At 69.8% G+C, this 55,040-nt stretch carries 47 protein-coding genes and 2 pseudogenes (1 of these 49 running past the window's edge); 18 read left to right on the top strand and 31 right to left on the bottom strand.

Features of this window, described 5'->3' with window-relative positions:
• The 3 genes and pseudogenes from RMT89_RS18265 to sigE all read right to left on the bottom strand — a co-directional run.
• Positions 1-691: pseudogene (locus RMT89_RS18265) on the bottom strand (protease); the annotation flags it as partial.
• 141 nt (positions 692-832) lie between these two features.
• Positions 833-1,819 (bottom strand): zf-HC2 domain-containing protein, encoded by a 987-nt coding sequence (locus RMT89_RS18260; RefSeq protein WP_315884811.1) that lies wholly within the window; start codon positions 1,817-1,819, stop codon positions 833-835.
• Positions 1,816-2,514 carry an RNA polymerase sigma factor SigE gene (gene sigE, locus RMT89_RS18255; protein ID WP_315884810.1) on the bottom strand — a complete coding sequence of 233 codons (699 nt, stop codon included), beginning with the start codon at positions 2,512-2,514 and terminating at the stop codon, positions 1,816-1,818. Before sigE ends, RMT89_RS18260 begins: the two co-directional genes overlap by 4 nt.
• A 234-nt stretch (positions 2,515-2,748) precedes the next feature.
• Between sigE and RMT89_RS18250 the strand changes: the two genes are divergently transcribed.
• Positions 2,749-3,447: an O-methyltransferase gene (locus tag RMT89_RS18250; protein WP_315884816.1), complete on the top strand. Its 699-nt coding sequence runs from the start codon at positions 2,749-2,751 to the stop codon at positions 3,445-3,447.
• An 87-nt stretch (positions 3,448-3,534) separates the two neighbouring features.
• Here RMT89_RS18250 and RMT89_RS18245 read toward each other — a convergent pair whose 3' ends face one another.
• Positions 3,535-3,702, bottom strand: a complete 168-nt coding sequence (locus tag RMT89_RS18245) for a DUF3117 domain-containing protein (protein WP_003966491.1) — start codon at positions 3,700-3,702, stop codon at positions 3,535-3,537.
• A gap of 354 nt (positions 3,703-4,056) precedes the next feature.
• On the opposite strand from RMT89_RS18245, the gene RMT89_RS18240 reads away from it, so the two are divergent.
• Positions 4,057-4,848 carry an enoyl-CoA hydratase-related protein gene (locus tag RMT89_RS18240; protein WP_315884809.1) on the top strand — a complete coding sequence of 264 codons (792 nt, stop codon included), beginning with the start codon at positions 4,057-4,059 and terminating at the stop codon, positions 4,846-4,848.
• Positions 4,849-4,919: 71 nt separating this feature from the next.
• On the opposite strand, the gene RMT89_RS18235 is transcribed toward RMT89_RS18240, so the two are convergent.
• Entirely contained in the window at positions 4,920-5,495 is a 576-nt protein-coding gene (locus tag RMT89_RS18235; RefSeq protein WP_315884808.1) for a DNA-3-methyladenine glycosylase I, read from the bottom strand.
• Complete coding sequence (locus RMT89_RS18230) at positions 5,492-5,836, bottom strand: DivIVA domain-containing protein (protein ID WP_315884815.1); 345 nt, start codon at positions 5,834-5,836, stop codon at positions 5,492-5,494. The genes RMT89_RS18235 and RMT89_RS18230 overlap by 4 nt, the downstream gene beginning before the upstream one ends.
• 133 nt (positions 5,837-5,969) lie before the next feature.
• Here RMT89_RS18230 and folP point away from each other — a divergent pair, with 133 nt between their 5' ends.
• On the top strand, positions 5,970-6,830 hold the full coding sequence (folP, locus tag RMT89_RS18225; RefSeq protein ID WP_315884807.1) for a dihydropteroate synthase: 861 nt from the start codon (positions 5,970-5,972) through the stop codon (positions 6,828-6,830).
• A 302-nt stretch (positions 6,831-7,132) separates the two neighbouring features.
• Here the strand turns inward: folP and RMT89_RS18220 are convergent, their stop codons facing one another.
• Both RMT89_RS18220 and dapE read right to left on the bottom strand, forming a co-directional pair.
• Positions 7,133-7,891, bottom strand: a complete 759-nt coding sequence (locus RMT89_RS18220; RefSeq protein WP_315884806.1) for a TIGR00730 family Rossman fold protein — start codon at positions 7,889-7,891, stop codon at positions 7,133-7,135.
• 102 nt (positions 7,892-7,993) lie between these two features.
• Positions 7,994-9,073 carry a succinyl-diaminopimelate desuccinylase gene (dapE, locus tag RMT89_RS18215; protein WP_315884805.1) on the bottom strand — a complete coding sequence of 360 codons (1,080 nt, stop codon included), beginning with the start codon at positions 9,071-9,073 and terminating at the stop codon, positions 7,994-7,996.
• A gap of 83 nt (positions 9,074-9,156) precedes the next feature.
• On the opposite strand from dapE, the gene RMT89_RS18210 reads away from it, so the two are divergent.
• The gene (locus RMT89_RS18210) at positions 9,157-10,092 is read left to right on the top strand and encodes a heavy metal transporter (protein ID WP_315884804.1); all 936 of its coding nucleotides are present in this window, start codon (positions 9,157-9,159) and stop codon (positions 10,090-10,092) included.
• Positions 10,093-10,404: 312 nt separating this feature from the next.
• On the top strand, positions 10,405-10,860 hold the full coding sequence (locus RMT89_RS18205) for an ATP-binding protein (protein ID WP_315884803.1): 456 nt from the start codon (positions 10,405-10,407) through the stop codon (positions 10,858-10,860).
• A 74-nt stretch (positions 10,861-10,934) separates the two neighbouring features.
• On the opposite strand, the gene RMT89_RS18200 is transcribed toward RMT89_RS18205, so the two are convergent.
• Positions 10,935-12,029: a bifunctional succinyldiaminopimelate transaminase/glutamate-prephenate aminotransferase gene (locus tag RMT89_RS18200; RefSeq protein WP_315884814.1), complete on the bottom strand. Its 1,095-nt coding sequence runs from the start codon at positions 12,027-12,029 to the stop codon at positions 10,935-10,937.
• Between the two features lie 109 nt (positions 12,030-12,138).
• Positions 12,139-12,459: a ferredoxin gene (gene fdxA, locus RMT89_RS18195; RefSeq protein ID WP_003985062.1), complete on the bottom strand. Its 321-nt coding sequence runs from the start codon at positions 12,457-12,459 to the stop codon at positions 12,139-12,141.
• A 140-nt stretch (positions 12,460-12,599) separates the two neighbouring features.
• On the opposite strand from fdxA, the gene RMT89_RS18190 reads away from it, so the two are divergent.
• Both RMT89_RS18190 and RMT89_RS18185 read left to right on the top strand, forming a co-directional pair.
• Complete coding sequence (locus RMT89_RS18190) at positions 12,600-13,607, top strand: GNAT family N-acetyltransferase (RefSeq protein ID WP_315884802.1); 1,008 nt, start codon at positions 12,600-12,602, stop codon at positions 13,605-13,607.
• 30 nt (positions 13,608-13,637) lie between these two features.
• On the top strand, positions 13,638-14,489 hold the full coding sequence (locus tag RMT89_RS18185; RefSeq protein ID WP_315884801.1) for a transglutaminase-like domain-containing protein: 852 nt from the start codon (positions 13,638-13,640) through the stop codon (positions 14,487-14,489).
• Between the two features lie 55 nt (positions 14,490-14,544).
• Here the strand turns inward: RMT89_RS18185 and RMT89_RS18180 are convergent, their stop codons facing one another.
• The 4 genes from RMT89_RS18180 to RMT89_RS18165 form a co-directional block, all read right to left on the bottom strand.
• On the bottom strand, positions 14,545-16,788 hold the full coding sequence (locus tag RMT89_RS18180) for a hypothetical protein (RefSeq protein WP_315884800.1): 2,244 nt from the start codon (positions 16,786-16,788) through the stop codon (positions 14,545-14,547).
• A 160-nt stretch (positions 16,789-16,948) separates the two neighbouring features.
• Positions 16,949-17,362, bottom strand: coding sequence for a DUF6113 family protein (locus RMT89_RS18175; RefSeq protein WP_315884799.1), 414 nt, complete (start codon positions 17,360-17,362; stop codon positions 16,949-16,951).
• Positions 17,362-18,216, bottom strand: coding sequence for an N-acetyl-1-D-myo-inositol-2-amino-2-deoxy-alpha-D-glucopyranoside deacetylase (gene mshB / locus RMT89_RS18170; protein ID WP_315884798.1), 855 nt, complete (start codon positions 18,214-18,216; stop codon positions 17,362-17,364). Before mshB ends, RMT89_RS18175 begins: the two co-directional genes overlap by 1 nt.
• Positions 18,217-18,237: 21 nt before the next feature.
• The gene (locus RMT89_RS18165) at positions 18,238-18,432 is read right to left on the bottom strand and encodes a hypothetical protein (protein WP_186280602.1); all 195 of its coding nucleotides are present in this window, start codon (positions 18,430-18,432) and stop codon (positions 18,238-18,240) included.
• 177 nt (positions 18,433-18,609) lie between these two features.
• On the opposite strand from RMT89_RS18165, the gene RMT89_RS18160 reads away from it, so the two are divergent.
• Positions 18,610-20,724, top strand: a complete 2,115-nt coding sequence (locus RMT89_RS18160; protein ID WP_315884797.1) for a prolyl oligopeptidase family serine peptidase — start codon at positions 18,610-18,612, stop codon at positions 20,722-20,724.
• Between the two features lie 122 nt (positions 20,725-20,846).
• On the opposite strand, the gene RMT89_RS18155 is transcribed toward RMT89_RS18160, so the two are convergent.
• From RMT89_RS18155 to RMT89_RS18130, 6 genes are all read right to left on the bottom strand, one after another.
• Positions 20,847-21,884, bottom strand: a complete 1,038-nt coding sequence (locus RMT89_RS18155; protein WP_315884796.1) for a dipeptide ABC transporter ATP-binding protein — start codon at positions 21,882-21,884, stop codon at positions 20,847-20,849.
• Complete coding sequence (locus tag RMT89_RS18150) at positions 21,877-22,851, bottom strand: ABC transporter ATP-binding protein (RefSeq protein WP_315884795.1); 975 nt, start codon at positions 22,849-22,851, stop codon at positions 21,877-21,879. The genes RMT89_RS18155 and RMT89_RS18150 overlap by 8 nt, the downstream gene beginning before the upstream one ends.
• Positions 22,852-22,915: 64 nt before the next feature.
• Complete coding sequence (locus RMT89_RS18145) at positions 22,916-23,077, bottom strand: hypothetical protein (RefSeq protein ID WP_315884794.1); 162 nt, start codon at positions 23,075-23,077, stop codon at positions 22,916-22,918.
• A gap of 7 nt (positions 23,078-23,084) precedes the next feature.
• Positions 23,085-24,086, bottom strand: a complete 1,002-nt coding sequence (locus tag RMT89_RS18140) for an ABC transporter permease (RefSeq protein WP_315884793.1) — start codon at positions 24,084-24,086, stop codon at positions 23,085-23,087.
• Positions 24,079-25,002 carry an ABC transporter permease gene (locus RMT89_RS18135; protein ID WP_315884792.1) on the bottom strand — a complete coding sequence of 308 codons (924 nt, stop codon included), beginning with the start codon at positions 25,000-25,002 and terminating at the stop codon, positions 24,079-24,081. The genes RMT89_RS18140 and RMT89_RS18135 overlap by 8 nt, the downstream gene beginning before the upstream one ends.
• A gap of 6 nt (positions 25,003-25,008) precedes the next feature.
• The gene (locus RMT89_RS18130; RefSeq protein WP_315884791.1) at positions 25,009-26,637 is read right to left on the bottom strand and encodes an ABC transporter substrate-binding protein; all 1,629 of its coding nucleotides are present in this window, start codon (positions 26,635-26,637) and stop codon (positions 25,009-25,011) included.
• A 472-nt stretch (positions 26,638-27,109) separates the two neighbouring features.
• On the opposite strand from RMT89_RS18130, the gene RMT89_RS18125 reads away from it, so the two are divergent.
• The 5 genes from RMT89_RS18125 (at position 27,110) to RMT89_RS18105 (ending at position 33,254) form a co-directional block, all read left to right on the top strand.
• On the top strand, positions 27,110-28,138 hold the full coding sequence (locus tag RMT89_RS18125) for an ABC transporter permease (RefSeq protein WP_315884790.1): 1,029 nt from the start codon (positions 27,110-27,112) through the stop codon (positions 28,136-28,138).
• Between the two features lie 84 nt (positions 28,139-28,222).
• Positions 28,223-29,986, top strand: coding sequence for an ABC transporter substrate-binding protein (locus RMT89_RS18120; RefSeq protein ID WP_315884789.1), 1,764 nt, complete (start codon positions 28,223-28,225; stop codon positions 29,984-29,986).
• A 126-nt stretch (positions 29,987-30,112) separates the two neighbouring features.
• On the top strand, positions 30,113-31,093 hold the full coding sequence (locus tag RMT89_RS18115; protein ID WP_315884788.1) for an ABC transporter permease: 981 nt from the start codon (positions 30,113-30,115) through the stop codon (positions 31,091-31,093).
• A gap of 50 nt (positions 31,094-31,143) precedes the next feature.
• Complete coding sequence (locus RMT89_RS18110) at positions 31,144-32,181, top strand: ABC transporter ATP-binding protein (RefSeq protein WP_315884787.1); 1,038 nt, start codon at positions 31,144-31,146, stop codon at positions 32,179-32,181.
• 26 nt (positions 32,182-32,207) lie between these two features.
• Positions 32,208-33,254, top strand: a complete 1,047-nt coding sequence (locus tag RMT89_RS18105) for a dipeptide ABC transporter ATP-binding protein (protein ID WP_315884786.1) — start codon at positions 32,208-32,210, stop codon at positions 33,252-33,254.
• 135 nt (positions 33,255-33,389) lie between these two features.
• Here RMT89_RS18105 and RMT89_RS18100 read toward each other — a convergent pair whose 3' ends face one another.
• The 7 genes from RMT89_RS18100 to RMT89_RS18070 all read right to left on the bottom strand — a co-directional run bounded on the left by RMT89_RS18100 (position 33,390) and on the right by RMT89_RS18070 (position 44,698).
• Positions 33,390-34,511, bottom strand: a complete 1,122-nt coding sequence (locus tag RMT89_RS18100) for a dipeptide ABC transporter ATP-binding protein (RefSeq protein WP_315884785.1) — start codon at positions 34,509-34,511, stop codon at positions 33,390-33,392.
• Between the two features lie 19 nt (positions 34,512-34,530).
• Complete coding sequence (locus tag RMT89_RS18095; protein WP_315884784.1) at positions 34,531-35,592, bottom strand: ABC transporter ATP-binding protein; 1,062 nt, start codon at positions 35,590-35,592, stop codon at positions 34,531-34,533.
• A 20-nt stretch (positions 35,593-35,612) separates the two neighbouring features.
• The gene (locus RMT89_RS18090) at positions 35,613-36,593 is read right to left on the bottom strand and encodes an ABC transporter permease (RefSeq protein WP_315884783.1); all 981 of its coding nucleotides are present in this window, start codon (positions 36,591-36,593) and stop codon (positions 35,613-35,615) included.
• Positions 36,594-36,683: 90 nt separating this feature from the next.
• Positions 36,684-38,492 (bottom strand): ABC transporter substrate-binding protein, encoded by a 1,809-nt coding sequence (locus RMT89_RS18085; RefSeq protein ID WP_315884782.1) that lies wholly within the window; start codon positions 38,490-38,492, stop codon positions 36,684-36,686.
• Between the two features lie 111 nt (positions 38,493-38,603).
• Positions 38,604-39,638, bottom strand: coding sequence for an ABC transporter permease (locus RMT89_RS18080; RefSeq protein ID WP_315884781.1), 1,035 nt, complete (start codon positions 39,636-39,638; stop codon positions 38,604-38,606).
• Positions 39,639-40,288: 650 nt separating this feature from the next.
• Positions 40,289-42,196, bottom strand: a complete 1,908-nt coding sequence (typA, locus tag RMT89_RS18075) for a translational GTPase TypA (RefSeq protein ID WP_315884780.1) — start codon at positions 42,194-42,196, stop codon at positions 40,289-40,291.
• Between the two features lie 192 nt (positions 42,197-42,388).
• The gene (locus RMT89_RS18070; protein WP_399498360.1) at positions 42,389-44,698 is read right to left on the bottom strand and encodes an ABC transporter family substrate-binding protein; all 2,310 of its coding nucleotides are present in this window, start codon (positions 44,696-44,698) and stop codon (positions 42,389-42,391) included.
• Between the two features lie 287 nt (positions 44,699-44,985).
• Between RMT89_RS18070 and RMT89_RS18065 the strand changes: the two genes are divergently transcribed.
• Genes RMT89_RS18065 through RMT89_RS18050 form a run of 4 tightly spaced genes read left to right on the top strand, consistent with a single transcriptional unit; the run spans position 44,986 to position 48,814 of the window.
• Positions 44,986-45,276, top strand: a complete 291-nt coding sequence (locus RMT89_RS18065) for a hypothetical protein (RefSeq protein ID WP_315884779.1) — start codon at positions 44,986-44,988, stop codon at positions 45,274-45,276.
• A gap of 24 nt (positions 45,277-45,300) precedes the next feature.
• Complete coding sequence (locus RMT89_RS18060; RefSeq protein ID WP_315884778.1) at positions 45,301-46,122, top strand: hypothetical protein; 822 nt, start codon at positions 45,301-45,303, stop codon at positions 46,120-46,122.
• Entirely contained in the window at positions 46,122-48,050 is a 1,929-nt protein-coding gene (locus RMT89_RS18055; protein WP_315884777.1) for a fumarate reductase/succinate dehydrogenase flavoprotein subunit, read from the top strand. Before RMT89_RS18060 ends, RMT89_RS18055 begins: the two co-directional genes overlap by 1 nt.
• Positions 48,047-48,814 carry a succinate dehydrogenase/fumarate reductase iron-sulfur subunit gene (locus RMT89_RS18050; RefSeq protein ID WP_315884776.1) on the top strand — a complete coding sequence of 256 codons (768 nt, stop codon included), beginning with the start codon at positions 48,047-48,049 and terminating at the stop codon, positions 48,812-48,814. Before RMT89_RS18055 ends, RMT89_RS18050 begins: the two co-directional genes overlap by 4 nt.
• Positions 48,815-48,817: 3 nt before the next feature.
• Here RMT89_RS18050 and RMT89_RS18045 read toward each other — a convergent pair whose 3' ends face one another.
• Positions 48,818-49,738, bottom strand: coding sequence for a class I SAM-dependent methyltransferase (locus RMT89_RS18045; protein WP_315884775.1), 921 nt, complete (start codon positions 49,736-49,738; stop codon positions 48,818-48,820).
• Positions 49,739-49,857: 119 nt separating this feature from the next.
• Positions 49,858-50,494: pseudogene (locus RMT89_RS18040) on the bottom strand (hypothetical protein); the annotation flags it as partial.
• Between the two features lie 232 nt (positions 50,495-50,726).
• On the opposite strand from RMT89_RS18040, the gene RMT89_RS18035 reads away from it, so the two are divergent.
• Entirely contained in the window at positions 50,727-52,136 is a 1,410-nt protein-coding gene (locus RMT89_RS18035; protein WP_315884774.1) for a hypothetical protein, read from the top strand.
• 3 nt (positions 52,137-52,139) lie between these two features.
• Here RMT89_RS18035 and RMT89_RS18030 read toward each other — a convergent pair whose 3' ends face one another.
• Positions 52,140-54,779 carry a SpoIIE family protein phosphatase gene (locus tag RMT89_RS18030; protein WP_315884773.1) on the bottom strand — a complete coding sequence of 880 codons (2,640 nt, stop codon included), beginning with the start codon at positions 54,777-54,779 and terminating at the stop codon, positions 52,140-52,142.
• 260 nt (positions 54,780-55,039) lie between these two features.
• Position 55,040, bottom strand: a 1-nt sliver of a protein-coding gene (locus RMT89_RS18025; RefSeq protein ID WP_399498357.1) for an ATP-binding protein. 404 nt of this gene lie beyond the right edge of the window; just 1 of its 405 coding nucleotides falls inside the window; its start codon lies off the right edge, out of view — the gene reads right to left on this strand; only part of the stop codon is in view: it crosses the right edge, with 1 base visible at position 55,040.

The following is a 55,040-nucleotide window of genomic DNA, read 5'->3' as shown; positions in this document are numbered from 1 at the left end:
CGGGGGCGGACGCCGATGCCGGTACGGCTGTGCCGTGCGCGGGGGCGGACGCCGATGCCGGTACGGCTGTGCCGTGCGCGGGGGCGGACGCCGATGCCGGTACGGCTGTGCCGTGCACGGGGGCGGACGCCGATGCCGGTACGGCTGTGCCGTGCACAGGGGCGGACGCCGATGCCGGTACGGCTGTGCCGTGCACGGGTGTCGTCGCCGGGTGCTGCACCGGCGGGGCGGGCGCCCAGGGGCCGGGCTCGCCGTAGGGCGGGGTGCTGTAGGGGTCGGGGTCGTGCAGGGGGCGGGGGCGCTCGTCGGCGGGCGGCGCGGCAACGTCCGTAGCCGCAACGGCGGTGCCGGAAGGCGGCGCGGCAACGTCCGTAGCCGCAACGGCAGTGCCGGAAGGCGGCGCGGCGGTGTGGGTGGCCGACGCGGGCTCTGCGACCGCGGGACCAGCGGGCGCCTCCGGGGCGCCCGGAGCAGCCGCCGGAACGGCCTCCATGCCGGGCCGGCTCAGCTCGTAGTCACCCTCGGCGGAGCCAACGCCCGTCGGCCGCTCCAACTCGAAGTCACCGTCCGCGTTCGGCACCGGGTCCGGGCCGGGCGGCAACGCCTCGGTCGCCCCGTCCGTCCGGCCCGAAGGCCCCTGGAGCCGAGGACGGCTCCACCACTTCGCCTTCGTGGGCTTCCCCTCGTTCATGCTCTCCCCACAGCCGGCCGCGGCACGCTCAACGGCGGTGGCCGCGGCTCCTAGAACTCCGCCTCCGCGCCCGGCTGCCAGCCATGAGCACGGCCCACCCTGGATTCAATCAGGTTCGTGGGCCGCCGCGCAGAGGCCGGGTCAGCGGCTGGTGGTGGAAGGGGTGGCGGAAGCGGACGGGGAGGACGTCGCGTCGGGGACGGGTGCGGCGAGCAGACCCGGAGTGCGAACCTCCGGGGCGGTGTGCCAGGTGGTCAGGGTGACCGGCGGCGTGGTGCTGAGCGGGCGTATGAGCGGGGACATGGCGGCCGCGCCCGCGACCACGGGGGTGGTCAGCGCGTCCCCGGACCCCTGGATCTGACCGGCGCCCGGGGCGGGCACTCCGGGCAGCAGCGGCGCGGACACCGCGGTCGGGGCGACCGGGGTGTCGCCGAGCGCCCGCTGGCCCTGGCCCTGAACGAGCAGGGGCCCGACGCCACGGCGGCGCTGGTTCTCGGGGGCCGTCGCCGCTCCGGTGCCCTGGCTGCGCGCCGGGGTCACATTGCTGCCGGAGCCGGAACCGCGGGGCTCCGTCTCGGGCGGGACCCCGGTGGTGACACCGCCGAGCGCGATGGCGGCCAGCGACACCGCTCCGGCGGCGACGAAGGCGAACCGCAGCCCGCGTGAGGACGGCCGGTCGGCGTCGGGGCGGCCGACGGGGTGCACCCGGAAGCCGCTCGCAGAGGAGCCGGTGAGCGCGGAGGAGTGCGGCCGGGCGGGGACGTAGCCGAACTCGAAGCGCTCGCCGCGCTTCATGCCGAAGGCGCCGGTGGCGGGCCCGTCGGAGAAACCGCCGAAGGCTCCCCCGCCCAGCGGTGAGCCACCGCTGCCCGGGTCACCTCCCGGCAGGCCCTGGAGGCGGGCGAGGAAGCTCTCGGAGGGAGACGGCGGGGCCGCCTCCGCGAAGACGTTCTTCAGCCGGCGCTGGGCGTCGGCCTCCGCCTTGCACTTGGCGCAGGTGGCCAGGTGGGCGAGGACCCGCTCGCGCGAGTCATGACCGAGCTCCCCGTCCACCAGGGCGGAGAGTCGGTCTCCAAGATGCTGCTCGGCGAGGCGGCGCTCGCCGGCATCGGGCCGGGATCCACTCACGCGGTCGCGCCCCCTCCCCCAAGGGCGGGCACACGCGGCACGAAGGACCGGCGCTCGGCCCGGGCCTCCGGGGAACGGTGCGCCAGGGCCTTGCGCAGCTGCGAGCGGCCGCGGTGGATACGGGACCGGACGGTGCCGAGCTTCACGCCGAGGGTCGCGGCGATCTCCTCGTAGGACAGCCCCTCGATGTCGCACAGGACGACCGCGGCGCGGAACTCGGGCGCGAGGGTGTCCAGGGCCTGCTGGACGTCGGCGTCGAAGTGCGCGTCGTTGAAGACCTGCTGCGGGGACGGCTCGCGGCTGGGCAGGCGCTCGGCCGCGTCGTCGCCGAGGGCGTCGAAGCGGATGCGCTGCTTACGACGGACCATGTCCAGGAAGAGGTTGGTGGTGATGCGGTGCAGCCAGCCCTCGAAGGTGCCCGGGGTGTAGGTCGACAGCGAGCGGAAGACGCGGACGAAGACCTCCTGGGTGAGGTCCTCGGCGTCGTGCTGGTTGCCGGTGAGGCGGTACGCGAGGCGGTAGACGCGGCCGCTGTGCGTGCTGACGATCTCCTCCCACGTGGGCGGAGTCCACGCCTGCCCGTCCGCGTCGGTGGAGAAGGTCGCGGTCTGGGCGTAGTCGTCGGCGTGGTGGTCAGCAGCGGTGTCGTTCACGGATTTCGGCCTGCCCGCCGATCCGAGAAAGCGCCGTAGCACTCCTCCCCGATCCACAGGCGCAGCCGCACCTCCCCTGTCGGCTCTCGTGGTGTCCAGCGGAGCCCCTACCATAGCCACCTCGCCCGTTAGCTCCGGATAAGCGGTTTTACGAGAAATTGACCTGGGCTGATACGGCTCATGCGGCTGCGTCAGCATGTGCTCGACCTCTGGCCCGCCGTCGTGATCCAACCGTGTCCCCCCTGTCGTCTCCCACCCTTCTAAACGCCCGGTCCCATCTGCGGGTTCCCGGCCGCAACGGATACAGTCACGCCCAGGCAACCACGGGGACAGGAGAGGGTCATTACCGGCAACCGGCAGACGAGCTGGGCGTTCGCCGACGCCTATGTCGCCGAGGACGACGCGCTGCGCTGGGCCCGCGACCGGGCCCGCGAGGCAGGCCTGCGCTCGGTGTCGCCCGGCACGGGCGCTGCGCTGCGGTTGCTGGCCGCCACCGTGGACGCGAAAGCGGTCGCGGAGATCGGTACCGGGACCGGCGTCTCCGGAATCCATCTGCTGCACGGCATGCGCCCCGACGGCGTCCTGACCACCGTGGACCCCGAGCCGGAACACCAGCAGTTCGCCCGGCAGGCCTTCCGCGCCTCCGGCTTCGCCAGCAACCGGGCGCGCTTCATCCCCGGCCGCGCGCTGGACGTCCTGCCCCGGCTCGCGGACGCCGGCTACGACCTCGTCTTCTGCGACGGCGACCGTCTGGAGTTCCTGGACTATCTCGCTGAATCGTTGCGCCTGCTGCGTCCGGGTGGCCTGGTGGTCTTCGAGGGCGTCTTCGCGAACGGCCGCACGGTCGACTCGGGCCCGCAGCCGACCGAGGTGCTGCGGCTGCGTGAGCTGCTGCGCGCGGTGCGCGAGAGCCAGGACCTGGTGCCCTCGCTGCTGCCGGTGGGCGACGGCCTGCTGTGCGCGGTCAAGCGCTGAGGCGGCACCGGATACAAGCCCTGAAAACAGCTGCCCCGGCACCTCAAACGGTGCCGGGGCAGCTGAAAAGGTATGGGCGCTTGCGCGTCAGCCGACGACCTTCTTGAGGGCGTCGCCCAGGGCGTCGGCCTCGTCAGGGGTCAGCTCGACGACGAGCCGACCGCCGCCTTCGAGCGGAACGCGCATGACGATGCCCCGCCCCTCCTTGGTCACCTCGAGCGGGCCATCGCCCGTCCGCGGCTTCATGGCCGCCATGCTCGTTCCCCTTCCTGAAACCAGCTCATCGTCAAAGCCGACGGCCCCACGGAGGGCATGCGCGGTCCTGGCAGGACTCGCGACACCGGCATCGAACACATTGCTTCCAAGCCATTATCCCGCATCGCAGGACCCGATGACCAACATCGGTCGGCATCGCTTGGGCAACGCGCGCGAGCAAAACCACTCAATTCGGCGATGTGACTGCGATACTGCGCCGCCGCACGCATGTCCGCCGAACGGAAACGGGCCCGATTTCTTTGACGCAGGTCACACGTGCGCTCCCGGCGATCTCCGCCATGCTGTCCTCGGACACGATCCAGACCTGAGCCGCGACACCGGAGGGGATACACCATGGCCGACACCGTGCTCTACGAGGTGAGCGACGGGCTCGCGACGATCACGCTGAACCGCCCCGAGGCGATGAACGCGCTGAACATCGAGACGAAGGTCGCGCTGCGGGAGGCGGTGACCGAGGCGGGTTCCGACTCCTCCGTACGGGCCGTGCTGCTGACCGCCGCCGGGGACCGTGCGTTCTGTGTGGGGCAGGACCTCAAGGAGCACATCGGGCTGCTGGCCGAGGGGTCCGGTCAGGTGATGAGCACGGTCCGGGAGCACTACAACCCGATCGCCCGGGCGCTGACGGAGATGGCCAAGCCTGTGGTGGCGGGGGTGAACGGCGTCGCGGCCGGGGCGGGTTTCGGCTTCGCCCTCGCCGCGGATTATCGAGTCGTGGCCGACTCGGCTGCCTTCAACACGTCGTTCGCGGGGGTGGCGCTGACTGCGGACTCCGGGATCTCGTGGACGCTGCCTCGGGTTGTCGGTCCGGGGCGCGCTGCTGATCTGCTGCTTTTCCCTCGGAGCGTCAAGGCTCAGGAGGCGTACGAGCTGGGGATCGCGAACCGCGTGGTGCCTGCGGGTTCGCTCCGCGAGGAGGCCGAGAAGGTGGCTCGGGCGTTGGCCTCGGGGCCGACGGTTGCGTATGCCGCGATCAAGGAGGCCGTGGCTTACGGGTTCTCGCACTCTCTGGCGGAGACGTTGGAGAAGGAGGACGAGCTGCAGACTCGGGCGGGGGCGTCGGAGGACCATGCGATTGCTGTGCAGGCCTTCGTGAACAAGGAGCAGCCCAAGTACTTGGGCCGGTAGGGGCCGGGGCTTGTCGCCGTCGGGGGGTGCGGGTGCGTGCGTTGTAGCTGGTCGCGCAGTTCCCCGCGCCCTTAAGGTCGGTTTCTCGCTGCGCAATCCGACAAGTGGTCGTCCACCAAGCCGCACGCCTGCATCAGGGCGTACGCCGTCGTGGGGCCTACGAACCTCAGGCCCCGCTTCTTCAGGGCCTTGGAGAGGGCCGTTGATTCTGGTGTGACCGCCGGGACGTCCGCCAGGGTCTTCGGGGCCGGGCCTGGCTCCGGGGCCTGGGACCAGATCAGGTCGTCCAGGTCGCCCGGGGTCCAGTCGGCCAGCACGCGGGCGTTGGCGAGGGTGGCGTCGATCTTGGCTCGGTTACGGATGATGCCCGCATCGGCCAGCAGCCGCTCGCGATCCTCCTCCGTGAAGGCCGCCACCTTCTCGATCTTGAAGTCGGCGAAGGCGGCGCGGAAGCCGGGGCGGCGGCGCAGGATCGTGATCCAGGAGAGGCCGGACTGGAAGGCCTCCAGGGAGAGACGTTCGAAGAGGGCGTCGTCGCCGTGGACCGGGCGGCCCCACTCCTCGTCGTGGTAGGTCACGTAGTCCGGGGTGGACAGGGCCCAGGGGCAGCGCAGAACGCCGTCGGGGCCGGCGAGGGGCACGGTCACTGGTCCTCCTGGGCCGGCTTCTCCATGGAGAGACGGGCACCGGCCTGGGCGCCGGCCAGGGCGGACTCCAGGTCGGCGATACGGGCGTCGCGCTCGGCGAGTTCGGCGCCGAGACGGGTCAGGGCGTCGTCGACGTCGGTCATGCGGTAGCCGCGGGCGGCGAGGGGGAAGCGGAGGCTGTCGACGTCGGCGCGGTTGACCGGGCGGTCGAGCGGGAGCGAGTCCTGGAGGCGCTCCGGCGCGGCCTCCGGCAGCGGGCCGCCGCCCTCGCCGCCGCCCACCACCGCGAGGGTCACCGCGGCGACCACGACGGCGAGCGCGACGACCAGGAACAAGAACATAACCATCGCTGAGGTCCCCACGGTCGGTGCAAGTCTGCGGTCGAGTGTGTCAGGGTCCGATCGTGCCATGCGGCTGTGACAGTTAGGGTCGCAGGCGGCGATGATCAGGACGTACGGGAGAGGTTCACAGGGGATGCTCAGGCTGGGCAGGCGTGAGTTCGACACGCATGAGCCGGTGATCATGGCGATCGTGAACCGGACCCCGGACTCCTTCTACGACCAGGGGGCGACGTTTCGCGACGAGCCGGCCCTCGCGCGCGTGGAGCAGGCCGTGGCGGAGGGGGCGGCCATCATCGACATCGGTGGGGTGAAGGCCGGGCCGGGGGAAGAGGTCTCCGCGGCGGAAGAGGCGCGGCGGACCGTGGGGTTCGTGGCGGAGGTGCGGCGGCGGTTCCCGGATGTCGTCATCTCGGTGGACACATGGCGGGCCGAGGTCGGGGAGGCCGTCTGCGAGGCCGGGGCGGATGTGCTGAACGACGCCTGGGGCGGGGTGGACCCCCGGCTGGCGGAGGTGGCGGCTCGGTATCGGGTGGGGCTGGTGTGTACGCATGCGGGGGGTGCCGAGCCTCGTACGCGGCCGCATCGGGTGACGTACGACGACGTCATGGCCGACATTCTCCGGGTGACCGTGGGGTTGGCCGAGCGGGCGGTCGCATGGGGGGTGCCCCGGGAGTCGGTGATGATCGATCCCGGGCATGACTTCGGGAAGAACACGCGGCACAGTCTGGAGGCGACTCGGCGGCTGGGGGAGATGGTCGCCACCGGGTGGCCGGTGCTCGTGTCGCTGTCCAACAAGGACTTCGTCGGGGAGACGCTGGACAAGCCGGTGAAGGAACGGGTGGTGGGGACGCTGGCGACGACGGCGGTGTCGGCGTGGCTGGGGGCGCAGGTGTACCGGGTCCATGAGGTCGCTGAGACACGGCAGGTGGTGGACATGGTGGCGTCGATCGCGGGCCATCGTCCTCCGGCGGTGGCGCGGCGGGGGCTGGCGTAGGGCCTTTTCGGCCCCAGCCGCCCCTGCCCTCCCCCAGAGGGGGGACCCCACCGTCCCCTGGGGGCTGCCGCCCCCAGACCCCCGCTTCGGCCCTGAAAGGGCCTCGTCCTCAAACGCCGGACGGGCTGAAGAACGCGCTAGGGGGTGTTTTGAAAGTCCTGTGCGGTGCCCGCTGTGTTCGGTGCGTGCCCTCGGCGTGCCGGACGAAGGCCCTCGTACTGGACGTACTTGGGTCTTTGGCCGGTGCGGCGAGGGTGCGTGCCGGGCGCCGTGGGTGCTGTGCGGGACTTTCAAAACACCCCCTAGCGGCCCGCCTCCTTCGACACCAGCGCCACCGCCTCCTCCACGTCATCCGTGACATGGAAGAGCAGCAGGTCCTTCTCCGACGCCTTGCCCTGGGCCACCAGCGTGTTGCGGAGCCAGTCGATCAGGCCGCCCCAGTACTCGGTGCCGAAGAGGACGATCGGGAAGCGGGTGACCTTCTGGGTCTGGACCAGGGTGAGTGCCTCGAACAGTTCGTCCAGCGTGCCGAGGCCGCCGGGAAGTACGACGAACCCTTGTGCGTACTTGACGAACATCATCTTCCTTACGAAGAAGTACCGGAAGTTCAGGCCGATATCGACGTAAGGGTTCAGCCCCTGCTCGAAGGGGAGCTCGATGCCGAGCCCGACCGAGATGCCGTTCGCCTCGCAGGCGCCCTTGTTGGCCGCCTCCATGGCCCCAGGGCCGCCGCCGGTGATCACCGCGAAGCCCGCCTCGACCAGGCCCCTGCCCAGCCGCACGCCCGCGTCGTACTCCGCCGAGCCCACCGGCGTCCGTGCCGAGCCGAACACACTGATCGCGGGCGGGAGCTCGGCCAGCGTGCCGAAGCCCTCGATGAATTCCGACTGGATGCGCAGGACCCGCCACGGGTCCGTGTGGACCCAGTCCGAGGGTCCGCCCGCGTCCAGCAGCCGCTGGTCCGTCGTGCTCGCGGTGACCTGGCCCCGCCGTCGGAGGACCGGTCCCAGGCGCTGCTCCTCAGGCGGCTGCTTCTTGCCCAAAGGGTTCCCGGTAGCCATGTGCGCTCCCTCCGCTTGCGGTGTTTCCACCTCAGCGTAGATCTACGTGGGTTACGGACGGGGGACATCGGCATGTCCGGCATCCCCCGATCCCGCAGGTGATCACGCCGTCAGCCACGTCCGCAGGCGTTCCTCGCCCGCGAGGATCTTCGCCGTCTCCACCCGCTCGTCCCGCTTGTGCGCCAGGTGCGGGTTCCCGGGACCGTAGTTGACCGCCGGAATGCCGAGGGCGGAGAAACGGGAGACGTCCGTCCAGCCGTACTTCGGCAGCGGCGTCCCGCCCACCGCCTCGATGAAGGCGGCCGCCGCCGGATGGGACAGGCCCGGCAGCGCCCCGGGGCTGTGGTCGTCCACCATGAACTCCGCCACCCCACAGTCCGCGAACACCTCGTGGACGTGGGCCAGCGCCTCCTCCTCCGTGCGGTCGGGGGCGTAGCGGAAATTGACCGTGACCACGCACTCGTCGGGAATGACGTTGCCCGCCACCCCGGCCGAGATGCCCACCGCGTTCAGGCCTTCCCGGTACTCCAGACCGTCGATCACCGGCCGGCGGGGCTCGTACGAGGCCAGGCGGGCCAGGATCGGGGCGGCGGCGTGGATCGCGTTGGAGCCCATCCAGCCGCGCGCCGAGTGCGCCCGCTCGCCCTTCGTCCTCAGCAGCACTCGCAGGGTGCCCTGGCAGCCGCCCTCCACCTGGCCGTCGGACGGCTCCAGCAGCACCGCGAAGTCGCCGACCAGCCACTCGGGGTGTGCCTCGGCCACATGGCGCAGGCCGTTGAGGTGTGCGGCGACCTCTTCGTTGTCGTAGAAGACGAAGGTGAGGTCGCGGTTGGGGGCGGGGACCGTCGCCGCGATGCGCAGTTGTACCGCCACCCCGGACTTCATGTCGCAGGTGCCGCAGCCCCAGAGGATGCCGTCGTCGTCCAGCCGGGAGGGGACGTTGTCCGCGACCGGGACGGTGTCGATGTGGCCGGCGAGGATCACGCGCTCGGGGCGGCCGAGGTCCGTGCGTGCCACGACGTTGTTGCCGTACCGGTCGACCGTCAGGTGCGGCAGGGCACGCAGGGCGGTCTCGATCGCGTCCGCGAGGGGCTTCTCGGTGCCGCTCTCGGAGGGGAAGTCGACGAGCTGCGCGGTCAGCCGCGCGGCGTCCAGCGTGAGGTCAAGCGGGGTCTCGGGCATGCCCTCGACCCTAGCGCCCCGGCCTTCCGGTCACTTTGCACACCGATCTCGGGGACCGCTCTACTCTCCAGTACCTTGTACGCGTGCCAGAGCCGTCCCCCACTTCCAGACGCCGTGGCCGCCTCTTCCGTTTCGGGGCGGCCTTCGTGGTCCTGCTCGCCGTAGCGGGTTATCTCGTCGTCCAGTACGTCACCGGGGGCGCGGGAGCGCCGGGCTGCAAGGTCGTCTCGGCCGACGAGGACGGCGCGAGTTACGAGTTCACGCCGGAGCAGGCGGTGAACGCGGCGACGATCGCCGCCGTGGGCACCGGGCGCGATCTGCCCGAGCGGGCCGTGGCCATAGCGCTCGCCACCGCGCTCCAGGAGTCGGCGCTGCGCAATATCGACCACGGCGACCGGGACTCGCTCGGCCTGTTCCAGCAGCGCCCCTCGCAGGGCTGGGGCACCGAGAAACAGATCATGGACCCGACCTACTCGGCGGGGATCTTCTACGACCACCTGGTGAAGGTGGACGACTACACGAAGCTGCCGCTCACCGTCGCCGCGCAGCGCGTCCAGCGCAGCGGTTTCCCGGACGCGTACGCCAAGCACGAGCCGGACGCCACGCTGCTCGCCGCCGCCCTCACCGGCCGCTCCGCCGCCACGCTGACCTGTGAGGGGCGCCCGGACACGACCCGGGTGGCGGGGACCGACCCGGTGCGGACCGCGCTCGCGCGGGACTTCGGCCAGGATGTGCTGGAGCCCGCCGGCGCCGTGGTCGGCGACAAGGAATCCGCGCCCACGGCCGCCGAGAGCGGCGGGCGGACCCTCACGCTGCCCGTGACCGAGAACGCCGAGGGCTGGCAGCTCGCGCACTGGGCCGTGGCCAACGCCTCCGCCCTGCGCATCGAGCGCGTGACGTACGCCGGGCGGGAGTGGACCGCCGGGAACACCGACAGCCAGTGGCGCGCGGTCGAGTCCGAGGGCGCCGCGGGAGCCGAGAAGGGCACGGGGTCGGTCCGTATCGTGACCGCACGGTAGTGCGGGGGGTCATCCGCGCGGGTTACCGCACGGCACGGGGGTTCATGAGGCGCGGGGGTTTTGGCGCAGGTATCCCCGAATCCTGCAAAACCCTTGAAAACAAAGGGCTGTAAGGATTCGGCAGACTTTCGGACCACGGACTCTTTGCCCGTTTTTATCCACAGCCGATAATGCGACGCATTACCAAGTCTTTACGTTACTCCGCCGCAACCTTCGCGGACTTCGAGCGGTAGTCACTGCGTCCGAGGCCGGAGATCAAGTCCGGTCGACGACATCACCGTTCTCACCAGACAGACCCGTCGAAGGAGCATCATGACCCTCCCCCTGACCCGCCGGATCGCCCGTGCCGCGCTGCTCGTCGCTGCGGGAGCGGCCGCCGGGGTCGGTGCGGCCGGCTCCGCCAGCGCGGCCCCCGAACTGCCCGCCACCCCGAACCTCGGCGGTCTGACCGCCCTGGACGGGGCGAGTGTCGGCAACACGGTCGACGGTGCGGCGCAGAACGTCACCGGGCTCGCGGGCGAAACCGGCAGCAAGGCGGTCAAGAAGTCGGTGCCGGCCGCGGGCAAGACCAGCGGCAAGGCCGTCAAGAAGGCGGCCCCGGCCGCGCAGCGGACCGCGGGTGACGCGGCCGGTTCGGCCGGGGACATCCTCGGTGACACCACGTCCACCGCGACGAAGGGCGGCCTGCCGACCGACTCCCTGACCAAGGGCGGGGGCCTGCCCGCGGCGGACTCCCTGCCGGTCACGAGCCTCCCGCTGGGCGGCTGAGCGCCTGACCCCGACCGACGACGGGACCCGGGGAGCTGTGAGGCTCCCCGGGTCCCGTCGTCATTGCGTCGTGCTCAGCCGAGCCGCTTCACGGCCTCCCGGACCCTCTCGTCCGTCGCCGTGAACGCCACGCGTACGTATGTCGCGCCCGCCTCGCCGTAGAAGTCACCCGGCGCCACCAGGATGCCGAGGTCGGCCAAGTGGGCCACCGTGTCCCAGCAGGACTCTCCCCGTGTGACCCACAGGTAGAGGCTGGCCTCGCTGTGCTCGATGCGGAAGCCGTGGTTCACGAGGGCCGCCCGGAGCGCCGCACGGCGGGCGGCGTAGCGCTCGCGCTGGACGCGGACGTGCTCGTCGTCGCCCAGGGCCGCGATCACGGCCGCCTGGGTCGGCGCCGAGGTCATCATGCCGCCGTGCTTGCGGATCTCCAGGAGCGGCGCGAGGACCTCCGGGTCACCGGCCAGGAAGGCCGCCCGGTAGCCCGCCAGGTTCGAGCGCTTGGAGAGCGAGTGGACGGCCACGATGCCCTCGTACGAACCGCCGTTCACGTCCGGGTGCAGCACCGAGACCGGATCCGCCTCCCAGCCCAGCTCCAGATAGCACTCGTCGGAGAAGAGCAGGACGCCGTGCGACCGGGCCCAGGCGACGATCCGGGTCAGCTCTTCCTTCGACAGGACCTTGCCCGTCGGGTTGGACGGGGAGTTGAGCCACAGGAGCTTCAGGTCCTCGGGGTCCAGCGCGGTCGGGTCGTCGTAGACCTCGTACTCGGCGCGGGCCAGGCGGGCGCCGACCTCGTAGGTCGGGTAGGCCAGGCGCGGGTGGGCGACGCGGTCGCCAGGGCCGAGGCCCAGCTGGGTGGGGAGCCAGGCGACGAGTTCCTTGGAGCCGACGATCGGCAGGATGTGCCGGTGGGTCACCTCGCGGGCGCCCAGCCGGCGCTCCACCCAGCCGGTGATCGCGTCACGCAGCTCCGGCGTGCCCCAGACGGTCGGATAGCCCGGCGAGTCGGCCGCCGCGATCAGCGCTTTCTGGATCAGCTCGGGGACCGGGTCGACCGGGGTGCCGACGGACAGGTCGACGATGCCGCCGGGGTGCGCCGCGGCCGTCGCCTTGTACGGCGCCAGCTTGTCCCAGGGAAAGGTGGGGAGACGGTCGGAGACTGCGGACACGGGGATCTGGCTCACTTTCTCGTCCGTACGGCAAACGCCTCGGTCCCGCAGGCGATCGAGGGCGATCAGGCCGTGCGGGACCGAGGCGGCGCGGTGATGCGGGCCGCTCTCAGCCGTTCTGCGGCGGCAGCGCGGCGATGAAGGGGTGGTCCCGCTCGATCAGACCCAGCTTGCTGGCGCCGCCAGGGGAGCCGAGTTCGTCGAAGAACTCGACGTTCGCCTTGTAGTAGTCCTTCCACTCCTCCGGAGTGTCGTCCTCGTAGAAGATCGCCTCGACCGGGCAGACCGGCTCACAGGCCCCACAGTCGACGCATTCGTCCGGGTGGATGTACAAGGACCGGGAGCCCTCGTAGATGCAGTCGACCGGGCACTCCTCGATGCACGCCTTGTCCTTGACGTCGACACAAGGCTGCGCGATGACGTAGGTCACGCTGTCGTTCCTCCTCGATAGGGCGCTGGCGGGCCTCCACAGGCTCCGCCGCCTGGCGCGCGGGAGCGCGGCGTCGTCGATGCCCGCCCCTAGTATCTCCGTTCTTGGGCATGATCCGAACAGGAGGGGTGAACTGACCTGTGGAAATCTCGGCACACGGGCGCCTTGAGGTCCGTATCACCGCTGCTGACGTGGGTAAACGGGTCTCCGTGCGATGCCTGAACGATCCTGCGCGCGCGGGTGAGAAGTTCACCGACACGGTGGGTGTTCTCGCATCATGGGACGACGGTGTGCTGCTGATCACACGGAGGAGTGGCGAAACCGTCCGCATCCCGGAATCGTCGCTGGTGGCGGGCAAGGTGGTGCCGAGTGCTCCGGCCCGCCGACGCGGGCCCGCCGCCTCGTACGAGGAACTGGCGCACGTCTCCACGCGCGCGTGGCGGCCGGTGGAGAGCGAACGGCTCGGCGAGTGGGAGCTGCGGGCCGCCGCCGGGTTCACCCGCCGCGCCAACTCCGTGCTCCCGCTGGGCGACCCGGGCCTGCCGCTCGACGACGCCCTGTCCGTCGTACGGCGGTGGTACGGCGAGCGCGGGCTGCCCGCCTATGTGCAGACCGCGACCGGTGCCGAGGGCACGCAGGAGCTGCTGTGCGCGGAGCTGGAGCGGCGGGGCTGGACGCGTGAGGTGACCGCCGAGCTGTGGACCGGGGCTCTGGCGCCGCTCGCCGACCGGGAGGAGCCGGCCGAGGTCGTGCTGTCCCGGGAGGCGGACGAGGCGTGGCTGACGCGCTACCAGCGCAAGGGGCTCAGCGAGGTCGCCTTGAAGGTGCTGGGCAGCGGGCCCTCCGTATGGTTCGCGACCGTGCCCGGCGATCAGGCCCCCGCGGCCATCGGACGGTGTGTCGTCGACGGGCGCTGGGCGGGCTTCGCCGCCGTCGAGGTCGATCCGGCGCTACGGCGACGGGGGCTTGCCTCCGCCGTGATGGCCGCGCTGGCCGGGCGGGCGCTGGACGAGGGGGCGTCGGCGGCCTGGCTCCAGGTCGAGACGGACAACGCGGGGGCCCGGGCGCTGTACGCCGGGATGGGCTTCTCGGCGCATCACGCCTACCACCACTACCGCGAGCCGGGGAACTCCGGCTCCGGCCGGTAACCGATCGCCGCGAGAGGGCACGAGCCTGCTATGCCTCCCCCCTACCCCCCGCCTCCCGAACGCTCGGCCGAACTGCGCCGCCGGTTCGCCGAGGAGGCCCGCTGCGAGCGGCCCGATCTGTCGACGCTGTGCCTGCTGGTGGGCGCCGAGGCGGACGGCACGCTGGACGAGGCGGGCATGGACGCCGCCCAGGTGGAGCTGGACCGGCTGGCCGGGCAGCTGCCGTTCCGGCCCGGCGGGCCGCGCTCCTGGGCCGTGTCCCTGCGGGAGCTGCTCGGCGACCGGCTCGGCTTCCGGGGCGCGCCCGGCGACTATCAGCGGCTGGAGTCCTCGCTGCTGCACGAGGTGCTGCGGCACAGGCGCGGGCTGCCGATCCTGCTGTCGGTGGTGTGGATGGAGGTGGCTCGCAGGGCCGGGGCGCCGGTGTACGGGCTGGCTCTTCCGGGGCATTTCGTCGTGGGGTTCGGGGAGCCGGACGAGCAGGTGCTCGCCGATCCGTTCAACGGGGGCAGGACGCTGAGCGGGGCGGACGCGGAGTTGCTGGTGGCGGGGGCCACGGGGACGGCCCTGCATCCGTCGATGCTGGTGCCCGCGGCGCCCCTTGAGGTGGTCTCGCGGATCCTCAACAACGTCCGGGCCTGGGCCGCGGCCCGGCCCGAGCGGTCCGATGTGGCGCTGTGGGCGGTCGAGCTGGCGCTGCTGCTGCCTTCGCATCCGGCTCGGCTGCGGTACGAGCGGGCTCAGTTGCTGGTGCAGCGCGGGGACTTCGTCGAGGGGGCGGTGGAGCTGGAGGCGTACGCGGAGGTGGTCGGGGCGGTGGATCCGGGTGCCTCGGCCCGCATCAAGCAGCAGGCGCACGCCGCGCGGGCCATGCTGAACTGATGGCGTGGCCGCGTCCACGTCGTGCGCCTGGGCCGCCGCCAGGGCTCCGGGTGCGTCAGCTCGGGTTCGTCTCGATGGTGACGTCCCGGTCGGACTTGCTGAGCAGGGCCTGGCGCAGGGCGACGTAGACGTCCTGGGGCGTGACGGCCGTCTTCTTGCCGGTGCCCCGGGTGATCAGCACGCCGTCGAAGGTCTGGCCGTAGAGCTCCTTGAGCGCGTTCAGGTCGGGGCTGTCGACGAGCTTGCCGTCCACGGCCTTCACCCTGAGGAACTTCCACAGGGAGTTCTCCGGGCTGAACTCGATGAAGCGGGTGGCGTCCGTGCGCACGATGACGTTGGCCGACATCGCGGGCTGCGCGAACTCCTTCATCATCCGGTCGACCTCGGCGTTGGTGACCGTCGGCTCCTTGGCCGTCGTCGCCACCGGCACCGCGGCGGCCGTGCCGGTCTCCACCTGGGTCCGGTACGCCTCCTCGACCGCGTCGGTCGACCTGGCGACGTCGATGCCCTGGCCCGCCTTGCCGTACACGGCGACGGCCTTGCCCGACTGGAACGTGATCGTGCCGTCGGTCACCGAGCCGGAGCCGCCGGCGGCGTTCTCCAGCGCGGCCTGCAGCTTCTCCTCGTCGACCGGCATGACCGGCTCGACCACGCGCTCCTGGCCGAAGAGCGAGCCGACCACGGAGACCGGGTTGTAGTCGCTCTGCGCGGCCTCGCTGACGGTGGCCGCGGCGTCGAACTGGAGCCCCGCCTGGTCCGGCTTGAGCGTGACGGGCTTGCCGCCCACCGTGAGCTTCAGCTCCTTGTTCACACGGTCGTCGAAGGCGTCGTCGAGCTTCTTGACCGCGTCGTCACGGGTGCCGCCGCCGATGTCGACGCCGAGCACGGTGGTGCCCTTGGGCACGTCGGAGTGGTTCATCAGCAGGCCCGCGCCGTATACACCGCCGGCGAGGACGATCACGCCACCGGTGAGCAGGCCCAGCTTGCCGCGGCCCTTCTTCTTGGGCGCGGGCGCCGAGGGCACGTTCTGGGCGACGGGCTCGGGCAGCTTCGGGGGCGTGTGCGGCAGCGGTCCGTCGGTGTGCGCGCCCGGCCCGAACGGGGCGTTCTGGGCGCCGGGCGGCACCACGGGGATGCCGCTGGTGACGGTGTGCCCGGAGACGTTGTCGGCGGGGTTGCCGTAGCCGGGGGTGCCGGGCTCGGGGGCCGGCTTCTGCGGGGTGAGGATCGCGGTGTCGTCGCTCAGACCGCCGCCGGGGGCGTGCATGCCGGGGGCGCCCATCGGGGCGGGGCCGCCGGGGCCGCTGAAGCCGCCGGCTCCGCCCGGGCCGTTGTAGCCGCTCGGGGCGCCAGGGCCGCCGAAGCCACCCGGCTCACCCTGGCCGCCGCCCACCGGCGGGACCATCGGACCGTCCCCGGTCACCGGACCGGTCGTCGGGCCTGCGGGGCCCTGCTGTCCGCCCCGGCCGCCCGGGACGCCGGGTCCGCCCGGGCCGTTGAACCCGCTCGGGCCGCCCGGGCCCGCGGGACCGCCCTGGCCGCCGGGGATGCCCTGACCGCCGTAGCCGTTCTGGCCCTCGTGCGTGCCGTGGCCGTTCTCGGAGAAGTACGGCAGGTCGTCGCGGCGCGGTTCGTCGCCGGGGCGGGGGCCGCCGCCGAGCGGGCCCGAGGCCAGCGCCTCGGTGACGTCGAAGGAGCCGGTGCCGCCGCCGTGTCCGGGCGCCACGGGTCCGCCGGTCGCGCCGCCCGGCATCCCCGACCCGTTGGTCGCGCCGGGGCGGGACCCGCCCTGCATGTTCATGGAGCCGACGACACCGCCGGGACGCGGACCCGAGGGCGCCGGGCCCGAAGGGGCCGCACCCGAAGGTGCCGAACCCCCGGGCGCTCCGGCGCCGTTGCTGTGGCCGCCGCCCGGACCGGCCTTCGGGGCAGCGGACTTGCGCGGTGCGAACCACTCGCTCGTCGGCTTCTCGTCGGCCGGAGCCGCGGGCTCGGCGGGCGGCTCGGGCGTGGGCGCGGGGGCGCTCGGTTCCGGCGCCTCGGGGCCGGCACTCTCGGTGTCCCCGACGGGCTTGCGCACGACGACCGGCGGAATGGGCCGCGACCCGGGGATATTGATCCGGATCCGGGTCGTCAGCGTGGTCTCGGTCTTGCGTTCCTCCGGCCGCGCGGCCGAACGGCCCGCATCCGGACCGCCGTCGGGAACCGCAGGCGTCCCGTAAGGCGGCGTGCCCGAGGGGTAAGCGGCTCCGCCGCGCCCGTTGGGCCCGGAGGACGGACTGTCAGTTTCACGACTCAAGGCAGGTTCTCCCGGTTGGCTCCGCCGCCCGACTCGACCTCACTGCTCCGGGCGGCTCGGCGGCGCGCACCACCATACTGGCCACTTCTGGCCCGTATCCCACGACCGCCGGGGAAACCCACACGGGACTCGCACGTGCGCGGCGCGGAGAAGCAGTACGTCACTTGCCAAGTCGGACGCCGTCACCGTCCGGTTGCCGCGTCGGTGCGAGGGTGGCGCACATCACAGCCGCGGCCATCCCGCCGAGCAGGAAGACATAGGAGCCGCCGTCCGAGGCGAAGACGAAGTCGCCCTCCGGCCGGCTGGCGGTGAGCAGGATGACGGCGAGCATCCAGCCGGCGGCCGGCGCGACGGCCCCGCCCCGGCCGCGGGCGATCAGCGCGCCGCCGAGACACAGCCCGACCTCACCCGCGAGCGCGAGCAGCAGCCCGCCCGGGAACCAGGCGCCCTGGATCAGCGCACCGGCGGCCGCGACGACCGCGCCGAGCACGAAGAGGCCGAACAGGAGGGCGAACCGGGCAACGGAGGGCAGCCCCGGGGGCTGGGCGAGCATGGAGGTCTGGTCGTTCTTCATCACGCGTCCTCGATCCCCGCGAACAGGTCGGTCTCCGGCACTCCGGCCTTCTCGCCGCGCACCAACTCGTAGTACTCCGTCGTGAAGACGGGCTGGGCGAGCTCGTTGGAGAGGACGAAGTACTCGCCGGACACCTCGATCTGGGTGGCGTGCGCGGCCATCGCGTCGGTCTTGGCGGCGGTGTGCGCGGTGCCGTCGACCACGGTGGTGATCCGCTCGTCGCCGACCACTCCGGGGACGTCGTCGAGGGTGGCCGTCTTGGTGAACGGCAGCTCCGGGAGGGCGTCCAGGAGTCGGGCGAAGGCCTGCTCGCCCACGGTGCGCGGGACCCGGTTCCAGTAGACCTTGGCGATGGGGCAGCCCGCGTCGGCGGCGAGTTCGGCGGCGCGCATGGCGACGCGGTGGGCCTGGATGTGGTCGGGGTGGCCGTAGCCGCCGTTCTCGTCGTAGGTGATCAGGACCTGGGGGCGTACCTCGCGGATCACATCGAGCAGATGACCGGCGGCCTCGTCGACGTCGGCCTGCCAGAAGCAGTCGGGGTCGTCGTTGTCGGGCAGGCCCATCATCCCGGAGTCGCGGTAGCGGCCGGTGCCGCCGAGCAGACGGAAGTCGTCGACGCCGAGCTCGCGCATGGCGGCGGTGAGCTCGCCGAGGCGGTACTCGCCGAGGTCGGTGCCGGACAGATGGGCGAGGCCGGGCGGGATGACCTCGCCCCGCTCACCGAGCGTGCAGGTGACCAGGGTCACGTGGGCACCGTCGGCGGCGTACGCGGCCATGGTCGCGCCGTTGTTGATCGACTCGTCGTCCGGGTGCGCGTGCACGAGCAGCAGACGCCGGGCGGGCAGTTCCGTCATGGGCACACCCTAGACGCGACCTCAGAACTTGATGCTGCCGATCATGCTGGCCACGCTCGTGGTCAGATCGCTGATCGTGGGCGCCATGGTCGAGGAGGCGAGGTAGAACCCGAGGAGGATGCAGACGACCGCATGCCCGCCCTTCAGTCCCGACTTCTTGATCAGCAAGAAGACGATGATCGCCAGCAGCACCACCGCCGAAATCGAGAGTGCCACGGCGGCTCACCTCCAAAGATCCCAAGAGCGCGGGGGGTCGGACTTAGGGGGCAGATAAATCCATAAGGCAGCCAGCGGGTTCATACCCACTATGCGCTAGTGATCATAACTATCCGTACGCGCGCATCGGATGGCGCACGGCCGCACAAGGGGGCGCATGGCCAATATGGTCGGGGCATGACGATGAGGTCTGATTCCTTCCCCCGACGGCACGCGCGCACCCAGCGGTTCACGCTCGGCGCGCCGCGCGCGTTCACCGTGGCGCCCGACGGTTCGCGGGTCGCTTTCCTGCGCTCCTCCTCCGGTACGGACCGGGCGAACGCGCTGTGGGTGCTCGACCCCGGGGACGGCGGGGAGCGCGTGGCGGCGGATCCGCGCGCCCTCCTCGGCGGCGGCGAGGAGCACCTCTCCCCGCAGGAGCGGGCCCGGCGCGAGCGCAGCCGCGAAGGCGGTGCCGGCATCGTCGGCTACGCCACCGACGAGGCCCTGGAGTTGGCGTCTTTCGCCTTGTCAGGCCGCCTTTTCGTGGCCGAGCTACGGGCCGGGACGGCACGCGAACTCCCCGTCCGGGGACCGGTGATCGACCCGCGCCCCTCCCCCGACGGCCGCCATGTCGCCTACGTCGCCCAGGGCGCCCTGCGTGTCGTAGGTGCCGAGGGAGAGGGGGAACGGACCCTGGCCGAAGGGGAGTCGGAGCAGGTCTCCTACGGTCTGGCGGAGTTCATCGCGGCCGAGGAGATGGGGCGTTCGCGGGGCTTTTGGTGGGGTCCCGAGTCGGACCGGCTGCTGGTGGCGCGGGTCGACGACGCGCCGGTGAGCCGGTGGTGGATCTCCGATCCGGCCCATCCGGAGCGTGAGCCGCAGCGGGTGGCGTATCCGGCGGCGGGCACCCCCAACGCGGACGTACGGCTGTTCGTCGTCACCCTCGACGGGGGGCGCACGGAGGTGATGTGGGACCGGGCCCGCTATCCGTATCTGGCGCATGTGCACTGGTCAGCGGCGGGCGCGCCGCTGCTGCTCGTCCAGGCGCGCGACCAGCGCAGCCAGCTCTTCCTGGCCGTGGACCCGGAGTCGGGGGCGACCCGGATGGTGCACGCGGACGAAGATCCCATTTGGCTGGAACTTTTCCCTGGGGTGCCGTGCTGGAGCCCCTCCGGGCAGCTGGTGCGCATCGCCGACGAGGGCGGCGCGCGGGTGCTCGCGGTGGGTGAACGCCCGCTGACGGGAGCGCAGTTGCACGTCCGTGCGGTGCTGGACGTCTCGGACGACGACGTGCTGGTCTCGGCGTCCGCCGGGGAGAGCGCGGCGGAGCCGGAGATCGGCGAGGTGCATGTTTATCGGGTGAACGAGCTCGGGGTGGAGCGGGTCTCTCAGGAGCCCGGCGTGCACTCGGCGGTACGCGCCGGAGGCGTGACCGTATTGGTGTCCGCGTCACTGGACCGGCCGGGGGCGCGGGTGCGGGTCCTCCGGGACGGGAAGCAGACGGCGACCGTCCCCTCGTACGCCGACGATCCCGGTCTGTCCCCGCGCGTGACACTCACTCCGGGGGGCGCACGCCGTGTCCCGTGCGCCGTGCTTATGCCAACGGACTACCGCGGTGACACCTCCCTGCCGGTGCTGCTGGACCCCTACGGCGGCCCGCACGGCCCGCGGGTGGTCGCCGCGCACAACGCGTTCCTCACCTCGCAGTGGTTCGCCGACCAGGGGTTCGCGGTGATCGTCGCGGACGGCCGGGGTACCCCGGGCCGCTCGCCCGCATGGGAGAAGGAGATCCACCACGACCTGACCGTCGCGCTCGACGACCAGATCGACGCCCTCCAGGACCTCGCCAAGACCCACCCGCTCGACCTGAACCGGGTCGCGATCCGCGGCTGGTCCTTCGGCGGCTGGCTGGCGGGGCTCGCGGTGCTGCGCCGCCCGGACGTCTTCCACGCCGGCATCGCGGGCGCTCCGGTCACGGACTGGCGGCTGTACGACACCCACTACACGGAGCGGTATCTGGGCGACCCGGCCGCGCACCCGGAGTCGTACGCGAAGAGCTCCCTGGTGACGGACGAGGGCCTGTCCTCACCCGCCGGCTCCCACCGCCCCCTGATGATCGTGCACGGCACGGCCGACGACAACGTGGTCTTCGCGCACGCCCTCCGCCTGTCCTCGGCGCTGCTGTCAGCGGGCCGCCCGCACGAGGTCCTGCCCCTGTCGGGCGTGACCCACATGACGCCCCAGGAACAGGTCGCCGAGAACCTGCTGCTGCTCCAGGTGGACTTCCTGAAGCGTTCCCTGGGTCTGTAGGTACGGCAACGGGCCGGGGCGACATGGCGCGCCCCGGCCCGTTTACGGCACCCGCACGGCCGTACGTTGTTCAGACTGACGCGTCCGTATATCGGAACCGGGTCAGCCGAGTTGCCTCTGTGTTACTCCGCTTCCTCGGTCGGGACGACCTGCTTCTCCTCCGCGAAGTGGCAGGCCGAGTCGTGTGCCGCGGGGCCCTCCAGATGGCGGAGGTGGGGTGGGACCGCGAGGAGCGGGACCTCCTGGGCGCAGCGTTCCTGGGCCTTCCAGCAGCGGGTGCGGAAGCGGCAGCCGGAGGGGATGTTCGTCGGGGACGGGACATCGCCGGCCAGGATGATCCGCTCGCGGTGTTCCCGGGCCTCCGGGTCGGGGACGGGGACCGCGGACAGGAGCGCCTGGGTGTAGGGGTGCGTCGGATGGTCGTAGATCTCGGTGTCCTTGCCGGTCTCCACGATCCGGCCGAGGTACATGACGCCCACCCGGTCGGAGATGTGCCGGACGATCGACAGGTCGTGGGCGATGAAGATGTAGGAGAGGTCGAAGTCGTTCTGGAGGCGGTCCATCAGGTTGATGACCTGGGCCTGGACCGAGACGTCCAGGGCCGAGACCGGCTCGTCGGCGACGATGACCTCGGGGCGCAGCGCCAACCCCCGTGCGATGCCGATGCGTTGGCGCTGGCCGCCGGAGAACTGGTGCGGATAGCGGTTGATGTACTCGGGGTTGAGGCCGACGACGTCCAGCAGGTCCTGGACCTTGCGGCGCCGGTCGCCCTTCGGGGCCACCTCGGGGTGGATGTCGTAAGGCTCCCCGATGATGTCGCCGACCGTCATCCGGGGGTTGAGCGAGGTGTAGGGGTCCTGGAAGACCATCTGGATGTTGCGGCGGACCGCCTTCAGGGCCTTGCCGGACAGCTGGGTGATGTCCTCGCCCTTGTACGTGATCGAACCCGCCGTCGGCCGCTCCAGGTTGACCAGCATCTTGGCCACCGTCGACTTGCCGCAGCCGGACTCCCCGACGATGCCGAGGGTCTCGCCCTGGTCCAGGTGGAAGTCCACGCCGTCGACGGCCTTCACCGCGCCGACCTGCTTCTTGAAGAGGATGCCGGTGGTCAGCGGGTAGTGCTTGACCAGTCCGCTGACCTGAAGGATCGGCTCAGCCATGCAGGCACTCCCTCCAGAAGTGGCAGGCGCTGCCGCGGACTTCGGAGACGTCGTACAGCGGGGGCTCGTCCGTGCGGCACACGTCCTGGGCCATGGGGCAGCGGGGGTGGAAGGCGCAGCCGGGCGGGATGTGCATCAGGTTCGGCGGCAGGCCCTTGATGGCGTAGAGCTCCTGGCCCTTCTGGTCAAGGCGCGGGATGGAGTCGAGCAGGCCCCGGGTGTAGGGGTGGGCGGGCGCCTTGTAGATGTCGTGCACGGGGGCCGACTCCACGATCCGGCCCGCGTACATCACGGCGATCCGGTCGGCGACGTCCGCGACCACGCCGAGGTCGTGGGTGATGAGGATCAGGCCCATGTTGTACTCGCGCTGCAACTCCGCGAGCAGATCCATGACCTGGGCCTGGACCGTGACGTCCAGGGCGGTGGTCGGCTCGTCGGCGATGATCAGGGCGGGCTCCAGGGCCAGCGCCATCGCGATCATGATGCGCTGGCGCATACCGCCGGAGAACTGATGCGGGTACTGCTTGACCCGCTCCTTGGCGGCGGGGATGCGGACGTGGTCCATCAGTTCCACGGCCTTGGCGCGGGCGTCCTTCCTGGACATCCCCCGGTGCACGGTGAACATCTCGCCGAGCTGGTCGCCGACGCTGAGCACGGGGTTCAGGGAGGACAGCGCGTCCTGGAAGATCATCGCCATCTCGGCGCCGCGGATCTTCCGGCGCTCCTCCTCCTTCAGCTTCAGCAGGTCCCTGCCCTGGAAGAGGACCTCGCCCGCGGTGATCCGCCCCGGCGGCGTGTCGAGGATGCCCATGACGGTCTGCGCGGTGACCGACTTGCCGGAGCCGGACTCGCCGAGCACGGCGAGGGTCTCGCCCGCGTCGACCCCGTAGGTGACGCCGTTGACCGCCTTGGCGACGCCGTCCCTGGTCCGGAACTCCACGTGCAGATCACGCACTTCGAGGAGCACGACTCACCTCAGCTTCGGGTCGAGGGCGTCGGGCACCGCACGCACTTTTCGAGGCATGACACCGTCACCTCAGCTTCGGGTCGAGGGCGTCGCGGACCATGTCCTCGCGGACGGCGAACGCCGGTACAGGGCCTGTCCGGGCGCCGGGACCGCGCGACGAGCCGAGGTCGGCTGTCGCGCGGGGCACGGGCCCGCCACCGGGCACCGCACGCACTTTTCGAGGCATGACACCGTCACCTCAGCTTCGGGTCGAGGGCGTCGCGGACCGCGTCGCCGAGCATGATGAAGGCCAGGACGGTGATCGCCAGGGCGCCCGAGGGCCACAGCAGGGCGTGCGGAGCGTTGCGGATGTAGGGGGAGGCGGCCGAGATGTCGATGCCCCAGGAGACGCTCGGCGGCTTCAGTCCCACGCCGAGGTAGGACAGGGTCGCCTCCAGCGAGATGTAGGTGCCGAGCGCGATGGTCGCCACGACGATCACCGGGGCGACCGCGTTGGGCAGGATGTGCCTCAGCAGCATGCGGGAGCTGGAGGCGCCGAGGGCGCGGGCGGCGTGGACGTAGTCGTTCTGCTTGACGGTGATGACCGAGCCTCTGGCGATGCGGGAGATCTGCGGCCAGCCGAGCAGCACCATGAACCCGATCACCGGCCAGATGCTGTTGTTGGTGACCACCGACAGCAGCACGAGCCCGCCGAGGACCACGGGGATGGCGAAGAAGATGTCGGTGATCCGGGACAGCACCGAGTCCGACGCCCCGCCGAAGAACCCGGCGAGTCCGCCGAGGACGCTGCCGAGGAGGGCGACGCCGAGCGTGGCGCAGACGCCGACGGCGACGGACGTACGGGCGCCGTAGACCGTACGGGTGTAGACGTCGCAGCCCTGGCCGTTGAAGCCGAAGGGGTGTCCGGGCTGGGAGCCCTGCTGGGCCTTGGCCAGGTCGCAGTTGAGGGGGCTCATCCAGGTGATGGCGCCCGGCCACAGGGAGATGAAGACCAGGAAGAGGATGACCAGGCCGGCGATGATGAAGACGGGGTTGCGGCGCAGATCGCGCCAGGCGTCGGACCAGAGACTGCGCGGCTTCTCCTGAGGGCCGGTGCCCTCGGGGCCTCCCGGAGTCCGTCCGCCGGAGGCGGCTGATGGATGCTCCAGCGCCTCCGCCTCGCTCGCGCCCAGATCCATGGCACCGCCCATGCCGGTCGGGGCGATGGCGCCCTCGGGTTCTCGGGGTTCAGGCATAGCGGATCCTCGGATCGAGTACGGCGTAGAGAAGGTCGACGAGGAGATTGGCGACCAGGAAGACCAGGACGAGGACGGTCACGAAGCCGACCACCGTCTGGGTGTTCTGCCGCAGGATGCCCTGGTAGAGCTGGTAGCCCACGCCGTGGATGTTGAAGATCCGCTCGGTGACGATCGCCCCGCCCATCAGGGCGCCGATGTCGGTGCCGATGAAGGTGACGACGGGGATCAGCGAGTTGCGCAGCAGATGCTTGGTGATCACCCGGTGCCGGGGCAGGCCCTTGGCGACGGCCGTACGGACGTAGTCGGACCGTTTGTTCTCCGCGATGGAGGTACGGGTCAGGCGGGTCACGTACGCCAACGACACGGACGCGAGGACCAGGCCCGGCACGATCAGCTCGCCGAAGGTGGCGTCGGTGGAGACCGACGGCTTGATCCAGCCCCACTCCACGCCGAGCAGCAGCTGGAGCAGCAGACCGGTGACGAAGGTCGGCACGGAGATCACCACGAGCGTGACCAGCAGGACGCCGGTGTCGACGGGCCGGCCCCGGCGCAGACCCGTGATCACGCCCAGCGTGATGCCGATGACGATCTCGAAGAGGATGGCAACGATCGTCAGCCGGATGGTCACCGGGAACGCCGACGCCATCAGCTCGGTGACCTCCTGACCGTTGAACGCGGTGCCGAAGTCGCCGGTGAAGACGTTCCCCATGTAGGTCAGGTATTGCTGCCACACCGGCTTGTCGAGGCCGAACTCCTTCTCCAGCTGGGCGGCCGTCGCCGGGTCGCACTGCCGGTCGCCGCACAGCCCCGCGATGGGGTCGCCCATCACGTTCACCATGAGGAAGATCAGCAGGGTCGCCCCGATGAAGACCGGGATCATCTGGAGCAGACGCCGGACGACGTACCGTCCCATGGGCGCTCAGCCGACCTTGATCTCGTTGTAGACGGGGACGCTGAACGGATTGAGCTTCACGTTGGTCAGCCGCTCCGAGTAGCCGGCGCTGCCGTTCTGGTACCAGAGCGGGATGGCGGCCATGTTGTCCCGGACGACCTCCTCGGCCTGCTGGAAGGTCTCGACCGCCTTGGCGGTGTCGGTCTCGGCGTTGGCCTGGTCGACGAGGTCGTCGAACTCCTTGTTGGACCACTTGCCGTCGTTGGAGGAGGCGTTGGTGTAGTAGAGCGGCTGGAGGAAGTTCTGGATGAGCGGGTAGTCCATCTGCCAGCCCGCGCGGAACGGGCCGCTCATCTTCAGGTCGGTGATCTGGCTGCGGAAGTCGGCGAAGGTGCCGACCGGGTTGCCGACGCAGGCGCGCTCGTTGTCGAGCGCGTTGTTGATGGAGTTGCAGACGGCGTCCACCCAGTCCTTGTGCGAGCCGGTGTCCGCGTTGTACGTGATCTTGACCTGGCCGCCGGGGAGCCCGCCGCCCTCCTCGATGAGCTGCTTGGCGGCGTCGGCGTCGTACTCGCAGGCGTCTCCGCACAGTCCTTCCTTGAAGCCGCCGTCCTCGCCGAGCACCGGGGAGGTCCAGTCGGTGGCCGGGGTGCGGGTCTTCTGGAAGATGGTCTCGGTGATCTGCTTGCGGTTGATGGCCCGGGACAGGCCCGTGCGGACCTTCTCCATGCCGGGCTTGTTCCAGGCGTCGTCGTAGAAGGGGAAGGCGAGGGTCTGGATGATGCCGGCGGGGGTGTTGAGGTAGCGGTCGCCGAGGTCGGCCTGGACGTTCTTGAGCTGGGAGGCGGGGACGTCGTCGACCAGGTCGAGGTTGCCGGCCAGCAGGTCGGTGTAGGCGGTGTTGTTGTCGGTGTAGACCTTGAGGTCTACACCGCCGTTCTGCGCCTTGTCGTTTCCGGGGTAGCCGTCCCAGGCGCGCAGGGACATCTGCGAGCCCTTGGCGTAGGAGTCGATGGTGTACGGGCCGTTGCCGACGGGCTTGCTCAGCCAGGCGTCGTGGTCGTCGAAGAACGACTGCGGGAGCGGGGCGAAGGCCGGGTAGCCGAGGGTCTCGGGGAACGTGGAGAACTTCTGGCTGAGCTTGACGGTGAAGGTCTTGTCGTCGACGACCTTCAGACCGGACAGCGTGTCGGCGCTCTGCTTGCTGCCGTCCTCCGGGTGGACCTTGTCGTAGCCGTCGATGTAGCTGAAGAAGTACGCGTTCTTCTGGTTGTTCTTCAGGCTGGCGCCGTAGTTCCAGGCGTCCACGAAGGACTTGGCGGTGACCTGCTCGCCGTTGCTGAAGGTCCAGTCCTTGATCTTGACGGTGAAGTTCTGCGAGTCGGTCGTCTCGATGCTCTCGGCGAGCATGTTCTTGGCCTCGCCCGTCTCCGGGTCGTACTTCTTCAGGCTGCGGAAGATCATGTCGAGGACCTTGCCGCCCTGCACCTCATTGGTGTTGGCGGGCTCCAGGGGGTTCTGCGGGTCACCCCAGGAGGAGCTCAGCACGGCGCTGGTGTCACCGCCGCTGTCTCCGTCGCCGCCTCCGCAGGCCGTCGCCGCGAGCGCTACCGCCGCCGCGCAAGCGGCCCATTTGGCGTGCGTGACTCCACGCATGGAGTGCCTCCTCATGACTGCGCTGTGCCTCCAGCGCCGCGGCGCTGATCCGTTACCGGCAAATATCGAGGCAAAAGGCATAATCCGCATACGCACCCCACCTTTCGGGGGGTCCCTCAGACCCATTCGGGCCCTCCTGAATGGATCTTCGATGCGGGGCGCAATGGATCTTCGGCATCCGATGCCGAACCGTTGGATTCGGACCCTCCGATGTACGTATTTCGGCACTACGGCGTCCGCATAACGAACTCCTTGCCCGAATAGTCCAGTTAGTCCAAGTCAAGGCACAACTCGATCACGGTGCACTACCCGCGTAGCTACGGAACAGTCAAGATGGAGTAAAGAAGGTAAATAGAGAACCAAGCCAACCCAGAATTTATTGACCTTGAATGAATTGCGTTGAAAAAGTCCGGCGTAGCCCGTAGGGGAGTGCCCTGCGGAGTCATCAGACCCTCCCTGGGCCAGGAGCACCATGACCCCCCCAACTCCATCAGCGGCTGCCCCGCTTGAGGCGACCGACGAGAGCGTCGAGAAGTCGATCACTTCTCCCGCACCGGCGGCCAACGAGAGCAGGTCCCCGGGACAGCTCGCCTGGCGTCGCTTCAAGCGGGACCGCACGGGCGTGATCGCGGCATTTGTCGTGATCTTCTTCTTTGCGATCGCCCTGTGCGCACCCCTGATATCGAAGCTGTACGGGAAGGATCCGTACGAGACATACGGCATCAACACGCCCGGCCTGCTGGGGGACAACGGCTTCCCCGTCGGACCCAACGGCGGTATGAGCGGCGAGTTCTGGTTCGGCATCGACCCCCAGCTCGGCCGCGATGTCTTCACGTTCCTGCTCTACGCGATCCGCAACTCGCTGCTCATCGCCACCGCCATCACGCTGCTGGTGGTGATCATCGGTGTGGTGATCGGCGTGACCGCCGGCTACGTGGGCGGCAAGACGGACTGGTTCCTCGGCCGGGTCATCGACATCCTGCTGGCCTTCCCGTCCCAGCTCTTCTTCGTGGCCTTCACCCCCGTGGTGATCGCCCTGTTCGTCGGGGCCGACGAGAACACCCCGGTCTGGCTCACGGTCACCTGCCTGATCGGCCTGCTCACCCTGTTCGGCTGGTCCTCCATCGGGCGTCTGCTGCGCGGCCAGGTACTGGCCCTGCGCGAGCGCGAGTTCGTCGAGGCCGCCAGGGTCACCGGCGCCTCCCCGGCACGCATCATCTTCAAGGAGCTGCTGCCGAACCTGTGGACGCCGATCCTCATCCAGGGCACCCTCACCCTCCCGGCGATGGTGACCACGGAGGCCGGCCTCGCCTTCCTCGGCGTGGGTCTCCAGGACCCGACCCCCGACTGGGGCGTCATGATCGGCTACGCCGCCAAGTTCTACCAGGACGACATCACCTTCCTGCTCTTCCCGGGCATGGCCATGGTGATCTTCGTACTGGCGTTCAACCTGCTCGGTGACTCGGTACGCGACGCGCTCGACCCGAAGACCAAGCGCTGACTCCGGCCCTTTTCAGGACCACGGCAAAGGTGCCGGGGTGCCGGATCCTCTCTCTCATCAACTCACTTACCTAGGCAGGATGCGATGTCCTTCTCGCGCAGAAACTTCCTGATAGCCACCGGCGTGGCCGCGGCTTCGGGCTCCGTGCTCACCGCGTGCAGCAGCGGTGACTCCACCAGCAACTCCGGTGGCGGCAAGCAGGAAGCGGCCAAGGCCCAGGCGACCGTGGTCAAGATCGGCACGGCTGAGGACTCCAAGGGCCCGGCCCCCGAGGTCGCCGGCGCGAAGAAGGGCGGCACGGTCTACCTTCTGAACGACGACGACTTCTCGCACCTCGACCCGCAGCGCATCTACTACGCCTGGAACTCGCTGGCGGCGATGGTCATCTCCCGTACGCTGACCGGCTACAAGATCGCCGACGACGGCTCGCAGACCCTCGTCGGCGACCTCGCCACCGACACGGGCAAGATGGAGGACGGCGGCAAGACCTGGACCTTCACGCTGAAGGACGGCATCAAGTGGGAGGACGGCTCCGACGTCACCGTCGATGACGTCCGCCACGGCATCGAGCGTGCCTTCGCCACCTTCATCACCGAGGGCGCCTTCTACGTCCAGACGTGGCTGACCGGCTCCACGGACTACCGCAAGTCGTACTCTGGCCCCTACAAGGGCAAGCACCTGAAGTCGATCGAGACCAGCGGCAAGTCCATCACCTTCCGCCTCTCCGAGGCGCGTCCGGACTTCAACTACGTCCTCGCGATGCACTCCTACGCGCCGACCCCGGTGAAGAAGGACACCAAGCAGGACTACGACAAGAAGCCGGTCTCCAACGGCCCTTACAAGATCAAGAGCCACGTCACCGACAAGTCGATGGTCCTGGTCCGCAACGAGAACTGGGACCCGGCGACGGACCCGATCCGCAACGCCTACCCGGACCAGTTCGACCTCACCTTCGGTATCGAGCAGCTCACCGCCGCCGACCGTCTGCTCGCCGACTCGGGCAAGGACCAGTACGCCACCTCCTGGCGCACCGTCCCGGTGGAGCGCGTCGCCAAGGCGACCACCGAGGCCAAGGACCGGGTCTTCTCCGGCCTGAGCAACGGCACCAGCGTCTACTGGATCAACACCACCCGCGTGACGGACCTGCCGGTCCGCGAGGCCATCATCCGCGCCTGGCCGACGGCCCAGATCCGTCAGCTTCAGGGTGGCGCCAACCGCGGTGACTACGCGACCGGCATCATGAGCCCGCTGGTCGCCGGCTACGAGTCGCAGGACGTCTGGGGCAAGCTCAAGAACCCGGCGGGCGACCCGGCCGCCGCGAAGAAGGTTCTGGAGAAGGCCGGCAAGACCGGTTACAAGGTCGTCTACGCCTACCAGAACGACCCGACCAACGCGAAGGTCAAGGTCGTCGTCGAGCAGGCCCTGAAGAAGGCCGGCTTCGACGTCGTCACCAAGCCGATCGACTCCACCACCTGGTACGACCAGGTCGGCAAGCTCGACAACGGCTTCGACATCTACTGGGGTGGCTGGAGCTCCGACTGGCCGACCGGTTACTCGGTCTTCCAGCCGCTGTTCGAGAGCACCCAGGTCAAGGACCAGGGCCAGAACTACTCCCACCTGAAGGACCCGGCCGTGGACGCCGCCATCAAGGCCGCCACCGCCGAGGTCGACCAGGACAAGGCCAACAAGATGTGGGCGGCCCTGGACAAGCAGGTCACGGAGACCGGCGCGTTCATCCCCGACGTCTACATGAAGCGCATCTACCTGCACGGCTCCAAGCTCGGCAACGTGAAGATGGACCCGAACTTCGACGGTTGCATGCTCTACAAGATGTACGTCAAGGCCTGATCCATCACCTGAGCGGTGGGGGCGGCTCAACAGCCGCCCCCACCCTCGGCTCTCGTCCTCCGGGCCACCGGTCACCCCCGGCCCGGCCCGATCCGCACGACGGCCCTCCCAGGAAAGCCACTCCCCATGCTTCGCTTCCTCACGCGCCGGCTCCTCGGCGCCGTGATCACGCTGTTGATCATCAGCGCGGTCACGTTCATGCTGTTCTACTCGGTGCCGCGCGACCCGGCCCGAATGGCCTGCGGCAAGCTGTGCACGCCGGAGACGCTTGAGCTGATCCGCCACAACATGGGGATCGCCGACCCGCTGCCGCAGCAGTACTGGGACTGGCTGGCCGGCATCTTCGTGGGCCGCGACTACCCGGGCTTCGGCAACTGCGAAGCGCCCTGCCTGGGCTACTCCTTCGTCAACCGCGAGCCGGTGCTCGCCACCGTATGGGACCGCTTCCCCACGACGTTCTCCCTGGGCATGGGGGCCGCCGTGGTCTTCGTCGTCTTCGGTGTCGGTATGGGCATGCTGGCCGCGCGCCACCAGGGCAAGGCCGTCGACAAGTTCGCCTCCGGCGCCTCGCTGGTCGCCTCGTCGATGCAGATCTACTTCGTGGGCACCCTGGCCCTGTACTTCTTCGTCTACCAGTGGCAGATCCTGGACCAGCCGGGCTACACGCCCTTCACCGAGAACCCGGGCGCGTGGTTCAGCGGGCTGCTGCTCCCCTGGCTGGTGCTCGCGCTGATCTTCACCGCGAACTACACCCGTATGACGCGCTCCCAGATGGTCGAGACGCTCAACGAGGACTACGTCCGCACCGCCCGGGCCAAGGGCCTGTCCCGCCGTACGGTCTTCTTCCGCTTCGCCTGGCGCGGCGCGATGGGACCGATCGTCACCATCTTCGGCATCGACCTCGGTGTCCTGCTCGGCGGCGCGATGATCACCGAGCAGACCTTCAGCCTCCAGGGCATCGGCATGCTCGCGGTGAAGTCCGTGTTCACCAACGACCTTCCGATGCTGCTCGGTGTCATGGTTCTCACCGCGTCCTTCGTGGTGGTGGCCAACATCTTCGTCGACGCCTGCTACGCCCTCATCGATCCGCGCATCAGGCTCGCCTGACCCGCCACCCCCACCAGCTACCCCGCATCACCCCTTACTGGAGCGTCCCCGTGACGAGCACCGAACAGCAGCCCTTCCTGTCCATCAAGGACCTGAAGGTGCACTTCTCGACCGAGGACGGCACCGTCAAGGCCGTCGACGGTCTCTCCTTCGACCTCGCACGCGGCAAGACGCTGGGCATCGTGGGTGAGTCGGGGTCCGGCAAGTCGGTCACCAATCTGACCATCCTGGGTCTGCACAACCCGGACAGCACCCAGGTCGAGGGCTCGATCGTCCTCGACGACCAGGAGCTGAACGGGGCGCCGGAGAAGACCCTGGAGAAGCTGCGCGGCAACAAGATGTCGATGATCTTCCAGGACGCGCTGACCTCGCTGTCGCCGTACCACACCATCGGCCAGCAGATCGGTGAGACGTACCGCAAGCACACCCGCTGCTCCAAGCAGCAGGCGCGGGCGCGGGCGATCGAGATGCTGACCCGGGTCGGTATCCCGCAGCCGGAGGTGCGGGTGGACGACTATCCGCACCAGTTCTCCGGCGGTATGCGCCAGCGCGCGATGATCGCCATGGCGCTGGTCTGCGACCCCGAGCTGCTCATCGCCGACGAGCCGACCACCGCTCTGGACGTCACCGTGCAAGCCCAGATCATGGACCTGCTCAAGGACCTCCAGAAGGAGTTCGGCACCGCGATCATCTTCATCACCCACGACCTGGGCGTGATCGCCGACATCGCCGACGACGTGCTGGTGATGTACGGCGGCCGGTGCGTGGAGCGCGGCACCAAGGAGGAGGTGCTGCGCGACCCGCAGCACCCCTACACCTGGGGCCTGCTGGGATCGATGCCGAGCCTGGAAGGTCCGGTGGACGTGCCGCTGAACCCGATCCCGGGCTCGCCGCCGTCACTGCTGAATCCGCCGTCGGGCTGCCGCTTCCACCCGCGGTGCGCCTTCACCGAGAAGGTCGAGGGCGGGCTGTGCTCGTCCGGGCGGCCGGCGCTTGAGATCGTCGACGGACGCGGTTCCGCCTGCCACCTGACCGCCGACCAGCGCCGCGAGTTCTTCACCGACCTCGCCGGCAGTCGCTCCAACTGACGTACAAGAGACGGGATTTCACCACCATGAGCAGCACCACTCCCCTCCTGGACGTCTCCGGGCTGACCAAACACTTCCCGATCAAGGGCGGGTTCCCGATCCGCCGGACCGTCGGCCATGTGCAGGCCGTCGACGGCCTGGACTTCCAGGTCCACGAAGGCGAGAGCCTCGGTCTGGTCGGCGAGTCGGGCTGCGGCAAGTCGACCACGGGTCGGCTGATCACCCGCCTGCTGGAACCGACGAGCGGCACGATCTCCTACCGCGGCAAGGACATCACCCGCGCGGACCGCAGGCAGCTCGCGCCGGTCCGCTCCGAGATCCAGATGATCTTCCAGGACCCGTACGCCTCGCTGAACCCGCGGCACACGGTCGGCAAGATCATCGCGGGTCCGATGGAGATCAACGACATCAACCCGGAGGGCGGCCGCGAGAAGCGGGTCCGCGAGCTCCTGGAGATCGTCGGTCTCAACCCCGAGCACTACAACCGCTTCCCGCACGAGTTCTCGGGCGGTCAGCGCCAGCGCATCGGCGTGGCCCGTGCGCTCGCCCTGGAACCGAAGCTGATCGTGGCCGACGAGCCCGTCTCCGCGCTCGACGTCTCGATCCAGGCCCAGGTCGTGAACCTGCTCCAGAAGGTTCAGCGGGAGCTGGGCATCGCGTTCGTCTTCATCGCCCACGACCTGGCCGTCGTACGGCACTTCTCGCAGCGCGTCGCGGTCATGTACCTGGGTAAGATCGTCGAGATCGCCGACCGCGACGACCTGTACGGCAACCCGCGCCACCCCTACACGCGTGCCCTGCTGTCCGCCGTACCCGAAGCGTCGGCGGACGACAAGCCCGCCCGCGAGCGCATCCGCCTGACCGGCGACGTGCCCTCTCCGATCAACCCGCCGTCCGGCTGCCGCTTCCGCACCCGCTGCTGGAAGGCGACCGAGAAGTGCGCCTCCGAGGCGCCGCCGCTGGTCCAGGTCGAGGGCAACAAGCCGGGCCATCTGACCGCCTGCCACTACCCAGAGACGGAGGCCACCGTGCCCGCGCCCCGTCTCGCCAAGGACCCCGAGGCCGCGGCCTGACACACCCCTTTCGTCAGCCGCAGCCCGCGGAACGGACTTTCAACGGCCCATTGACCCGAGCCCCTGATCGTCCGCTCCTAGGGGAACGAGGGCCCGTGCCTCCCCGGCACGGGCCCTGTTCCGTTTCCTGCGCTTCTACTCGTTGTCCTCCAGTGACTCCTCCAGCGCCGCCAGTGCCGGGTCGAGGACGATGTCCTCCGCCCGTGCCTCGATCGTCGGGTCCTCCGGGAAGTGGCAGGCCGTCAGATGGCCCTCGTGGTTGCCGGAGAGGCGGATCAGCGGGGGTTCCTCCGCCGCGCACTTGTCCTGCGCCTTCCAGCAGCGGGTGCGGAAGCGGCAGCCGGAGGGCGGGGAGATCGGGGACGGTACGTCGCCGGCCAGGCGGATGCGCTCGCGCGGGGCCGCGTCCTCGTCCGCCAGGTTCACCTCGGGCACCGCGGAGAGCAGGGCGTGGGTGTAGGGGTGGCGCGGGCGGGTGTAGATGGACTCGCGGTCGCCGACCTCGATCACCTTGCCGAGGTACATGACCGCGACGCGTTGCGAGAAGTGCCGTACGACGGCGAGGTCGTGGGCGATGAACAGGAACGCGATGCCGAGTTCGTCCTGCACCTTCTGGAGCAGGTTGACCACCTGGGCCTGGATCGAGACGTCCAGCGCGGAGACCGGCTCGTCCGCCACGATCAGCTTCGGCTGGAGGGCCAACGCCCGTGCCACACCGATCCGTTGGCGCTGGCCGCCGGAGAACTCGTGCGGGAAGCGGTTGTAGTGCTCGGGGTTGAGGCCGACGATCTCCAGGAGTTCGCGGACCCGCTTCTCGCGGCCGCCGTCCGGCTCGATCCCGTTGATCTCCATCGGACCCGCGATGATCTTGCCGACGGTCTGCCGGGGGTTGAGCGACGAGTACGGGTCCTGGAAGATCATCTGGATCTCGGACCTGATCGGGGCGAGCTGCTTGCGGCTGGCGTGGGTGATGTCCTGGCCGCGGTAGGAGATCGAGCCGGCGGTCGGTTCCAGGAGCCGGGTGATCAGCCGGCCCGTTGTCGACTTGCCGCAGCCCGACTCCCCCACCAGGCCGAAGCTCTCGCCGACGTGCACGGTCAGGTCGATGCCGTCCACGGCCTGCACATGGCCGACGGTCCGGCGGATCGGGAACCCGCCCTTGACCGGGAAGTGCTTGGTCAGCCCCTCCACCTGCAGCAGCGGCTCCCCGGCCGTCGCGGCCTGCCGGGGTGCGGGGAGGACGAGGTCCTCTGTCATGACGTGTCCTCCTGTGGCCCTAGCCCAGCCGGGGCTTGATCTCTTCGATGAAGATGGTCCGCTTCTGGTCCGCCGTCAGATGACAGGCGGAGGCCCGGTCCGGCCCCAGCAGCGGGCGTTCGGTCACGCAGCGGTTGCCGCCCACCCGGTCCGGGAAGGTGCAGCGCGGATGGAACCGGCAGCCCGGGGGCGGGTTGAGCAGCGACGGCGGGGAGCCCGGGATGGGCGCCAACGGCGCGCCGATGTCCGAGTTGATCCGCGGCATGGAGTTCAGCAGGCCCCAGGTGTACGGGTGTTGCGGCGCCCTGAGCACCTCGCGCGCCGAGCCGCGCTCGATCGCGCTGCCCGCGTACATCACCATGATGTCGTCGGCCATGTCGGCGATGACCCCGAGGTCGTGCGTGATGAAGATGATCGCCGAACCGAACTCCTGCTGGAGGTCCTTCAGCAGATCCAGGATCTGCGCCTGGACCGTCACGTCCAGCGCGGTCGTCGGCTCGTCGGCGATCAGCAGGTCCGGGTCGCAGACCAGCGCCATGGCGATCATCGCGCGCTGGCGCATACCGCCGGAGAACTGGTGCGGGTAATCCTTCGCCCGCTCCTTGGGGTTGGGGATGCCGACCTTGCCGAGCATCTCCACCGTCCGCTCCCAGGCCTCCTTCTTGGAGGCTCCCCGGTGCTTCATGTACGGCTCGGCGATCTGGCGGCCCACCGTGTAGTACGGGGAGAGCGCGGTCAGCGGGTCCTGGAAGATCATCGCGACCTTGTTGCCGCGCAGCTTCTCCAGCTCCGAATCCCGGGCGGTCGTCAGCTCCTGACCCTCCAGCAGGATCTCGCCCTCGACGGTGGTGAACATCGGGTTGTGCAGGCCGAGAACGGTCAGGTTGGTGACGGACTTCCCGGAGCCCGACTCCCCGACGATGCCGAGGGTACGGCCGCGTTCGAGGTCGAAGGAGAGCCCGTCGACGGCCCGGACGATGCCGTCCTCGGTCCGGAAGCTGACATGCAGGTCCCGCACCGAGAGGAACGCGCCCGCGCCGGCCGGAACGGGGGCCCCGGCCTCCTTGGTCAAAGTGGTCACGAAAGTGCTCCTAAGGGCGGCTAGGACAGCCGCACGCGCGGGTCGATCACGGCGTACACGGCGTCGACGACGATGTTGCACAGCAGGATCACGGCGGCGGCGAAGAGCATCACGCCCAGCAGCAGCGGAAGATCGCTGAACTGCACCGACTGCACCGCGAGATGACCGAGTCCCGGCAGTCCGAAGGTGTACTCGGTGATGATCGCTCCGCCCAGCAGCGAGGAGAGGTCGATGCCGAGGATGGTGACGATCGGGATGAGGGAGCCTCGCCAGGCGTACCGGAAGAAGACGTACCGTCTGCTCATGCCCTTGGCGCGGGCGGTGCGGACGTGTTCCTCCTGGAGCTGTTCGATCATCGACGAGCGCGCCATACGGGTGTACTGGGCGGCGAAGATCGTGGACAGGACGACCCACGGGATGATCAGCCCGGTGAACCAGGCGACGGGATCCTTGGTGAGTTCCGTGTAGCGGGGTTCGTCGAAGAGATGGGTCTGGTACACCAGGATGGCCATGGCCAGCGGGCCCAGGAAGTAGATCTGCATGGAGCTGAGCACCATGGAGCCCGCCGTGAACGACTTGTCCACCAGTGTCCCGCGCCGCCAGGCGGCGAGCATGCCGGTGCCGAGCCCGACGAAGAGGAACACCACGGTGGCGCCGACCGCGAGCGAGACGGTCAGCGGCAGCCGGTCCAGCAGCGTCGACCAGACCGGCTCGTTGGTGTGGTACGAGTAGCCGAAACAGGGGGCGGGGCAGGGCCCCTGGGAGAAGTCGTCGCGGCCCATGACGATCCCTTGGATGAAGATCCAGAACTGCTCGGGGATCGACTTGTCGATGCCGAGCGTGCGATGGATGTTGTCCAGTGCCTCGGGCGTACATGTCTTGCCGCACATCAGCAGCGCCGGGTCACGGGGCATGCCGAAGAAGAGCAGGAAGGCGACGACGGTCAGCAGGATCAGGATCACGATCGAGCCGAGGATCCGGCGGAAGAGGAAGCGCAGCATCTCAGTGGCAGCTTTCGGACTCGAAGGCCGTGCGGCGCGGTGCGCCCCGTCAGGGGACGGGGCGCACCGGGCACCGCGATCGGGAAGGGGTTACTTCACGAACAGCCGGCGCGGGTCGACGCCACCGATGACGTCGTCGTACACCAGGCCACCGATCTTGGATCCGGCGATCTGGGTCTGCTTGTAGTACGCCGTCGGGATGTTGGAGACGACGTCCTTGACGATGTACTCGTTGATCTTGTTCCACGCCTCGGCGGCCTTCACCGGGTCGGTGATGGTGGACGCCTTGTCGATGTCCGCGTTGACCTTCGGGTCGTTGATGTGCGAGTAGTTCGAGGCGCCGTCCTGGATCTGGCGGCCGTCGTACAGCGGCGGGATGACGGTCGAGGCGCTCGGCCAGTCGGCACCCCACGCGGTGTGGTAGATGTCGAAGTTGTTGTCGACCTTGCTGACCTGGTCGTAGTACGTCTCGGCCGGGATCTCCTGGCGCTGGACGTCGAAGCCGGCCTTCTCCAGGCCCGCCGCCATGGCGGTGGAGTACTGCTGGCCCTCGGGGGTGTTGATGTAGCCGAAGGTCAGCTTCAGGCCCGTCTTGCCGGCCTTCTCCAGCAGCGCCTTGGCCTTGGCCGGGTCACCGGCGGGCTTCTTCTTCTTGCCGAAGGGGTCGAAGCTCGGGTCGTAGCCGGTGACGGTCGGGCTGATCAGGCCGCCGGCGACCTCCATCGCGTCGGTGCCACCGTAGGCACGCACGAACGGCGTGACGGGCAGGGCGTAGGCGATGGCCTCGCGGACCGTCTTGTCCTGCATCGCCTTCTGGGACAGGTTCACGTTCATCTGGCCCACGTACGGCTGGTAGCCGGAGATCCGGCGGGAGTCCAGCGCGGAGTCGTTGAGCACCTTGGACAGGTTGCCCGCGTCGACCTGGTTGCTGAAGCTGACCGCGGTCGCGTTGGTGCCGGTGTCGTCGAGGATCGCCTTGGTGGAGTCCTCGTACTGCTTGTTGAACTGGAAGTTGAACTGGTCGACGTACTGACGCCGGATCGGGTCGGTCTTCCCGTCCCAGTTGGTGTTCTTCACCAGCGTCATCGACTTGCCGGACTTGAACTCCTGGATCTTGTACGGACCGGCCGTCATCGGCTCCTTGTCGTACTTCTCCTTGGTGTCGTTCTTCTGGGAGACGATCGAGTAGCCCGCCATGGCCAGTGCGTAGGGCAGGTCCGGCTTGGCCGACTTGAACTTGAAGAGGATCGTTTTGTCGTCCGGCGTCTCCAGGACGGTGTCCGGCAGGTGCTTGCCCTTGTAGGGACCGTCCTTGAGCAGGTTGCGGTACTCCGCGCCCGGAGTGTCGGCGAGCCACTGCTGGATGAACGTCGGGCCGTTGGAGATGAACGGCGCGAAGAGCCGCTCGAAGGTGTGGCGTACGTCGGTGGAGGTGATCGCGGAGCCGTCGGCCCACTTGATCCCGTCCTTCAGCGTGAACTTCCAGGTCTTGCCGCCGTCCGTGGTGGTACCGGAGTCGGTGGCCAGGTCGCCGACGACCTCGTGCTTCTTGCCGTCGTTGCTGGTGGCCTTGTAGCCGGTGAGACCTCTGTGGATCAGCTGCGACAGGGCCATCTCGTCGGAGACGTAGATCTGGCCGGGGTCGAGGTGCGCGAAGCTGTCGCGCTGGAGCACGGTGATCGACCCGCCCGGCTTGGCGCCGGGGACCTCGGGGGCGGGGCCGGTCGAGGCCTTGGCGTCGCCGAACTCGATGCCCGCCTGCTGCCGTTGGGCGTTCTCCTTGTCTTCCTTGTCATTGCCGGCGCCTTTACTGCCGCCCTCGCTGCAGCCGGTGAGCACAAGAGCTCCCGCCGCGAGCAGGGAGATCGCGGCGTACGCGTGGCGTCCACCCTTACCCATCACTCAATTCCCACCCATCTTTGTGTTCACCAGTGCCGATGAAGTGCTGTCCGGCGACGGCCGGTGTGTCGTCGGCCGGAGGTCGGGCGAGGACGCCCCTCAACGCTTCGGTCAGCGGGCCGTCTTGGGATCGAAGGCGTCCCGGACCGAGTCCCCGAGCAGGTTGAAGGCCACGATGAAGATGATCATCGAGATGCCCGGGAAGAACATGTAGGTGATGTCGTTCTGCATCACGAGCTCGGTCGCCGCCTTGGAGAACATCTGGCCCCAGTCCGGGGTCGGTTCGACCAGACCAACGCCCAGGAAGCTCAGACCGGCTTCGGCGGTCACGAAGTTCGGCAGCATGTAGGTGGCCTGCACCAGGATCGGCGTGACGACGTTGGGCAGGATCTCCTTGCGGATGATGCGGCCCGGTGGCGCGCCGCTGACCTTGGCGGCCTCGATGAACTCCCGTTCGCGCAGGGCCAGTGCGGTGCCGCGCAGGATGCGCGCGAGGCTCATCCAGCCGAGCACCCACATCACCGAGATCAGCGCGACGACCCGGACGTAGACCGGGGTCTCGTCCCGGGGGCTGACGAACAGGGAGACCACGACCGGCATGCTCGCGATGAAGAACAGCTGGGAGGGGATGGCCAGCAGGAAGTCGATCACCCGGCTGATCACGTAGTCCGTCTTGCCGCCGAGGTAGCCGGCCGCGACGCCGAGGACGATGCCGGTGATCACGGTGGCCAGGGTCACCGCGAGCGAGATGCCCAGGGAGTTGCGGATGCCGTAGAGCAGCTTGATGAAGACGTCGTAGCCGTTGCCCGGTTCGAGGCCGAACCAGAACTCCCCGCTGATACCGCCGTTGGGCTGCACCGGCACACCCGCGCTGTCGAAAAGTTCCGGGCGCTCGTCGGCGTACACCGTGTACGGGGTCTTGCCGTACAGCTTGGCGATCAGCGGGGCGAGCAGTCCGACCGCGAAGAAGAAGATGACGACGTACGCCGAGATCACTCCGGTGCGGTCGCGCTTGAAGCGGATCCACATCAGCTGGCCGGGAGACCGGCCGATGAGCTGCTCGTCCTCGGGCTTCGTCTTCGGCTCTGGTTCGCCGTCGACGACGACCGAACTCCCGCCGCCCTCGATATCGATGGGACTTGTCACAGTTCGTCCGTTTCACAGGTGTGGGTGTGCCGAACCCACGACCGGCGCAGGGTGTGCGTGGTCGCGGATCGGATCATGAAGAAGCGTCGGGGCACCCCGAGGCGTGCGGGAAACCGCAGCCGGACGCGCGTAGGCGAACGGCGGATCTAACCCGCCGACCGTCGCCTCAGCGGCAACTTCCCCGCGCGGAACGTGGATCGACGAAAACGGATGGCATGACCCACCTGGTGCGCATGACACCGCACATGGGTTCCTCCTCGTGACTCAACGCGTTCACCGACAGGAGGGGGTACATGTCTTTCCTCCGACACCCCTGACGGAGGGTCAGACACCCCCTGGTGCTCGTGAGTCGGCGCTGTCCCCACAGCGCGAGACCCATTGACCCGAGCGCTACGCGGCTAACTATCTGCCATGTGCCAAGTACCGACCACTGTCTTTAAATCTCAATTCAGTCACAGCTGCCGCGTAGACCTTCCAAAATCTGGACAAAGTGTTCGCCCCGAGAAGGGCGCGAAACGGACGTGTTACATGGCTATCGGGCGAGGATCTCCGCATTTCGGACAGTCGGGGGTCGGAAAACGGGTTGCAAAAAGCCCGGATCTCCTCACCATGAGGGGACCCGGGCTCAAGTGCCGTTGCCGGCAGGGGCGTCAGCCGTGCTTGGCGCGGCTCGCGGCGCGGGCGCGCTCGCGGGCGTCCAGGTTCACCTTGCGGATACGAACCGCCTCCGGGGTGACCTCGACGCACTCGTCGTCGCGGCAGAACTCCAGCGACTGCTCCAGGGAGAGCTTGCGCGGCGGGACGATCGCCTCGAACGAGTCGGCCGAGGACGACCGCATGTTGGTGAGCTTCTTCTCCTTGGTGATGTTGACGTCCATGTCGTCGGAGCGCGAGTTCTCGCCGACGATCATGCCCTCGTACACCTCGGTGCCCGGGTCCACGAAGAGCACGCCGCGCTCCTGAAGGTTCGTCATCGCGAACGCGGTGACGGCACCGGCGCGGTCGGCGACCAGGGAGCCGTTGTTACGGGTCTGGAGCGTGCCGAACCAGGGCTCGAAGCCCTCGTGGATGGAGTGTCCGATACCCGTACCGCGGGTCTGGGTCAGGAACTCGGTCCGGAACCCGATGAGACCGCGGGACGGCACGACGAACTCCATGCGCACCCAGCCGGAGCCGTGGTTGGACATGTTGTCCATCCGGCCCTTGCGGACACCCATGAGCTGCGTGACCGCGCCCATGTGCTCCTCGGGCACGTCGATCGTCATGCGCTCGACGGGCTCGTACGTCTTGCCGTCGACCTCCTTGGTGACGACCTGGGGCTTGCCGATGGTCAGCTCGAAGCCCTCGCGGCGCATCTGCTCGACCAGGATGGCGAGCGCGAGCTCACCACGGCCCTGGACCTCCCAGGCGTCGGGACGCTCGGTGTCGAGGACGCGCAGCGAGACGTTGCCGATCAGCTCGCGGTCGAGGCGGTCCTTGACCTGGCGGGCGGTGACCTTGCGGTCCTTCACCGCCGCCTTCGCGTCGGCGCCCTTGCCCGTGCCGCCGCGGCCGACCAGCGGGGAGGTGTTGGTGCCGATGGTCATGGAGATCGCCGGCTCGTCGACCGTGATCAGCGGGAGCGCCACGGGGTTCTCGGGGTCGGCGAGGGTCTCGCCGATCATGATGTCCGCGATACCGGCGACGGCGCAGATGTCACCGGGCCCTGCCACCTCGGCGGGCTTGCGGGTGAGCGCCTCGGTCATCATCAGCTCGGTGATGCGGACGTTGCTGATCGTCCCGTCACGCTTGATCCACGCGACCGTCTGGCCCTTCCTGAGCTCGCCCTGCTCGACACGGAGCAGCGCGATACGGCCGAGGAAGTTGTCGGCGTCCAGGTTGGTGACGTGGGCCTGCAGCGGGGCGGCCTCGTCGTAGGTCGGGGCCGGGACGTGCTCCAGGATGGTGGAGAAGAACGGCTCCAGGCTGGTGGAGTCGGCGGGGACGGTGCCGTCCTCCGGCTTGGTCAGCGAGGCGATGCCGTCACGGCCGCAGGCGTAGACGATCGGGAACTCGATCTGGTCCTCGTCGGCGTCCAGGTCGAGGAAGAGGTCGTAGGTCTCGTTGACGACCTCGTCGATCCGGGAGTCGGGACGGTCCGTCTTGTTGATGCAGAGGATGACCGGCAGCCGCTGCTGGAGCGCCTTGCGGAGCACGAAGCGGGTCTGCGGCAGCGGGCCCTCGGAGGCGTCCACGAGCAGCACGACGGCGTCCACCATCGACAGGCCGCGCTCGACCTCACCGCCGAAGTCGGCGTGGCCGGGGGTGTCGATGATGTTGATGGTGATGACGTCGCCGCCATCCTTCGGGTGGTACTTCACGGCCGTGTTCTTGGCCAGGATCGTGATGCCCTTCTCACGCTCCAGGTCGTTCGAGTCCATCATGCGGTCGTCGAGGGACTCGGCGGCGTGCGCGGCGAAGGAGCCGGCCTGCTTGAGCATGGCATCGACGATGGTCGTCTTGCCGTGGTCGACGTGGGCGACGATGGCGACGTTGCGAATGTCGTGGCGCGTGGCCATATTGCGGCGTTCTCCCGGAGTGTGAGGACGGCCTGCGCGTACATCTGTGTTACGCGGGCCCTGCCGGGCTTGACATGCCACGGCCTCACCCCATGGTACGGGGCCGCGGGCGTAGGGGCGCGCCGGGAGGTTTCGGTGCAGCTGGGGAGGGCTGTGCCGGGCCCGTGTCCCCAGCCGCACGGCTGCCTGCGGTTACGGCTTCCTCGACGGGCCCGCGGCGGGCCTGGCGCCCTTCTTCAGGAAGCCCATGTCCTCGTAGAACGGTGTCTGGAAGCCGAAGGCGCCCACGTTCGCGAGGTTCTTCCGCGCCGCCGTCAGCTGGGGGCGCTGGTAGAGCGGGATGGAGCCGGCCGCCGCCCAGATTCGGGAGTCCGCCTTGCGGATGAGGCTCTTTGTTTCGCCTTCGTTCAGCGTGGAGACCGCTTGGTCGAAGAGCTGGTCCACCTGGTCGGTGCCCACCCGGGTGTAGTTCTGCTCGACGTTCAGGGAGCCGTCGGCGGCCGGTACCGGCTTCGCGTAGATCGGGCGGGCGTCGGTGGCGGGGAAGGCGGAGGCGGGCCAGGAGTACAGGGCCAGGTCGTACTCGCCGGAGGCGATGTGGTCCTTGAAGTAGCTCTCGTCCGCGACCTTCGACAGCTCGGTGCGGATGCCCACCCGGTCCAGCATGCGCCGGATGCGTTCCGCGACCGTGCGCAGGCTCTCCGAGCCGGGTCCCGAGGGGAGCACGAAGCGCAGCGTCAGCGCCTTGCCGTCCTTGGCCAGCGCCCTCTCCGGGGCGCCCGCCGGGGCGGCGGTGCCCTTCGGGGCGTACGCGCCCGGCGCCCCGCCCGGCTTCAGCTCGTGCCGCTTCTTCTCCCGGTCCGCCTCCGCCGGCGCCTTGTCGTCGCCGACGATGTACGTGCCGTCGTCGCCGCCGTCCGACTCCCCCTCTCCCTTCTTGTCGGCGTCCTTCTTCCCTTCCGCCCCCGCCGCCTTCTCGGCCTTGTTCTGCTTCACCGGGCCACCGGGCACCCACCCGGCGTCCGCCAGCAGCGCCTGGGCCTCCGCGGTGTCCTGGCCGCCCAGCGCGCCGCTGTTGTCGGCGTAGGCTGCCTGCCCGGCCAGCGCCAGGTGGCTGCCGACGGGCTCGGCGGGCAGCCCCAGCGGCTTCAGGACGGCCCCGGCGAGCTCCTTGCGGTCCAGCGCCCGGGCCACCGCACGGCGGACGCGCTCGTCGGCGAGCGGACCGTCGGCGCCGTTCAGGGCGAGCTGGGTGAACGCGGGCTCCAGCGAGCGACGGACCTCGAAGCCCCGCAGGGCCAGCTGCTGACGGTCGTACTTGGTGATCGCCTTGCGCTGCTTCTTGCGTGCGCTGATCTCCTCCTCGGCCGCCTCCTCGTCGGAGCCTTTGGCCACCGCCCAGGAGCGCAGGGCCTCGGCGGCGGTCGCCTCGCTGCCGGGGCCGTACAAGGGCGTCGCCCCCTGGCGCGCGGCGCTCGCGCCCTTGCCGCCGGCGCGGGCGGCGGCCCCGATCCGGCGGACCGTCTCGGGGTCGACCTCGGCCAGGTCGAGCGTCCCGGCGGCCAGCGCCTGGGCCCGCTTGTCGCGGGGCACCGCGCGCAGCACGATCTCGTTCAGCTTGGCCGGACTGCCCCACCAGCGCGGATTGCGGGCGAGGGTGATCTCGTCGTCCTTGCGGTCGACCTGCTTCACGGCGAAGGGCCCGGCGGTGACCTTGAGCTTGCGCCGGGCACCGTCGTTGAAGGAGTCCGGGGTGCCCATGACGTCCTTCGGGTACAGCGGCGAGAACAGCGAGCGCCAGTCGGCGTACGGCCGCGCGAAGGTGACCTTGACCTCCAGGTCGTTCGCCCCGCGCTCGATCCGCTCGATGCGGTCGTAGCCGGCGTTGCGCGCGGTCCAGTACGCGGAGTCCTTGCCGGACAGCGCCCGCCACTGGGCGGCGAAGTCGGCGGCGCCGATCTCGCGGCCGTCGCTCCAGACGGCCTGCTGGTTCAGCTTGTACAGCACGACCTGCTTGGGCTCGGTCTCGACGACCTTCGCGGACTCCAGGTAGTCGGGGTTGCTCTCCGGCCGCCCGCTCGCGTCGAGACGGAACATGGACGGCAGGACGGCCTGGGCAACCCGGGTGGTGGTGGCGTCGGCGTCGGCCTGGAAGGTGTTCAGGGTCTCCGGCACGGCGTCCACGGCCCAGCGCAGCGTGCCGCCGTCAGCGACCAGGGAGCGGTCGGCAGGGGCGATGTCCTGCTCGGCGAGCGGCTTGCCCGCGGGGTCCTCGGAGGAACAGCCGGCCAGCGCGAGCGCTCCGACGCTGAGGAAGACGACCGAGCGCAGCGCTCCGCGGGAAAGCCCGGGCTGGGACGTCGGTGGTCTGCCGGCGCGTCGTGGCTGATCACGCTCACGCGGCGGTTGCCGCACATCGATAACAGACCCGCGCCCCTTTGGGGCGCTACCGAGCCGCGGCTCACTTCGCCGTGCCCTCTGTCCGACGCCGTCGTGGGACATCTCTGCTACCTCCGGGAGCCGCGGGGCGTTATGATCACTTTTGGCGGTATATGGAGCTGATCACATCTATGCGGCCACTGAAGAGGAAAGGGTTCGGCAACGGGCGGCGACACGGCGAGCCACGCCGGGAACCCCACCCGTGCGGCGCAACGCACCACGGGATGCGCCGATGCGCCTCGGCCAATCGGTGCACGTCCCTTCACAGCGACAGGTGTGACGCGCAACACTCGCAGGCGCATGAACGTTGCCACCCACGGCCGCACGGCCGACGGAAGCGAGGTCACGTCATGTCCGTGCACGACGACCTGACATCAGTCCAGCGGTGCCTCGACGACCTGAACAGGTCCGTGAGCCGTCTGGAACAGCAGCTCGGCAGCGGCGGTCTGGACATCCGCCGCGTCCGCACCGACTGCGATCACCTGCGCGAGAGCGTGGCCCTGCTGCGCGCGGCGGCCTCCGCCCCCGCCGCGCAGAAGCGCCCCGATCTCGTCACCATCCCCGACACCCCGTACGACGACTCTCTGTGGATCGACACGGACGACGAGGGTCTAGGCGCCCGGGACCGACGAGCCCCCTGAACCCGAACCGACCGGAGTCAAACCTTGGCCACTGGTACGGAACCCCATCTGAACAGCGGCGGTGTACGAACCGGTACGCGCGCCGCGATCACCGCCCCGCATCTGCGGACCGACCGCTGGTGGCTGGCGCCCGCCGCCACCGCGGCCGGTCTGCTGGCGTTCATCGTCTACTCGACCTGGCGCGCGTTCGCCAACGCCGACTACTACGCGGCGCCGTATGTCTCGCCGTTCTACTCCCCCTGTCTCGCGGAGAACTGCGAGCCGATGCGGAGCGGCCCCAACTGGGAGATCTTCGGCAGCTGGTGGGGCATCTCCCCCGCCGTCATCATCCTGATCTTCCCGCTCGGCTTCCGGCTGACCTGCTACTACTACCGCAAGGCCTACTACCGGGGCTTCTGGGCGTCCCCGCCGGCCTGCGCGGTGGCCGAGCCGCACCAGAAGTACACCGGTGAGACCCGTTTCCCGCTGATCCTGCAGAACATCCACCGGTACTTCTTCTACGCCGCGATCCCGGTCGCCGGAATCCTGACGTACGACACCGTGCTCGCCTTCCGCGACGAGCACTACGAGTGGGGCCACATGGGCCTCGGCACCCTGGTGTTCCTCGTCAACATCGTGCTGATCTGGGCGTACACGATCTCCTGCCACTCCTGCCGACACATCGTCGGCGGCAAGCTCAAGCATTTCTCCAAGCACCCCGTGCGCTACCGGATGTGGCAGTGGGTCGGAAAGCTGAACGCCCGGCACATGCTGCTCGCCTGGTCGTCGTTGGTGAGCGTGGCGCTCGCCGACTTCTACGTCTATCTCGTCGCGTCCGGTGCTTTCGACGATCCGAGGTTGTTCTGATGTCCGTGGTGGACCGGCAGGAGTGGGATGTCGTCGTCGTCGGCGCGGGCGGTGCGGGCCTGCGCGCGGCCGTCGAGGCGCGCGAGCGGGGCGCCCGTACGGCGGTGATCTGCAAGTCGCTGTTCGGCAAGGCGCACACCGTGATGGCCGAGGGCGGGATCGCCGCCGCGATGGCCAATGCCAACGAGCACGACAACTGGCAGGTCCACTTCCGCGACACCATGCGCGGCGGCAAGTTCCTCAACCAGTGGCGGATGGCCGAACTGCACGCGCAGGAAGCCCCGGACCGGGTGTGGGAGCTGGAGACCTGGGGCGCCCTGTTCGACCGGACGAAGGACGGCCGGATCTCCCAGCGCAACTTCGGCGGCCACGAGTACCCGCGCCTGGCCCATGTCGGCGACCGCACGGGCCTGGAACTGATCCGCACCCTGCAGCAGAAGATCGTGTCCCTGCAGCAGCAGGACTTCAAGGAGACCGGCGACTACGAGTCCCGCCTGAAGGTCTTCCAGGAGTGCACGGTCACGCGGGTCCTGAAGGACGGCAACCGGGTCTCCGGTGTCTTCGCCTACGACCGTGAGACCGGCCGTTTCTTCGTCCTGGAAGCCCCCGCCGTGGTGATCGCCACCGGTGGCATCGGCAAGTCCTTCAAGGTGACGTCGAACTCGTGGGAGTACACCGGCGACGGCCACGCGCTGGCACTGCTCGCGGGCGCGCCCCTGCTGAACATGGAGTTCGTGCAGTTCCACCCGACCGGCATGGTCTGGCCGCCGTCGGTGAAGGGCATCCTCGTCACCGAGTCGGTGCGCGGCGACGGCGGGGTGCTCAAGAACTCCGAGGGCAAGCGGTTCATGTTCGACTACGTCCCCGACGTCTTCAAGGAGAAGTACGCCGAGTCCGAGGAGGAGGGCGACCGCTGGTACGAGGACCCGGACAACAACCGGCGTCCTCCCGAGCTGCTCCCCCGCGACGAGGTGGCCCGGGCGATCAACTCCGAGGTGAAGGCGGGCCGCGGCTCCCCGCACGGCGGGGTCTTCCTGGACGTGTCGACGCGGATGCCCGCCGAAGTGATCAAACGCCGGCTGCCGTCCATGTACCACCAGTTCAAGGAGCTGGCGGACGTGGACATCACGGCGGAGGCGATGGAGGTCGGGCCGACCTGTCACTACGTGATGGGCGGTATCGCGGTCGAGTCCGACACGGCGGCCGCGCGCGGGGTGCCGGGGCTCTTCGCGGCCGGTGAGGTCGCGGGCGGCATGCACGGCTCCAACCGGCTCGGCGGCAACTCGCTGTCCGACCTGCTGGTGTTCGGGCGCCGGGCGGGCTGGCACGCGGCCGAGTACGCGGCGGCCCTCGCCTTCGAACGCCCCGAGGTGGACGACGTCCAGGTCGACACCGCGGCGGCAGAGGCGCTGCGCCCCTTCTCCGCGGAGAGCCCCGACGAGGCCGCGCCGGAGAATCCGTACGCCCTCCATCAGGAACTCCAGCAGACCATGAACGACCTCGTCGGCATCATCCGCCGCGAGGGCGAGATGGCGCACGCCCTGAAGAAGCTGGCCGAGCTGCGGGTACGGGCCCGGCGGGCCGGGGTGGAGGGGCACCGCCAGTTCAACCCCGGCTGGCACCTCGCGCTCGACCTCAGGAACATGCTGCTGGTCAGCGAGTGCGTGGCGCGGGCCGCGCTGGAGCGCACCGAGTCGCGCGGCGGCCACACCCGCGAGGACCATCCGACGATGGAGCGCACCTGGCGCAACATCAACCTGCTGTGCCGGCCGGCCGACCCCACCGGCGGCCTGGCCGCGACCGACCCGGAGCGCGGCCAGATCCACCTCACCCGTGAGACCACCGATCCCATCCGCCCGGACCTGCTCGCCCTCTTCGACAAGGAGGAGCTGGTCAAGTACCTCGCCGAAGAGGAGCTCTACGAGTGAGCAGCTACGAGGCCCGCTTCAAGGTGTGGCGGGGTGACATCGGGGGCGGCGGCCTGGAGGACTTCAAGATCGAGGTGAACGACGGCGAGGTGGTCCTGGACATCATCCACCGGCTCCAGGCCACCCAGGCCCCTGATCTCGCCGTCCGCTGGAACTGCAAGGCGGGCAAGTGCGGTTCGTGCTCGGCGGAGATCAACGGCCGGCCGCGGCTGATGTGCATGACGCGGATGTCGGTGTTCGAGCGCGAGGAGACGATCACCGTCACTCCGCTGCGCGCCTTCCCGGTCGTCCGGGATCTCGTCACGGACGTCGGCTTCAACTACACCAAGGCGCGCGAGGTCCCGGCCTTCGTGCCGCCCGCGGGGATCGGTCCCGGCGAGTACCGGATGATGCAGGAGGACGTGGACCGCTCGCAGGAGTTCCGCAAGTGCATCGAGTGCTTCCTGTGCCAGGACACCTGCCATGTGGTCCGCGACCACGAGGAGAACAAGCAGGCGTTCGCCGGGCCGCGCTTCCTGATGCGGGTGGCGGAGCTGGACATGCACCCGCTGGACGCGGCCGCCGAGTCCGGCCTGGACCGCAAGAGCACCGCCCAGGACGAACACGGTCTCGGCTACTGCAATATCACCAAGTGCTGTACGGAGGTCTGCCCCGAGGGCATCAAGATCACGGACAATGCGCTGATCCCGCTGAAGGAGCGGGCCGTGGACCGCAAGTACGACCCGCTGGTGTGGCTGGGGAACAAGATCCGCAGACGGTCCTAGAGCTCAGGACCGCGCCCGCAGATACCCCGAGTGGGCCACCTGGCCGAGGAACTTGAACCGGGTGTCCGTGGTCATGTGCTTCTCGAACGCCTCCTTGATCCCGGGCCACTTGGGGTGCCCGAAATCGTCGAGTACGACGATCCCGCCCGGCGCGACGATCTCCTCCGCCCACTCCAGGTCCGCGGCGACACCGGCGGCGGAGTGGTCGCCGTCGACGATGACCACACCGTAGGGCCGGTCGGCGACCAGCGCCCTGACCTCGGGGTCCTCGGAGAAGCCCGGCTGGATGCGGGCGGCGGCACCGGCCGCCCCGGCGAGGCTCAGATTGGTGCGCACGGCGGCCAGGTTGACCGGGGTGCCGGAGGCGTCGCTGCCCATGGTGGCGCCGGGCTGGAGCTGGGTCCCGGCGAGCGGGTCGACGATGGTCAGGCTCGGCACCCGCCCCGCGCGCTCCATCATCCGGATCAGGGCGGCGCTGAACATCCCGTACAGGGTGCCGATTTCGAGGACCTCGTCGGTCGGCGGGTCGAGCAGCGGTACGGCGGAGAGCTTGCCGACGATGTTCATCGTGCCGCCGGCGATCCGTCCGACGCCCAGCGCCTCCATCGCGATGAGCAGCCGGAAGGCCTGGGCGACATTGCGCTCGCAGGCCTGCCGGTCGGCGCCGGTGGCCTGCTCCAACTCCGTGATGGTGCGATTGAGATGGGGCGCCGAGGGCAGCCGGGACGCGCCGCGGCCGGTGCCGTCGAAGAAGAGCTCCAGCGGGCGCTGGCGGTTGCGCAGCGTGCGCAGTTCCTTCTGGAGCGCGTCCTTCGAGGCGACCTCGACATGACGGCGGACCTCTCGTTCGATGCGCTGGTCGATCAGCTGCACGAGCGGGCGCAGGGCGCGTCGGGCGGCTTTGCTGGTGATTAAGGCTCGCATGGTTGTTTGGCCTTCACTGGAAATGGGAGATGTGGACCGTAGGTCGTGCACAGGCCATTCACAACAAACAGAACCACGCAATCCGGCAAAGCACACATGACGTCTGCCCGACGAAGCGGTTACATGTTCGGTGCCCATCCCTTCCGGTACGCGGTCCGGTCGCCCTCGGCCGCGAAGTCCACGTACAGGGCGACGCCGAAGCGCTCCCGGTCCGGGGCGGTGCGGGACAGGCCGAGGCGGGTACCCCGTACGGCGGCGGAGACCGTCTCGGCGGACTCGTGGTGGCCGATGTCGCTCTCGTGGAAGAAGGGCAGGCCCATCAGCAGGTCGGTGGTGGGCGGGGTGACCTCCGGGCGAGGGAGGTCTGCTGGGCGACGTAGCCGCCGTACAGGCTCTCCAGCGGCGAGGTGGTGTCGTACGACATGACGGCGATCTGGTCGACCTTTCTCGCGACCTCGCCGAAGAACTTCTGCGACCACCACTTGGGGTGACCGGTGAGGAATCCGGCGACCGAGTGCGGGGCGGGGAGCGGGTCCATCTGGTGGGGGGCGACCGAGAGGGGGACGTCGCGGGCTTTGGTTTCGCGGTGCAGGGCGTCGAGGAGGGTGAGGTAGTCCTTGTCGCCCGAGTGGAGGATTCCAGGTCGAAGTGGGCGCCGTCGAATCCGGTGTCGAGGATCTGGCGGGTTGAGGTGACGACGGCTGCGCGGGCGGCCGGGTTCTCCAGGTCCAGGCCGTCCGGGCTCTCGCTGGCGAGTGGATGCCGCCGCGGACTCAGGGGGACTGTCGGGGCCCTCGGTCTGCTCCTGCGTCTCCTGGTTCATTCCCGTCCCCTTGTCTCGCGTTCTGCGCTCCACCACGGGTCATCCCGGTCGCGCTGAGGCATTGCTGCTCATACGCTCCGAAATGTGACGTCATCCTTGATCCGAGGCCGGCCTCGGCGGGCCGCCGGGCACATATCCGTGCTGGTCGCGCATACCGTGGTGGGTGTGTTGGTCGCCTTGGCGTGGCTGGTGTTGCCGGGGATGACGTCGGGGGTGGACGCTCCGGTTGCGGGCGGTTCGGAGCGGCCCGTCGCGGGCGCCTCCGCCCAGCAGGAGCCCGAGTCCTCGCCCGGTGATCTCGTGCTGCCGCTCGTCGCGGCCGTGGCCGCCGTCGCGGTCGCCGGGTACGGGTATGTGCGGCGGACCCGGCGGCTGCGGACTCGGACCACCCCCGGCGGTGAGCCCCTCCCGGCACAGGGGCGGCCGCCGCTCGGTGAGCTGGACGCACGGGCGCGGGGGCTCCTCGTCGACGCCGACGACTGGGTGCGGACCAGTCGGGAGGAGCTCTCCTTCGCCGAGGCCCGGGCGGGGGCCGAGGCCGTCGCGCCCTTCGCGCAGGCCCTCCGGGACGCCGAGGGCGAGCTCGCCTCCGCGTTCCGTATGCGGCAGCGCTTCGACGACGGGGTTCCGGACGACGACACCCGGCGGCAGCAGGCGCTCGCGGGGATCGTCGGGCGGTGCGAGGAGGCGGGGCGGCGGCTGGACGCGGAGGCGGCCGGGTTCGATCAGCTGCGGGGGCTTGAGGGGGATGTGGGCGGGGCGTTGGAGGTCGCCGAGGCCCGGTTCCGGGAACTGACCGCCCGTACGGGCAGCGCGGACGCCACGCTCACCGACCTCGGCAAGCGGTACGGTCCCGCGGCCGTCGCCGATGTGTCCGGCTACGTCGAACAGGCCAAGGACCGGCTGGTGTTCGCCACCTCCCGGCTCAACGAGGCCCGGCAGGGCGCCGACCTCGGCGAGACGGAACGGGCCATCCGCAATCTGCGCACCGCGGAGGGGGCCGTCGCCCAGGCCGCCGTGTTCGTCGACAGCGTCGAACGGCTGGCGGAGGAGCTCGCGTCCGCCGCGGGACTGGTATCCGCCGCGCTGACCGGCGGGGAGGCCGAGATCGCCGGGGCGCGGGAGCGGGCCGCGGGCTCGCCCGGGGGCCAGGCCGACGTCCGGATCAGCCACGCCGACCGCGTCCTGGCCGACGTACGAGAAGAGGTGACCGGGGGGCCGTACGACCCGATGGAGGCGTTGCGGCGGATCGTGCGGGGGGTCCTGCCTGTCGCCGACGGGCGGGCCGGGGTGCTGTCGGCGGCCGCGGCGCTCATGGCCCGCAGCTCCACCGGCGCGGCGCACGACCACATCACCACGCACCGGGGCGCGGTCGGCAGCGCACCCCGTACCCGGCTCGCCGAGGCCGAACGGCTGCTCGCCGCCAGGCCCGGCCTCACCGACCTGCTCACCGCGGACGCCCTCGCGCGCCGGGCACGGGACCTGGCGGAGCAGGACGCACGCACGCACGGCCGCCCGCTCGCCGCGACGGCGGCGAGCTTCGGCGGCCCACGGACCCGCACCCGACGGCAGTGACCGTCAGAACAGGCTCAGCAAGGCCTCCGCCGGGTCCGTGAGGCCCGTCTCGCCGTCCGGGAGCGGGAGTTCGAACCACACCGTCTTGCCGCGTGGCGTGCGGCGGGAGCCCCAGGCCGCGCTCAGCAGGCCCACCAGCTGGAGGCCCCGGCCGCCCTCGTCGGTGTCGCGGGCCCTGCGGCGGCGGGGCTGGACGAGGCCGGCGTCCCAGACCTCGCAGACCAGAGTGCGGTCGAGGAGGAGGCGGAGGCGGATGTCGCCCTCGCCGTAGCGCAGGGCGTTCGTCACCAGCTCGCTGACCAGGAGCTCCGCCGTGTCGACCAGCGGCTCCAGGTCCCAGGTCAGCAGCTGGCCGCGGGCGTACTCACGGGCGCGGCCCACGCTGCGCGGTTCGCGCGGCAGCGTCCAGTCGCCGACGGAGTCGGTGGGCAGGCCCTGGACGCGGGCCATGAGCAGCGCGATGTCGTCCTCGCCGTGGTGGGTGTCGAGGGTGTTGAGGACGTGGTCGCAGACGTCCTCCAGGGGGCGGGTGGGGTCCGTGAGTGCTCCTACGAAGGCCTGCAGGCCCTCGTCCAGGGGGTGATCGCGGCTTTCGACCAGTCCATCCGTGTAGAGCGCCAACAGGGCGCCTTCGGGCAGTTCGACCTCCACCTCCTCGAAGGGCTCCCCGCCCACCCCGAGCGGCATGCCCGGCGGTACGTCCAGCATCAGCGCGTCCTCGCCCGGCTCGACCAGGACGGGCGGCAGATGGCCCGCGTTGGCGAAGGTGCAGCGGCGGGTCACCGAGTCGTAGACCGCGTACACACAGGTCGCCAGATACACCTCGGACAGGTCCGCCTCGCGGGGGCGGCGGGCGGCACGGGTCGCCTGCTGGACACCGCCGGGCGCGCCGAGGCCCCGCGCGATCTCGTCCAACGCGCTCAGCACTTCCGCCGGTTCCAGGTCCAGCAGGGCCAAGGTGCGTACGGCGGAACGGAGTTCGCCCATCGCCACGGCCGCGCGCAGACCGCGGCCCATCACGTCGCCGACCACCAACGCCGTACGGTGGCCTGGCAGTTCGATCACGTCGAACCAGTCGCCGCCCACCTCGCTCGGCCGGTCCGAGGAGGAGTTGCCCGGCAGATAGCGGCAGGCGATGTCCAGCCCCGAGGCGACCGGGTCGCCCGGGGGCAGCAGGGACCGTTGCAGTATCAGCGCCCGCTCGTGCTCCCTGCGGTAGAGGCGGGCGTTGTCGATGCACACCGCCGCCCGCGCCGCCAGTTCCACCGCCAGATCCCGGTCCCGGTCCCCGAACGGCTCACTGCCCTTCGTCCGGGAGAACTGCGCGAGGCCTACGACCGTGTCGTGGGCGACCATCGGCACGGCCAGCGTGGACTGGACGAGGCCGCCCTCCTCGGCGGGCACGGACCGCGGCCGTGCGGTGCGCAGGGCGTCCGCGCACGGGGAGTTGAACGGGTAGTGGTGGACCGCGCCGACCGCGACCGCCGCGCCGCCGCCGACGAAGGGCGCGTCGGAGACAGCGCTGGCGAAGGCCACCCGGCGCAGTTCCGCGCTGCCGTCGGCGAGCCCGGGCGGGGTCTCGTCGCCGGCCAGCAGGCCCTGGTAGAGGTCGACCGTGGCCAGGTCGCAGAAGCCGGGGACGACGACGTCGAGCAGTTCGCGGGCCGTGGTCTCCAGGTCGAGGGAGTTCCCGATCCGGGCGCCGGCCTCGTTCAGAAGGGCGAGATTGCGCCGTGCGGCGGCGGCCTCGCGGGCGGCGGCGCGGCGGGCCGTGATGTCGGTGCCGAGCCAGGCGATGCCGATGGGGCGGCCGGAGCCGCTGTGCACCCGGTAGAGGTTGATGGACCAGTGGCGGCGGTCGTCGGAGCCGGGCAGAAAGCCGGTGACGTGCATGTCCGTGATGGACTCGCCGGTCTCCAGGACCCGGCGCAGGGTGGCGGTGACCCGCTCCGCCTCCGGCCTCGGCAGATAGTCGTGGACGCCCTTGCCGCGATGGTCGTCCGGGGTGCCGCCGAACAGCGAGGCGAACCGATGGTTCGCACGGCGTACCCGCAGGTCGGTGTCGATCAGCAGGAAGCCGAAAGGAGATTGGCCGAAAATCGCCTGCGAGGCGGCGAGGTCGGTCTCGATTCTGCGCAAGGTCCGCACATCGACGACGATGCAGACGGCCGCCTTCTCGCCCTCCTCGGTCCGCGTCGGCATGACGTAGACCTCGGCGAGGGCCTCCTCCCCGCGCCCGCCGGTCTCCTCGTCGGGCTTGCGGAAGGGGACGACACCGGTCCACTCCCGGCCGTCGAGGATCTCCGCCATCTTGCGGTGGCCCAGCTCGCGCCGGTCGGGGTCGATGAACGCCGCGATGGGGTCCATGCCGACGGCGCGCTGGGCGGGGATGCCGAAGAGCTGCTCGGCGCGCAGGCTCCACTGGTCGACGAGACCGTCGGGGCCGATGGAGAAGGACGCGACCCGGATGTAGTCGTACATGGAGCCGGGCGGACTGCTCTGCCACATGGCGTCGGCGGGCGGCACATCGCCGGCGGCACGCGCCACGTCGACCGCGGCGGCCCCGGCGGCAGCCGCGGCCCCCGTCCTCGCGCCCTCCGACGGGTCCTCGGACTCCGTGGCCTTCGCTGGTATCTCGCTCACGCGAACCGTCCCCTCCAGCTCACCGCGTCCGGCACCGGTCACCGGAGGCGGCTGCCCGCAGTATCCAGCACTACGGCGCCGCACAACACGGTGTTCACGATCACAGCACGTTCCCGATCGTTTTTGGACCGGACCGCGGAAACACTTCCAGTCTTCTAACCAGCCAACACGCTGTCGAATCACGGACTCCGACAACTGCCAGTGGCCTGAACCAGTCGCTCTACAGGGCGGGGGCAGCCGTACAGCATCCGGTACGGGTTT

The sequence above is a fragment of the Streptomyces sp. P17 genome (genome assembly GCF_032436805.1).
Classification (GTDB): Bacteria; Actinomycetota; Actinomycetes; order Streptomycetales; family Streptomycetaceae; genus Streptomyces.
This window is presented reverse-complemented; position numbering and strand designations above follow the sequence as displayed.

Excerpts from the sequence above, each read along its gene's own strand:
- RMT89_RS18245 (WP_003966491.1), bottom strand. The coding sequence starts at position 3,702 with ATGGCGGCCATGAAGCCGCGGACGGGCGATGGCCCGCTCGAGGTGACC.
- RMT89_RS18240 (WP_315884809.1), top strand. The coding sequence starts at position 4,057 with ATGGCCGACACCGTGCTCTACGAGGTGAGCGACGGGCTCGCGACGATC.
- RMT89_RS18230 (WP_315884815.1), bottom strand. The coding sequence starts at position 5,836 with ATGTTCTTGTTCCTGGTCGTCGCGCTCGCCGTCGTGGTCGCCGCGGTG.
- folP (WP_315884807.1), top strand. The coding sequence starts at position 5,970 with ATGCTCAGGCTGGGCAGGCGTGAGTTCGACACGCATGAGCCGGTGATC.
- RMT89_RS18220 (WP_315884806.1), bottom strand. The coding sequence starts at position 7,891 with ATGGCTACCGGGAACCCTTTGGGCAAGAAGCAGCCGCCTGAGGAGCAG.
- dapE (WP_315884805.1), bottom strand. The coding sequence starts at position 9,073 with ATGCCCGAGACCCCGCTTGACCTCACGCTGGACGCCGCGCGGCTGACC.
- RMT89_RS18205 (WP_315884803.1), top strand. The coding sequence starts at position 10,405 with ATGACCCTCCCCCTGACCCGCCGGATCGCCCGTGCCGCGCTGCTCGTC.
- RMT89_RS18185 (WP_315884801.1), top strand. The coding sequence starts at position 13,638 with ATGCCTCCCCCCTACCCCCCGCCTCCCGAACGCTCGGCCGAACTGCGC.
- RMT89_RS18175 (WP_315884799.1), bottom strand. The coding sequence starts at position 17,362 with ATGAAGAACGACCAGACCTCCATGCTCGCCCAGCCCCCGGGGCTGCCC.
- mshB (WP_315884798.1), bottom strand. The coding sequence starts at position 18,216 with ATGACGGAACTGCCCGCCCGGCGTCTGCTGCTCGTGCACGCGCACCCG.
- RMT89_RS18160 (WP_315884797.1), top strand. The coding sequence starts at position 18,610 with ATGACGATGAGGTCTGATTCCTTCCCCCGACGGCACGCGCGCACCCAG.
- RMT89_RS18155 (WP_315884796.1), bottom strand. The coding sequence starts at position 21,884 with ATGGCTGAGCCGATCCTTCAGGTCAGCGGACTGGTCAAGCACTACCCG.
- RMT89_RS18145 (WP_315884794.1), bottom strand. The coding sequence starts at position 23,077 with ATGCCTCGAAAAGTGCGTGCGGTGCCCGGTGGCGGGCCCGTGCCCCGC.
- RMT89_RS18140 (WP_315884793.1), bottom strand. The coding sequence starts at position 24,086 with ATGCCTGAACCCCGAGAACCCGAGGGCGCCATCGCCCCGACCGGCATG.
- RMT89_RS18135 (WP_315884792.1), bottom strand. The coding sequence starts at position 25,002 with ATGGGACGGTACGTCGTCCGGCGTCTGCTCCAGATGATCCCGGTCTTC.
- RMT89_RS18130 (WP_315884791.1), bottom strand. The coding sequence starts at position 26,637 with ATGCGTGGAGTCACGCACGCCAAATGGGCCGCTTGCGCGGCGGCGGTA.
- RMT89_RS18125 (WP_315884790.1), top strand. The coding sequence starts at position 27,110 with ATGACCCCCCCAACTCCATCAGCGGCTGCCCCGCTTGAGGCGACCGAC.
- RMT89_RS18120 (WP_315884789.1), top strand. The coding sequence starts at position 28,223 with ATGTCCTTCTCGCGCAGAAACTTCCTGATAGCCACCGGCGTGGCCGCG.
- RMT89_RS18115 (WP_315884788.1), top strand. The coding sequence starts at position 30,113 with ATGCTTCGCTTCCTCACGCGCCGGCTCCTCGGCGCCGTGATCACGCTG.
- RMT89_RS18105 (WP_315884786.1), top strand. The coding sequence starts at position 32,208 with ATGAGCAGCACCACTCCCCTCCTGGACGTCTCCGGGCTGACCAAACAC.
- RMT89_RS18100 (WP_315884785.1), bottom strand. The coding sequence starts at position 34,511 with ATGACAGAGGACCTCGTCCTCCCCGCACCCCGGCAGGCCGCGACGGCC.
- RMT89_RS18090 (WP_315884783.1), bottom strand. The coding sequence starts at position 36,593 with ATGCTGCGCTTCCTCTTCCGCCGGATCCTCGGCTCGATCGTGATCCTG.
- RMT89_RS18085 (WP_315884782.1), bottom strand. The coding sequence starts at position 38,492 with ATGGGTAAGGGTGGACGCCACGCGTACGCCGCGATCTCCCTGCTCGCG.
- typA (WP_315884780.1), bottom strand. The coding sequence starts at position 42,196 with ATGGCCACGCGCCACGACATTCGCAACGTCGCCATCGTCGCCCACGTC.
- RMT89_RS18070 (WP_399498360.1), bottom strand. The coding sequence starts at position 44,698 with ATGTCCCACGACGGCGTCGGACAGAGGGCACGGCGAAGTGAGCCGCGG.
- RMT89_RS18065 (WP_315884779.1), top strand. The coding sequence starts at position 44,986 with ATGTCCGTGCACGACGACCTGACATCAGTCCAGCGGTGCCTCGACGAC.
- RMT89_RS18055 (WP_315884777.1), top strand. The coding sequence starts at position 46,122 with ATGTCCGTGGTGGACCGGCAGGAGTGGGATGTCGTCGTCGTCGGCGCG.
- RMT89_RS18045 (WP_315884775.1), bottom strand. The coding sequence starts at position 49,738 with ATGCGAGCCTTAATCACCAGCAAAGCCGCCCGACGCGCCCTGCGCCCG.